Raw genomic sequence first — 56,305 nt, forward strand, 5'->3', positions numbered from 1 at the left:
TAACGTTGTCGAGCGTCGGCTTCATGCTCGCGGTGGCGTCGACGCACAACACGATGTCGACCGCGTAGCCGAGATCATCTTGGTTCTGAGAAGCGGAAGTCATGGGTCTCCTTACACCGGGATACGGCCGGTGAGATTGATACGGACTCGGCTGCGTCCCGCCTTCTCGACAGGGGCCCGCAGGGACGTGAGCAGCGACAGGACATCGTCGATTCCGGGGCGGCTCGCGGGATCGGCCCGGGCCAGTGCCGTCAGCAGCGAGTTCCAATCGGACGGGAGATCCGGGCGGAGTACCAGCTCCTCACCCGCGAGGACGGCAGCGGCGGGCGAGCCGAACTGGGACGGGAAAGCAGGTGCTTCACCGGTGAGATAAGTGTGGATCAGCAATCCCAGTGCGAAGAGGTCGACGGCTGTTGTGAGCTGATCGGCCTTGATCCCGTTTTCGCCGCGAAGATAACTCAGCCATTCGGGCGCGCCGTAGTAGGGATTACCTCCGATGGTTTCCGCGGCAGGTGGCTTGCCGGACGGATACGCGTCGTCGAAGTCGATCAGCTTGGCGATATGCAGATCGCTTCCCGCCGGGCGGTGAAACAGCACGTTCTCCGGTTTGAGGTCACCGTGGATCATGCCGCACTCGTGCAGAAGGGCGATGCTCTCGCAGAGGGTGTGCAGCAGGACGTTCCTGTCCGTGGGTGGCAGCTCGGCCGGAGTCACCTCCACCGCGTCGATCCGGTCCGTCACCTTGTAATAGCGTGTCCCGTGAGCGAAGAAGTCCTTTGTCAGAACCAGATTACCGGCGTGGAGGTGGTCCGCGCGCAGGAGCTGGGACAGCCTTTCGTGGTGGATTTCGAAACGACGGCACTCGGCCAGCCGGCGCTTCTTGTCCGCCACGGTGCCCATCGAGTCGGGGCGGGGGCGTTTGGGATCCAAGTACTCCTTCACGAAGAAGTCCTTGCCTTGCTTGCGCGCAAACGCCCAGAGACACTTGCCTGCGTTGGTGTTCGAAGGCCGCGTGACGATCTCGTAGCCGTTGACCAGTTCGCCCAGCTTCACGAGTCGATCCCTTCGCGAGGGGGCAACCGTCGTTCGTATCCGCCGCGGTAGGAGAGCCAGGAACGCTCCCTCGTGGCGACCACGGCCGGACGCCCCATCGACGTGGCCCGGCGCATCGGTTCGGCGTGTTCCTCGTGCACACGGTCGAACCGCCACCGGAAGCTCGCTCGTAGTGCGGCGAAATCCTCGAATCCGACCGCGGCGATCGCGATGGACGCGTCGTCCTTGGTGAACGACTCCACTCGTTCGGCGAGCAGGACTGACCAGTGCATCGCCTCCTGCGAGGCCAGCAAGGTGTCCCACAGCAGATGCTCGAATTCGGCAGGGGTGCCGACATAACCGAAGAAACCGTCGGTGGCGGCGATGAGGACACACGGGACGGGCGCGGTACCCCGCCACCGATTGATCGCGAAAGCGCCGCCCGCGTGCACCATGTTGGTCATCGGGGGGTCTTGCAGCAGCAGGGCCAGCGCGTCGGCCGGCTCGGTGTCGTCGGCGCTCAACTGCTGCAGACCGGCTTCGGGTTCGGCCAAGAAGCACCGGGAGTCCCCAGCCCAGAGCACCTGCCACGAGACCTCGCCGGCGCGGGAATCGAAGGCCAGAGCGGCCAAGGTGGTGGGCAGCTGACGTTGCAGCCTGCCTCTCATCCTTCCTCGCCGAACGACGCCGGTCGCCAGCCGTCCGCTGATACGCGCCGCGAGAGCCTCCGGTGAGAAGTCCGCGGAGCTGTCGGTGAACCACTCCTCGACGAGGCCCCGGACGCGGCGGGAAGCCAACCATGCCTGGGTTCGCGGCCGTCCCGACGGCGTGTGACCCGCGAGCGGCCGGCCGGCGCCACCCACTCCGTCGAACACGGAGAGAAGTCCTGACGCGCTCGGCCTGTGGTAGAGCACGAGAGGATCGGCGTCTTCGCCTTCGTTCGCGATCTTCTCGGTGCGTACCGCGACGGAGATGAATCCACTTTCGGCGTGGTGCCAGAGACGTGCGTTGCCACGGTTTCCCGGGTGGATGTCCATCGGGACCGCCTCAGCTTCCGCTCTCCGGTGCGGGCCGGCGCATCGTGCCCCGGACCCGGCTGGAACCGTTCTCCGGCTGCGGTGCCGCCGACGATTCCGGGCGCTCGTCACCGGGCTGATCGGGGCGAGGAACGTTCCCCTCGACTACCCTGCCGTCTTCGATGGCGGCTTTGGCGCGGGACTCGAGGCTGTCCCGGAGCTTGCGCCTCGTGCTGGGTACCGACTTGCTCCGGTCGAAGAACTCGCCGAGTACCTGGTCGCGGAGATCCGTGGCGCTGGGATCGGTGATATCACTGCCGGTGAGGGCGCGGAGTACATCGATCTTCGCCTTTGTCTCCGCGGCCCGGTCGGCTCGTTCCCGGTCCAGGAGCGCCATGGGGTCGCCGTCGTCGATCGCCATGATGTGGGCGAGCATGTCCTCCCGGCTGCCGCCCGCGATGGGCCGCATCGAGTCGTAGGTCAGTTTGCGCACCCTGATCTTCCGCTGTTCGGTCACGAAGTCCTCCGCGTCGACCATCGCGACGGACACGGAGTAGCTGCCGAGTTGCACGATCGGCGAGCCGTGGGCGGAATTGAGCCGGGCCAGGACCGCGTTCTGGACATCGGCTGGAGCGAGTACGTCGAAACGAGCCGCGGTCTCTCGAACGATCGAAGCGAGTGAGGACTGCAGCGACGCGGTCATGTCGGTGATGTTGTCCCGTGCGACGGCAACCGGATCCTTGACCCGGCACGCGAAACGCACGGTCACGCTGAACGGGAAAGCAGGGTCGGCACTCGCCGTGTTGATGCTGAAAGCCAGCCCTCGGTTGGCGACGTCGATCAGGTACATCCTGCGGTAGTTGCCAAATCGGGCGTCTGGGACGGGATCGCCGTGGTTCACCACCACAGGCGCGCCCACCGCTCGTTCGAGCACCATCGCGGTGCCCAGCTCGGGAGTCCGAAGAGGGGAGGTCAAGCGCATACGCCGGAGTTCGAGGCGCTGAAGGATGGGATTGTAGGTCTGGTTCATGACGCCTCTTTCTCGAGGTCGACGAGGGTGTCGTGGAACTCGGCGGCTTTGCCGGACGGGGCATATGGGTCTTCCGCCCACCTTTGGAGCAGGCGGAGGACTCGTTCCAGGTCGACGCGGCCCCGGTCCGCGATCCCGACGAGAACGCCGAGCACAGCGGAAGAGACCGTTTCGTCGTGGTCGGCGTACCGGACCCAGGAGCGGAGTGCGGCACGGGCGAGCTTCCGTGCCGACGAGTCGGCCAGTGCCCGGCCCCACAGTTCGGGGAGCACGTCACAGTGCTCGCGCTCTTCGCGCATGAGCAAGGGGCGCTCTCCAGAGCCGTCTTCGGGAAGGACCGAGAACGCGAACGTCATCAGAACTTTGACCGTGGCTTCCTCGTCGTCCGACCGGTCCGCCCACTCGAGCAACGCTTGCAGGACCTCAGTGGCGCGGCCGGCCTGAAGCAGGGACTTGGTGCTGATCGCGACCGGTTCCAGCAGATCCCACGAGTCGTGGTGGATGAGGGTACGCAGCACGAGCAAAGCTCGGCGAGGGTCGTCGAAGCCGAGCCTGCCTCCCACCGCCAAACCCGCGGTGATCGGCAGTTTCGGAGATCTCGTCGAGCGTTCGAACTCGGCCCACTGCTCGATATGGGACCAGGCGGCTTCCGCGTTGCCACCGAGCGTGCCCGCCACGTTCAGCCCGTGCGCGGCACTCTGGCGGAGGACAGCCATCTTCGACGCGGCCCACGGCAACAGGTACTTGTGCAGGCCATGCTCGAAATCATTGGTCGCGAGAATGCCCGCTGCCTGGGCCGTCCGCGCCCGGACCTCGACGTCATTGTGTTCGGCGAGGCTCTTGAGCCATTCCAGGATCTTCGCCCTCGCCCCGTCGAGTTCGACCCATGTCACGCCGAGCACGGCCACTCGTAGGTGCGCCGATTTGAATCTCAATCGGGGAACACCGCCTTCTCCGGGCGGTGGCGTCACGAGCTCGAGCCATCCCCGTTCCGAGAGGATCTTCCGGAGGTACCGCAGCGTGAGCGTCGCCGAACTGGTGCTCAGCCGGCGGTAGAGCGCGATGGCGGCGTCGGCGACGTGAAGGTATCCGGCGTCTTCGAGCACCGCCGTGGCGAGAACCAGTGCGACGTCGGTCGTGTCGGGGGAACGGCTGAGCCATTCCCGCACCTGATCTTCAGGATTGCTGAGCTTCTCGACGACCTTCCCGACGTCATCGCCCGTCCGCACGGCTTCGACCACCGCGCTCGCCACTCGGGTAGCGAAGCGCGGATCATCGCGGTCCTCCAGCAGTTCCGCGAGTCCGTCGGTGGCCAGGTGCACCTCGAGTTCGGCGGGGGCCAGCCAAGATAGCTCGCCGGCAACCCGGCGGCGCACGATCTCTGAAGGGTCGGGAAGCTCGAACTCCTCGACGACGAACTCCATCCGCTTCGAGGCGGTGGCGAGTGAGCCGATGACCGGACCGGTCACCACCACGAGATAGCTCTCGGCCGCCAGGAGCCGTTCCGAGGTCTTCGCCAGCCAGTCATCGGTGAGCTGCCCGGCCGCGAACTTGCCGTCCCCGCCGGTGGTGTCGACGACGACGTATCCGCTTCGCGGATGCGGAACCCGCCAGTTCGGATTCCCCAGCATCGAGTTGGTGACGCGATAGACGTTCGCGTCCCCGCCCAGTACGTCACGCAGGGTCGCCAGCGCCCGGGTGAAGCGGCCGGTACCCGCGGCGTCGGCCATGACGAGGAGGCTGGTGCCCTGCAACCGGCCTACGCCGTCGTTGAAGTCCGGTGGTGCGACGAAGTACTCCGTCGCCTTGATGACATCCTGCGGTTCGGTTCGGGCTCTGGCCGACCGGCGAGAACCGCTCCGGCCGCCCGGGCCGGCCACGAAGTCACCGTCGACGATGATGTCGCCTTGGAAGAGGTTGAGGTTCCCAGCGCCCGCGAGTCGTTCGGCGGCGGCCGAAGTGATCTTGGTGAACCGGCCGTTCGACAGTTCCGAAGCCTCACCGCGGAGGCCTTTGACAGCCTCCTCCCGGCTGGACGGCGCCGGGTCTTCCTTGGGCGGTGATGGAGACTCGTCCTGTTGTGGGGTCTCCGTCTCGTTCGGCGCAGGCTCGGCCTGCTTGTCCTCGCTCACGGTTCAGCTCCGGTAGGGGTCTCGGCAGTCAGGGCGGTGGGGCGGGTCAGCCGAATCTGGGGCCGGCGTGGAAATCGCCATGTACGGTGACCTGGTCGTACTGGCTGACCACGCCTCCTTCGTGCGCGTGCGCCGTGAATTTCGCCGCCGAAGCCGACGTCGGCGCGGGTTGCGCCCGTAGACCGGGAATCAGTTCCCGCAGCCTGGCAGCGAGCCGGTCGATGTCCGGGACTGCACTGCGGAAACCGATGGCGATGTCTTGGAGTTCGGAAAGCGAGCGAAGCGCCTCCGGCAGCTCATCGGCGCGAACCCTGTCCGGCACGTCCAGACGTACGGGAATGACCCGCTTTCCGAGTTCGAACGCGAGCAGGATCTCCCGGCGGACGAAATCCCGGGGATCGTCGATACGACGTAGTCCAGCCTCGTTCACGTCGCCGAGCCAACGGCGTCCCATCACGACGAGCACTGCCTCCGACTCCGCGACGGCGTCGAACATGCTCTGCTCCCAATCGGCGCCGAGTTCGATTGATTTCGAAGCGAAGAAGACGGTCTCCGGACCGAACGTTCGCGACAGCTCGTGGTCGAGGAGAGTGACCCCGAAGCGCTCGTCGGCAGTGCGGTAGTTGAGGAAGATTTTGATCAACGAGGAGGCCTTTCTCATCGCCAGGGTGCGTCGTCGGTCCGGGGGCGGTATTCGCTGAGGCCCGGCCGGATGGATGACAGGGAGTAATACTCGGCATCCGGTCGGCCGCTTGACAAGTCCTACTTGGCAGTAGGGGAGCGTTTCCTGTTTCCGTTTCTGTCACTGTCCAGGATTTGTCCTTCTTTTGACAATGATCTTGCTTGGGTATGGAACCGAGGGTCAGCCGATGCGCCTTCGGTGTGCCGATGTTGTTTAATGCCGGAAGGTATGCCTTCCTGTTTCCTGTTTCCGGCTTCGTACGGAACACGAACCCCATGCCGGTCGGCGTAAGAGCGCGGAAGATGGTCAGCGGAGAAGGGCGGTGTGCGGATGTCTTCCCTGTCGGAGACCTTCGGGGCGAGGTTGCGGGCGTTGCGAGTGGCCGAAGGCATTTCACTCAGCGAGTTCGCGCGTCGTCTCTACTACAGCAAAGGACATGTGAGCCGCATCGAAACCGGTGCGCAGTCCCCGTCTCCCGAGTTCGTGCGTAAGTGCGATGCCGAGTTGCGCGCCGATGGCGAGTTGATCGCGCTGGCGGGGGAGACGGCGCGGGTGGTGCGCACGGCTCTGTCCGAATCGGCCGAGGAAGAGGTGTGGGTGATGACGATGACGCCGGACGGTGGCGCGGCTTTCAGCCCTGTCGCCAGGCGGGACGTTCTGCTCGGCGGGATGGCCGTGATCGCGGGACTCAAAGTGTCCGGTACCGGCGTCGTGTCGGCGAACGCGGAGGCGCAATTGCGCTACCACCGTCACCTGTTCGACTCCGCGCGGGACCTTGGGCAGTTCTCGTCACCGGATGTCGTGCTGCCGATGGTGGTCGGGCAGGCGCAGGCCTTGCGTACGCTCGCGAAACAGGTAGGCGGACGCATGGTGCCCGCAGTGGCTGCCCTGGCCGCTCGGACGGCGGAGTACGCGGGCTGGATGGCACAGGAATCCGGAGACGACTCGGCCGCGGCGTGGTGGACGGACCGGGCGGTGCAAGTCGCGAGAGTGGCGGGCGACGACTTCTTGGCGAGCTACGCGCTGGTGCGGCAGGCACTGATCACGATGTACCAGGGCGACGGCGCCACAACCGTTTCCCTGGCGCAGCGGGCGCAGGTGGAGAAGAACGTGCCGGCGAGAGTGCTCGGGCTCGCCGCTCAGCGTGAGGCGCAAGGGCACGCGCTGCTCGGCGACCGTGACGCATGCCTGCGTGCCCTGGATCGCGCGCGGACGTTGCTACTGGATCCCTCCGGGGCACCGGAGGGACCGGTGATCGGCACCTCGCGTGTCGCCGATCCGGTGGCGGTCGCGACCGGTTGGTGTCTCTACGACCTCGGGCAGCCGGCCAAAGCCGCGGAGGTCCTCGAGAGGGAGTTGGCGCGCATACCCGGTAGCGCCGTTCGTGCCCGCGCGCGATTCGGCGTGCGACTGTGTTTGGCGTACGCGGCGTCGGGAGAGCTGGAGCAGGCGTGCCGGCTCGTTCGGCCGCTGTTCGGTCAGATCGCCCAGCTCGGGTCCGCGACAGTCCGTACCGACTTGCGCCGTCTGGCAACACTCGTACGACGGTGGAGCACCCATCCGGAGGTTCGTGCGCTGGAACCGGAACTCACGATCGCGCTAGGGCGCTCGGCGTGAGTCCGATTCAGCCCAGCGATGGCCACCACGGCGGCTGGGTGACGCGTCAGACTGAGTCGGCCGACGACTCAGCTGCCCGGAATCCCGTTGGGCGGCGGCCCGTCGTTCGCGGCGGAGTCGTCCGCCTTGATGGGCGCGTCGCCGAGGTCGGTCACCAGGACCGGCGTCAGGTCCTTGCCGACGCCTCCCTTGAGTTCGACCACCGACATCCCGGAGATGCCCAGGTGACTGTCGCCGGAGAAGCGGAACGGCGCCAGTCCCGGCCCCTGGAACGTCTTCCCGGACTGCTGGAGCACCTCGACGATCCGTTCCCGCGTCAGATCCTTTCCGGCCGCCTGCAACGCCTGGACGAACGTGTACGCCTGCGCCATCCCGTAGATGCGGTAGTTCGTCAGGTCGCCGCCCTTGCCATGCGCCTTCCAGACGTTCTGCCACAGCTTCGTCCACGCGTTGTCCGGCGCGTCGACGCCCGGCAGGTACTCGGTGGTGACCACGCCGTCGATGAGTGACGAGCCGTTGGTCACCTTGCCTTCGGAGAACCGTGCGAGCAGTGAACCGACGAGCGCGGGGTCCGAGCCGACGTTGCTGTAGACCCACTTCGGCTTGAAACCGATCTTCAGCGACGCCAGCTGGGAAAGCGCGGTGTACGACGGAACGGTGAAGCCCAGCACCAGATCCACGCCCGCGGCCTTGAGTTTCGCGATCTGCGGCGCGATGTCGGTGTTGCCAGGGGAGTACTTCGCGACCTCCACGATCTGCTGGCCGAGGTACCGCCGGGCGCCCTTCTCGCCGTCGCGGCCGAAGTCGTCGTCCTGGAGGAACAGGCCGACCTTGGCGTTCGGCAGGTTCTTCCGCACCCAGTCGCCGATGATCTTGCCTTCGATCTCGTAGTCCGGCTGCCAGCCGAAGGTGAACGGCGCCTTCTTCGGATCGTCGCCCCAGCGCAGTGAACCCGAGGACACGAACAGGTCCGGCACCTTGGAGTTGTTCAGGAAGTCGACGACGGCGCTGTGCGTCGGCGTGCCGAGGCCGCCGACCATCGCGAAGATCTCCTCCTTGAGCACCAGTTCGTCGGTGACCGCGCTCGTGGTGGTCGGGTTGTAGCCGTCGTCCTTCACCACGAACTCGATCTTGCGGCCGTTGACGCCGCCGTTCGCGTTCACGTAGTCGTAGTAGGCCTGATGACCGCTCGGGATCTCGCTGTAGCCCGGCGCGGCGACGCCGGTCAGCGGGAAATGCGCGCCGATCTTGATGGTCGTGTCGGTGACGCCGACCGTCGAGCCCTTCTGCTCGCCCTCGGGTCTGCCGCCCGCGCCGCAGGCGGCGGTGACCGTGACGGCCAGGAAGACGGCCACGGCCTTGGTCCAGCGTTTCATGAAGTTCTCCTCCGGTGGATGAGTTTCCGCAGCCCACCGGCGAGACCGGCGGGTGCGAGCAGCACGATCAGGACGGTGACCAGGCCGTAGAGCAGCGGCGCCAGATGCGCGGCCTGCACGTCGGACAGGCCCAGATCCGTTCCCGCGCCGGTCACCAGCGGCGGCAGGAAGGTCAGCAGCGCGGCGCCGGCGAGAGCTCCGGTCAGGCTCCCGAGCCCGCCGAGCACCACCGCGGACACCAGCAGCAGCGACAACGTCAGCGCGAACCCGCTCGGCGCCGCCAGCCGCGCCGACAACGCCATCAGCGCTCCGGCCAGCCCCGCGCACCCCGAGCTGACGACGAACGCCCGTACCCGGGTGCGGCCGAGGTCGATCCCGGCGAGTTCGGCGGCCACGTCTTCGTCGCGCACCGCTCGCCAGTCGCGTCCGACCCGGCCGCGGGACAGGTTCGCCAGCAGCACGAACACGATGATCACCGCGAGCCACGAAAGGTAGGCGAGATAACGGATCGACGTGAGTTCGTGGCCGGTGACGAAGTACGCGGCGTCCGCCAGCCAGCCGGGTATTTCCGGCATGCGAACGGGCAAGCCCTGCTCGCCACCGAGTGCTTCACCGAAGAACAACGGGATCCCGGGGACGGCGACGGCGAGCGCGAGTGTCGCGCCGGCGAGATACGGCCCGTGCAACCTGGCCGCGGCGACACCCACGAGTGCCCCGACGGCCAGCGTGATCACCATCGCCAGCACCAGGATCACCGGCAGCGGAAGGAATCCCGATTTCAGCAGGAGCGCCGTCGAGTAGGCGCCGACGGCCATCAAGGCGCCGTGCCCGAGCGACAGCTGCCCGTTGAGCCCGGTCAGGACGGTCAGGCCGCCCGCCGCGATCGCGAAGTACGCCATCGTGGTGAGCTGCGAGGTGAAGAACGGCCCGGAATTCTCCAGGACCAGTACGACGACGAGCAGCGCGGCGAGCGCGCCCAGCAGAGAGCGGCGTGGCACGTCAGACCCTCCGTTCACGGACACTCGCGAACAGGCCACCGGGCTTCAGGAGCAGCACCACCATGAGCAGCGCCAGCGCGGCGAGCGGGACGAGTTCGGAGCCGACGTAGCCGCTCACCAGACTCAACGACAGGCCGAGGACGACGCCGCCGACGACCGCGCCGACCGGGCTGTCCAGCCCGCCGAGCACCGCGGCGACGAAACCGTACACCACCACACCGTCCATATAGGACGGATGGACGAGACCGCCGCCGGCGATCAGTAGACCGGACAGCGAACCGGCGAGCGCGGCCAGCGCCCAGCCCAGCGTGAGCATCCGCCCGACCCGCACGCCGAGCAGGCGGGCCACTTCCCGGTCGAAGGCGGCGGCCCGCATCCGCAGGCCCAGATCGGTACCGCGGAACAACAGCACGAGGCCGATCAGCACGACTCCGACGGCGGCGATGGTGAACACGCCGAACCCGGTCAGCGCGATCGTCGTGTCGCCGACCTGGAACCCGGTGAGCCCGAACGGCGCCGGGAACGACCGGTACCGCGAGCCGAACACCAGCGCCGCCAGTGCGTGCAGCACGATGAACAGCCCGAGCGTGAGGATGACGGCGTTGATCTCGGCCTTGCCGTCGACGAACCGGACGACGAACCGTTCCACCAGCGCGCCGAGCACGAGTCCCGAGGCGAGTGCCACGGCGAAACCGGCCCAGTACGACCAGCCCGCGTCGATCAGGACGAGCGCCAGGTAGGTGGTGATCATCGCCATCGGCGCCTGCGCGAAGTTCACGATCCGCGTCGCCCGCCAGATGAGCACGAGCGCCAGCGCGAACGCGGCGTAGACCACGCCCAGCGTCAGGCCGGTGAGCGCGGTGGTCAGCAGTTGCTGCACAGGGCTCCCTTTCAGAATCCGAGGTAGGCGTGCCGGAGGTCGTCGTCCGCGACGAGCGCGGCCGCGTCCCGCCGGACGACCACCTGCCCGAGGTTCAGCACGACGCCGTGGTCGGCGATGGACAGCGCGCTGCGCGCGTTCTGCTCGACCAGCACGACGGCCAGTCCTTCGTCGTGCACGAGACCGCGCAGGAGGCCGAAGATCCGCGCCACGATCCGGGGCGCGAGCCCCAAGGACGGTTCGTCCAGCAGCAGCACCTTCGGCCGGGAGAGCAGCGCGCGGCCGATGACCAGCATCTGCCGTTCCCCGCCGGAAAGGACGTGCGCGAGACCGTTCTTGCGGTCGGCCAGCGCCGGGAAGAGGTCGTAGATCCGGCGGAGGTCGGCCGCCGTCGCGCGCCCGCGTGCCCCGAGCGCGCCGAGCCGCAGGTTCTCCTCGACGGTCAGTTCGGCCAGCACGCCGCGGCCCTCGGGGACGTGCGCGAGGCCGAGCGCCGGAAGGTCCTCTGTGGACACTCGGCTCAGATCCCGGCCCGCGAGGGAGATACCGCCGCCCGAAGGCGGCACGAGTCCGGAAATGGTGCGCAGCAAGGTGGTCTTGCCCGCGCCGTTCGCGCCGAGCACCGCGGTGATCTCGCCTTCCGCGGCCGAAAGGCTCACGGAGTCGAGCGCGCGCACCGGGCCGTAGCTCGCCGAAAGGTTCTCAACGGTCAGCACCGGCGACCTCCTCGCCGAGGTAGGCCGCCTGGACCGCCGGATCCGCGCGGATCTCGTCCGGGGTGCCGCGGGCGATGACCCTGCCGAAGTCCAGCACCACGATCTCGTCGCAGACGCCCATCACCAGATCCATATGGTGCTCGACGAGCATCACCGACATGTGTTCGGTCAGGCCGCGGACCAGCGTGCCGACGTCGTCGATCTCGGCCGACGACAGGCCGCCCGCCGGTTCGTCGAGCAACAGCAGGTCGGGTTCGCTCACCAGCGCTCGCGCCAGCGCGACCCGTTTCCGCACCGGGTAAGGAAGGCTCGCGGGATGGCGATGGGCGACGTCGGCGATGTCGAAGGCTTCCAGTTGAGCCATCGCTCGCTCGGTCAGCGCCTTCTCGTCCTTCGTCAGGCCCAGCAACGAAGACCAGAAGCCGGATTTCGCGTGCCTGCCCGCCCCCGCGAGGACGTTCTCGAGCACGGTCATCCGGTCGAACAGGCCGAGTTCCTGCAGGCTGCGGGCGATCCCGAGGCCGGCGAGGTGATGCGGGCGCAGCCGCCGCAGTTCCTGTCCGCGCCAGGTCAGCGTGCCGGTGTCCGGGCGGACGAACCCGCACGCGACGTTGAAGAGCGTGGTCTTGCCCGCCCCGTTCGGGCCGATCACCCCGAGCACCCGGCCCGGCGCGACGGTCAGGGAGACGTCCGACAGGGCGACGAGACCACCGAAGGTCACCGACACGCCGGACATCTCGAAGGTCGACAGGGTCACGCAAGAACTCCCAACGGAGAGAGGAGGTCCCGGCGCGGGTGCGCCGGGACCGAGGACACTCAGGCGTGCGGACACGTGTCCCGGTAGTCGCTGATCGCGCGGTCGTCCGGGGCGGGGCAGAGGAACTGCTCGTAGCGGGTGTCGTTGTCCACGAACCGCTTCAGCCAGGAGAGCGTGTACTTGGCCATGGTCGTGTTAGCCGTGTTCGGGAAGAAGTGGCTCGCGTTGTCCAGCTCCATGTACGCCTTCTCCGCCGAAGCGGGAATGCTGGTGTAGAACGGGATCGAGTGCGACGCCACCGGCGCGACGGAGTCGGACTCGCCGCCGATGATGAACGTCGGCACCCTCAGCGAGGACCAGGATTTCTGCGTGTTCCACGGCGCGAGCGGCACCGCGGCCTGCAGCGACGGCCGGTCGAGCGCGGCTTCGAGCGAACCGCCGCCGCCCATCGAGTGGCCCGCCACCGCGAGCCGCGTGGTGTCGATGCGGGACCGGACCGTGCTGCGCTGGGTCAGGTAGTCGAGCGCGGCCAGCAGCTGATCACCGCGGCTGTCGGGCTGGTCGTAGATCGTGTTGGTGTCGATCGTGAACACCACGAAGCCCTGCGACGCCAGCCGCGGGCCCATCCAAGCGATACTCGACTGGGTCGCGGTGAACCCCGGCGAGATGGCGACCGCGCCGAACGTGCCCTGCGCGGTGCTGGTGGGGTAGTAGATGGTTCCGCCGCCGAAGCCGGTGACGGCCAGGCTCGACACGGAGGTCTGGGATACCGCGAACGAGCCGCGGGACGCTTCGATGCTGCTTTCCGTCGGGTCGGGTCCTCGCTCGTAGGGGTTCTCGGCGGCGTAGGCCGCGGGGGCGACAAAGAGTGCCGCGACGGTGGCCAGTCCACAAAGGATCCGGGTCGTACTACGCATGGTGCCGTCTCCGTTCGCCGTTGAACACGGTCCGTGGTGATGGACTGTGGCAAACGGCCGGAGTGCGCTGCATCGGTGAAATCGCCAGTCTTGATCCGCGAGCGTTCCCGCCGGGCCGGTCGCCCGTACGATCGGCGATCGTGAACCCCTCAGCCGAGGACATAGTCCGCACCGCGGCGCGGTGGATCGATCGCGGCGTCCGCGTCGACACCTCCGCCTTCGCCCAGGATCTGGGCATCTCGCGCAGCACCCTGTTCCGCCGGGTCGGCAACCGGGAAGACCTGCTCGGTGATGCCCTCTACTATCTGTCCGAGCGCACCCTGACGGCCGCCGCGCGCACCTGGGAGCGCGAAGAGGGCGACGTGGTGCGCAACGCGGCCGGTGAACTGCGCTGTCTTTCGATCATGCGCGAGTACCGGTCCGTGCTGGCGGCGAGTGCCGGGTTCCGGCGCTTCCTCGACGACGAGCCGGTGCTGGCGATCCGGCTGCTGACCGACCCGGACGGACGCGTCCAGCCGAGGGTGATCGCGGCACACGTCGAGCTGCTTCGCCGCGACGTCGAGGACGGCGGTTTCGTGCCCGCGGTCAGCCTGGACAGCCTCTGTTACGCCATCGTGCGGCTGGGGGAGGCGTTCCTGTACTCGGACGTCCTCGCCTCCCGGACCCCCGATCTCGAAGCGGCGTCGACGCTGCTCGGAGCGCTCGTGGAGGGACGGGTGCCGAGCAGGACCTTGTGAAACACTTGCGCCTGGTGTTTCATCGAGAGGGATCTCGAGGAGGCGCCGATGCCTGTGTACCCGCTGCGGGGGAGGGACGACCTCTTCGGCGGGCTGAGGTCGGTCGCCGGGCGCGCCGTGCTGGTCCGCGGCGCGGAAGGCCTGGGCAAATCGGCCCTGCTCACCGAGCTGCGCGCCACCCTCGGCGTCCGCCTCGTCGGGGTGCGGGGCCTGCGAGCGGAAAGCGAGTTGCCCTACGGCGCACTGCACCGGATGTTCGGCGCGCCGGTCTCCAGTGGTGCGGAGGCACGAGACCGGCTCGGCGCTGTTTCCTCGCCGACGATCTGCTGGGTCGACGACGCGCACTGGGTCGATCCGGAGTCCTTGGCGGCGCTGGGTTTCGCCGCTCGGAGGCTGGCGGGTGCGCCGGTCGGGATGGTGCTCGCCTCGCGGTCCGGATCCGACGAGTTCGACTCCGTCGAGCTGCCGCCGTTGACCGATTCCGCCGCCGATCAGGTGCTGCGTGACCGCGGGGTGCCCGCCGGGGTACGCCCGCAGCTGGTCGAACTCGGCGACGGGAACCCTGCCGATCTCGTCGCGCTGGCCGCTTCGCTGACGCCCGCGCAGGCGGCCGGGCGGGAGCCGGTTTCGCCGATCCTGCGGGAGCGGCTGCCTCGGTACACGGCCGAGCTCGAAGCAATGCGGGTCGACGAGCGCCTCCGGTTCCTCGCCACTTGCATGGACTCTTCCGCGAGGAAGGCGACCTGGTACGCGGCCGCGTCCCCGGCCGACCGTCGGGCGGCGCACGCGCGGCTGGCCTCCGCCGAGGAGGGGCCCGACGCGCTCTGGCATCGCGCGATGGCGACGGCCACGCCGTCCGAGCCTCTCGCGGACGCGCTCGCCGCGGCACCGGCGGTGGATCACGCGGCCGCGGCCCGGCAGCTCGAACGTTCTGCCGCCCTGACCGCCGATCCGGCCACACGGGCAGCCCGGCTGCTGGCCGCGGCGGACGCGGCCTGGCAGGCGGGAAGACCGGGATGGGCCCGGTTGCTGCTGTCCAAAGTGGACACTGAACCGGGCGCCGTGGCGTTGCTGCACGGGGAGATCGAGTTGCGTGACGGCGATCCCGCCGTCGCCACCCACGAGCTGGGCGCGGCGGCGGAACTACTCGCCGATCCGGCGGGCGCGCTCCTGCTGGCGGGCGAGGCACGCAGGCTCGGCGGTGACCTGAGCGGCTACCGGGCCCTCGCCCGGACGGTCCCGCCGGATGATGGGCTGGTCTCCGCGCATTTCCACGGTCTGACCTCGGTTTACGCCGGACGTCACGAGGACGCCGTCACTCCGTTGACGGACGCCGTCGCCCAGGGGATGGCCGGCTCGGACGTCGCGGGGGCCGTCTGGGCAGCCGAAGCGGCCTTCGCTCGCGGGCATGCCGAACGGGCGCACGAGTACGCGGCCGCGGCCGTGAGCCGCGCGCGGCTCGGCAAACGGCACGCGGAACTGCCGTGGGCGCTGATCTACCTGTCGCTCTCGGCCATCGCGCTCGACCGCATCCCCTGTGCGCGGGCGGCGTCCCGCGACGGCCTGCGCGCGCCGCACAACCTGCGGATGGAGCATCTGACGTTGCTGGGGCTGGCCGCCGCCCTGCTCGGTGACCGCGTTCCGGAGCTGGACGAGGCGGCCGAAGGCATCGCCGAACGCGGTCTCGGCAGGCCCGCCGCGGTCGCCGCGTGGGCGAACGCCTGTCTGGACCTGGCCGAAGACCGGCCCGACGACGCGCTGAGCAGGCTCGAAGACCTCGCTTCCGGCGTCTCCGGCGACCAGCCGGTGATCCGGGTGCTGGCCACCCCGCAACTCGTCGAGGCGGCCGTCTGTTCCGGGCGGCCCGAACGGGCACTGGCCGCGCTGGAGGTGTTCGACCGCTGGACCCTCGCGGGCGCGGAACCCTGCTGGCTCGCGCTGAGCCACCGCTGTCACGCGCTGACCGCGTCGGATCCCGGTGTGGCGGAACGGCGTTTCGTCCTGGCCATCGAGGCGCACCGGCGGGCGGGCGGCGCGATGGAACTCGCCAGGACCCGGTTCGCCTACGCCACCCTGCTGCGACGGCATCGGCGGACCCGCGACGCCCGCGACCAGTTCCGCGATGCCTTGCGCGGCTTCGAAAACGTCGGTGCGAAGCGGTTCGCCGAACGGGCCCGCGCCGGCCTGCGCGCCACCGGCGAGACCGTCGACGTGCCGCACCGATCGCTCGCCGGCCTCACGCCGCAGCAGGACGCCATCACCCGCCTGGTGGCGGCGGGGGAGACGAACAAGGAGATCGCGCGGCGGCTGGTGATCAGCCACCGCACGGTGGATCACCACCTGCGGAACATCTTCACGGCACTGGGTGTGCGGTCCCGCGTGGAACTCGCGCGCCGCGTCGCCGCCGGCGAATGACGAACTCGCGTGATTGAAGGCGTAACTCGCGTGATCAGAGGCAGAACACTCGAGTTACGCCTCTGATCACGTGAGTTACGGGCAGGCGAGGACCGGGGCCTGCGGACGGCCACCGCCGTGCAGGTCGCTCAGCGGAACCCTGGCCAGGCCGAGGATCGCCTGCGCGGTCGCGCGAGGGGTGGTCGACGGGTTCAGGCCCGTGGCGTCGTAGGCGATCGCGCCGCGGTCCGCCTCGGCGCCGGCGCAGCCGGTCTGCAGTGACCGCAGGAATTCCCGCGCCTTGACGGCGGCGGCGGGACGGTGTCCGGCCAGCGCCTGCGCGGCGAGTCCGGTGCTGTTCGCGTTCGGTGCGTTGGTGCCGAAACCGAAGCCGCCGTTCGGGTGCTGCTTGGTGACCAGCCACGAGGTGCCCTCGCCGGCGTTCACCGGGTCACCGGTGGCACGCAAGGCCTGCACGACCGTCGCGGTCGCGTCGACGTCGCTCGTGCACGTCGCTTCGCCGAAGTTCAGTGGGAAACCGCCGTCCGGGCACTGGGTGCCCGCGAGGAACGTCACGGCCTGCGCCGGGACGTCGCCGGTGCGGTCCAGCGCCAGCAGGGCGAGCGACTGCGAAAGAGCGTTGGAGTAATCGCCGTATTCGGAGCGGTCGGAGAACCGGCCGGACGGCGTCAGCAACGAGAGCAGGCCCGCCTTCAGGTCGACGCCGCCGAACGACGCCGTGTCCTTGCCGCGAACCTGCGCGGCGAGCAGCAGTTTCGCGTGCGCGCCCGCGTACGCCTCGGTGCCGCTGCCGACGTAGCCCGTGGTGATCTCCGGTTTCGCCAGCCAGGCGATCGCCTTGCCCGCGTTCGTGTCCGACACCCCGGCCGCGGCGAACGCGAAGATCGCGTCGATCGTCAAACCCTGGTCGGGGAACTTCTGGCCGCCGAAGTCGGCCTCGAACCTTTCCCCGTCGGCCATCTGCCTCGCGAGCCAGCCCGCGGCGGCGTCCGCCTTGTTGTGGGTGCCTGCGGCCGCCGCCGGTGCGGCGACCAACGCGATGCCGCACACCATGGCGACAGCGAAAACCCAACGTCTCATGAGAATCCTTCCCCCAATGACCGCGATGAACGAACCGAAGAGTCTCACCTCGGCCGAGCGCCGGGATACCGCCGGGCGCGAAGAGCCGATGTGATCCTGGCAACCGACCTGGTCAGCGGTGCCTGCCGGAAGTGATCGGGTGTTAACCTCGGCTGGCTCGACAACCGAACACCGCCGCCCGTGACGGGGAAGCCGGTCGAAATCCGGCGCTGTCGCGCAACCGTGGGCCCTTCACCAGGGCGAGCCGGGATACCGAACGGGCGGACGAACGAACCACTGTCGCGATAAACAGGGGTGACCGCGGCGTCCGCGCCTGTCCTCCGTCATTCCGCTAGGAGGAGTCATGCGCCGCCGGTCCCTCGCCGTAGTGGCGTTCGCCGTAAGTGTCGGCGTGGTCGCCGCACTGCTCACCGGGACGGCCGCCGCCGCGAACGATCCTGGCGCCGCGAAGGCGAATTCCCGCTGGCTCGCGACGAAGCTGAAGCCGGACGGCACGCTCGAGAACCCCAACGGGGGCGCACTGCCCGACCACGGCCTGATGGTCGACGTGCTTTTCGCGCTGTACGCGTCGGGCGACGGCGCCAAGGCCGAGCCGATCATGAAGTTCCTGGACGACCAAGGCCACGCGAGCGACTACTTCACCTGGGACGGACTGGTTCCCGGTGCCGGATACGACAAGGTCATCGTCGGGGGCTCGCTCGCCAAGACGCTGGTCGCCGCCCAGGTTTCCGGCCGCGACCCGCGAAACGTCGACGGCTACGACCTCGTCGCCGAGACCCATGCCGCGATCATGCGCGACGGCCCCGACAAGGGCCGGATCAGCGACTACTCCAAAGATCCGGAGCGCACCGGCTCGGTGAACAACGACGCGAACTCGTTCGGCCAGGCGCTCGGCGTCATCGGCCTCGCCGCGGCTGGCGAGAATGAGCGGGTCGCCATCGACAGGTTGCTGACCCAGCAATGTTCCGAGGGCTACTTCCGCCTCGTGTTCGAATACATCCCGACGAACGAGACTGGCGACCATGTCACCTCGAGCGGCCACAAGCTTTCGACCTGCGACGAAGGCAAGCCGCTCGGCCGTTCCCCGAAGGACGGCGACGCCACCGGTCTCGCGCTCTCGGCGCTGCTGGCCGCACGGAAGGCGGGCGCGACCGGACTCGACGCCCCGATCGCCAAGACCGTCTCCTGGCTCAAGGCGAACCAGCCACCCGGTGGCGGCTGGGGCGGCGGCGTCAGCACCGAGGCACCGAACACCAACAGCACCGGCATGATCGTCCAGGCGCTCGCCGACGCGGGCGGCGCGGAGGCGGCGGTGGACAAGGGCGTGCGGTACCTCAAATCCGCGCAGGTGACCGCCGCCGACTCCGGTACCAAACTCGCGGGCGAACTCGGCGCGATCGCCTACAACCCTGCTTCCTACGAGGCCGCGCGCGCGGCCGGCATCAGCGGGGTCGACACCTGGATCCGAGCGGGCGCCCAGGCCTCGCTCGGGTTGGCGCAGGTCGGCTTCTACGCGCTCGCGAAGGGCAAAACTCTGCCGCCGACCAGCAGCGTCCCGGCTCCCACGACGACCACCATCACGACATCCGTGACGCCGCTGCCCAGACCCAGGAAGGCAGGTACGCCCAGGGCGTCCACCGTCGTCCAGCCACCGGCCACGATCGCCACCCCGGACACGGCGACACCGGCCGTCCGTCTCGGCGCCTACCTGGCGAACCGGCTCGTGGGCGGTGACCACGTCGAGGTGACCGAGGACGGCAAGACCTACGTCGACTACGACGCCACCGCCGACGTGGTGCTGGCACTGCGAGCCCTGGACCAGCAGCCGGACTCGGTCGCCCGCGCGTCGCAGTTCCTGCTGAAGCCGGAGGCCGTACAGGCCTATGCCCACGGCGCGCCGTACGAGCAGGGCGAAGCGTCGTATGCCGGACCGCTCGCGAAACTCGTGCTCGTCGCCGAATTCGCGAAGTCGGATGTCACTGGGCAGTTGCGCGCCGATCTCGTGAAACTGCGCGGCACCGACGGCGAGTTCACCGACACCGGATCGTTCGCCGACGCAGACGAGACCGTGGAGCGGCACGCATGGGCGGTGCTCGCCACCGCCGCCGACCCCGGTCCGGCGGTCGAACTGCTCCTTTCGCGCCAGTGCGCCGACGGAACCTTCCCGAAGCACCTCGACACCGTGGAATGCGGTTCAGGCGACCTCGCCGCGACGGCCGCCGCGGTCACCGCGCTGGCCGCCCGTCCGCACACCGACGCCGCCCCGCCGTCCAGGCGCCCGGACGGCTGGAGCGAGCGGCGCGTGTCGGCGTTCGTCTCCGCGGTGGGCGCGCTCGGCGTCCGGCCGACCGGTGAGGGCGTGGTCACCGGTGAGGGCGGCGAGCCGGACGTCGCGCTGAGCGCCGCCGTCGCCGCCGCGCGGCAGACCGCCGGCCTCGACGCGAGCGGAACCGCGCGGTCACTGGGCGAACTGGTCCGAGCCGATGGCGGTTTGGCCAAGGGATCCGCCGGGGAGACCGATTTCCCGACCAGTCTGGCCGCCGCGCAAGGAGTCGCGGGCCGATCTTGGCTCACCGCGGCGGATTCACCGCTCTCGCCCGCGATCCGGCTGCCGCTGACCGAAGCGAATCCGTCCGCCGCACCGGTGCTGGCCGCGGAGCAGTCCGACTCCCTGCCGCCATGGCTGATCTGGGGGCTCGCCGGGCTGGCTGTCCTGCTGCTGCTCACCGTGATCGCACTGGTTTTCGTCCTTCGCCGTTTCACCAAGAAAAAGGGGGCAACACCATGAAGAGAACACTGGCCGTGACATCCGTCCTCATCGGACTGATCGGGCTTTCCGCCGCACCCGCGAACGCGGTCGACACCACCAAGGGCTACGCCGGGATCTGCACCGGCGCCGACGCGCTCACCGGCGTCACCGTCGTGGTCGACTTCCAGGAACTGGACGGCAACGGCGGGACCGCCGCCCCGACGATCACCCGCTGTTCGCCCAACGCCGCGCCGGGCACCGCCCGCACGGGTATCAAGGCCTTGCAGGACGCGGGGATCGCGGTCGCCGGCACCGCACGCTGGGGGCTCGCCTTCGTCTGCCGCGTGGAAGGCCGCCCGTCCGCGACGGAGACCCTCCCGCTGTCGACCAACCCGAACTACAAGGAAGCATGCGTCACCACTCCGCCCACCGGCGCGTACTGGGGTTACTGGCACGCGGACGGTTCCGGCTCGACCTGGACCTACAGCACCTCCGGCGCCGTCAACCGGAACGTGACCCCCGGCGGCTTCGAGGGCTGGTCGTTCTCGCTGAACAAGTCGGCGTCGACCAACCCGCCGCCCGGGGTCACGCCGAGGAACCCGGCCATCCCGTGAGGAGGGTTCTTCCCGCGGTGGCGGCGGTCCTCCTGATCGCCGCCACGGCACCCTCCGCGCACGCCGTCGACCAGAGCAAGGGATATCCCGGGTTCTGCAAGGACGCCACCGGGGTCACCGTGGTGGTGGACTTCCAGCAACTCGGCGGCACGGCCATCGTCCGCTGCAATCCCCAGACCACGCGCGGCACCGGCCTGGACGCGCTCAAGGGCGCCGGTTTCCAGATCGCCGGGGTGCAGCGCTGGGGCGAGTCGTTCGTCTGCCGGGTCGAGAATCGTCCTTCCGCGGCCGAGGACATCCCGGTCAGCGGCCGCGAGACGTATCGGGAGTCGTGTGTCGACACGCCTCCCGCGCAGGCCTACTGGTCCTACTGGCACGCCTCGAACAACTGCGCGTGGGACTACAGCCAGTGGGGGCTCAAGAACCGGGACTTCACCCCCGGCGGGTTCGAGGGCTGGTCGTTCTCCTTGAACGCCAACGCTCAGAGCAACCCGGTCCCGCGGGTGTCCGCCGTGCGGCCGGGGACCGAGGGGCAGCCGTGCGTGCCGCGCGAAGAGGCCAAGCCGGTCTCCGGCGATCCCGGCGAGCAGCAACAGCGGCCGCAGCCAGGGAACGGGCAGGCCGACGGTCCGCGGCCGACGGCCGGTGCGGGGGAAGCCCCCGCCACGGGGCCGGGTTCCGGCGCGTTGCCGCCGCCCAAACCGCGTCCGAGTGCTTCGGCGCGGCCGAAGGCGCAGGACCCGTCGTCGAACGTCGCGTTCACCGGCGGGGAGAACGCCGAGGACGTCAACGCGGTGATCGAACGCGAGTCCGGGGCCAGCGATTGGGCGCCCTGGGCGGCGGGCGCCGCGATACTGGCGCTGTGCGTGGCGGGATTCCTGGTGGCCCGCAGACGCAAACGCGCACAAGGAGTCCGGTGACGTCCTACTTCCTGCCGCGCGACCTGCATCCGGCCGCGTGGTGGGTGTGGGCGCTGGGGCTCGCCGTCGCCGCGACCCGCACGACGAACCCGTGGCTGCTGCTGACCATCGTGGCGGTCGCGGGGTACGTCGTCGTGGCCCGTCGTGGTGAGGCACCGTGGGCGCTGGCGTTCCGGCTCTACCTGTACCTCGGCGCGTTCATCGTCGCGATCCGCGTGTTCTTCCGCGTCGTGTTCGGCGGCGCCGAGGGATCCACGATCATCCTGCGGCTGCCCGAAATCCCGCTCCCGGAATGGGCGGCGGGTATCCGCCTCTTCGGTGACGTGTCCGCGGAATCGTTGCTGGGCGGGCTCTACGACGGGATGCGGCTGGCGGCGATGGTGATCTGCCTCGGCGCGGCCAACGCGCTCGCGAACCCGAAACGGCTGCTCAAGGCGATGCCGCCGGCGTTGTACGAGGTGGGCACGGCGGTGATCGTCGCGCTGTCGGTGTTCCCGCAACTGGCCGAGAGCGTGCTGCGGGTCCGCCGGGCCCGCAAACTGCGGGGCGGTTCGGGCAAGAAGAAGATGAAGGCCCTCCACACCGTCCTCATCCCCGTGCTGGAGGACGCGCTTTCACGCTCACTGCAGCTGGCCGCGTCGATGGACTCGCGCGGTTACGGTCGTGCGGGCCTGGTCGAGGCGCGGACCAGGCTGATCACGGGAACGATGATGATCGTCGGCCTGCTCGGTGTCTGCGTCGGCGTTTACGCCACTTTGGACGGTTCGACGCCCCGATACCTGGCCGCGCCGGTGCTTTCCGTGGGAGTCGTGATCGGGCTGATCGGCTTCTGGTCGGCGGGCAAACGGGTCCGGCGCACGCGGTACCGGCCCGATCGCTGGCACCTGCCGGAAATCGTCGTCGCCGTCAGCGGGATCGGGGTGGCGGTGACGTTGTTCGTGACCTCCAGCGTGAACCCGATGAACATGAACCCGTCCCTGCTCGACCTGTCCTGGCCGGCGCTGTCCTGGGGGCCGTTGCTCGGCGTGCTGCTCGGCGTGGTCCCCGCGTTCCTGACCCCGGCCCCCGAACCTGCTTACGCCGCACCAGAAGAAGCGCACACATGATCGAACTCGACCACGTTTCCTTCACCTACCACGGCCGCGCCGAACCGGTGCTGTCCGACGTGACGCTGTCCATCGGTGAAGGCGAACTCGTGCTGTTCGCGGGCCAGACGGGGGCGGGAAAGTCGACACTGCTCGGCACGATCAACGGTCTCGTCCCGCATTTCACCGGCGGCCACCTCGAGGGCACGGTGTCCGTCTACGGCGTGACGACGCGGTCCCGGCCGCCGCGCGAGTTCGCGCATCTGGTCGGCGTCGTCGGGCAGGACCCGCTCGCGGGCTTCGTCACCGACACGGTCGAGGACGAGCTCGCGTACGGCATGGAGCAGCTCGGCCTGAGCCCGCAGGTGATGCGACGCCGCGTGGAAGAGACGCTCGACCTCCTCGGCATCGCGGAACTGCGCAGGCGCGCGCTGCGGACGCTGTCCGGCGGGCAGCAGCAGCGGGTGGCCATCGGCTCGGTGCTGACGACGCACCCCAAGGTGCTGGTGCTGGACGAACCGACGTCGGCGCTCGACCCGACCGCGGCCGAGGAGGTGCTCGCGACCCTGGCCAGGCTGGTGGAGGACCTCGGCACGACGGTGCTGATGGCCGAGCACCGGATGGAACGCGTGATCCCGTTCGCGGACCGGATGATCCACGTCCCGGGCACCGGGGGAGTGGTCGACGGGACACCGCCGGAAGTGCTGAAGGACATGCCCATCGCGCCGCCGATCGTCCACTTGGGACGGTTGGCCGGCTGGGATCCGCTGCCGATGTCGGTGCGTGACGCCCGGCGGCGTGCTGCGTCGCTGACGCTCGGGGCTCCCACCGCGCGGATCGCCACGGTCGGCGAGGAGTTGCTGACCGCGTCCGGTGTGGTCGTGCGGTATGGGCCGAAGGTCGCGGTGCGGGAGGTCGGCCTGTCGCTGTGCGCCGGCGAGGTGCTGGCGATGATGGGGCGCAACGGTTCCGGCAAGTCGTCGCTGCTGTGGGCGGTGCAGGGTTCCGGGCCCCGCCAGGGCGGCAAGGTCACCGTCGAAGGCAAGGACCCGAAGACGCTGAGCAGTGCCGAGGCCCGCGCGCTCGTCGGCATGGTGCCGCAGACGGCGAGCGACCTGCTGTACCTGCAGACGGTCGCCGCCGAATGCGAAGCCGCCGACGCGGAATCCGGTGCGGAGCCGGGACATTGCCGGAGCCTGCTCGACAGGCTCGCTCCGGGCATCGACCCCGAGTCGCATCCACGTGACCTGTCGGAGGGTCAGCGTCTCGCGCTGGTGCTCGCCGTGCAGCTGTCGGCCGCCCCGCGGATCATGCTGCTGGACGAACCGACGCGCGGCCTCGACTACACCGCGAAAGCGGCGCTGGCGCAGATGATCGCCGCGCTGACGGCCGAGGGCAAGGCGATCGTCGTGGCCACCCACGACGTCGAATTCGTCGCGACGATCGCGCACCGGGTGATCGTGATGGCGGAGGGGGAGGTCGTCTCGGACGGCCCGACCGGCGAGGTGCTCGGCGGTTCCCCGGCGTTCGCCACGCAGATCGCGAAGATCCTCGGCGAGCCTTGGCTCACCGTCGACGAGGTCCGGGCGGCGCTTCCGCAGGAGGTCCCGTGACCACGACGGCGCCGGCGGTCCGGCTCGGCCCGCGCTCGGCGACGGTGCTCGGCCTCGCGTCGCTTGCGGGGCTGATGATGTTCGTCTGGCCGCTGCTGGTCCGCGTCGAGCCGCAGTCGATGCAGCACGGCCCGGACGCGCCGTTCGTGTTCATCGGGATCCTGCCGATCCTGATCGTCATCGTGCTGGCCGAGATGTCCGAAGGGGGCATGGATTCCAAGGCCCTCGCGATGCTCGGCGTGCTTTCCGCGGTGAACGCCGCCCTGCGGCCCCTCGGCGCGGGGACCGCGGGGATCGAGACCGTGTTCTTCCTGCTGGTGCTGGCCGGACGGGTGTTCGGTCCCGGCTTCGGGTTCGTGCTGGGCTGCACGTCGATGTTCGCTTCGGCGTTGCTGACCGCCGGGGTGGGGCCGTGGCTGCCGTTCCAGATGATGTGCTCGGCGTGGATCGGGATGGGCGCGGGACTGCTGCCGCGCCGGATCACCGGCAAAGCCGAGATCGCGATGCTGGTGGGATACGGGATCCTCGTCGCGTACGTCTTCGGACTCCTGATGAACCTGTGGTTCTGGCCGTTCATCACCGACGCCGAAGTGCCGTACCACGACGGGCACATCTCCTACGTGCCCGGCGCCCCGCTGCTGGAGAACCTGCACCGGTTCGCCGTGTTCACCGTGCTGACCTCGACGGCGGGCTGGGACACGGGCCGCGCGATCACGAACGCGGTGGCGATCCTGGTGCTGGGGCCCGCCGTGCTCGCGACGTTGCGCCGGGCTTCGCGGAAGGCTTCCTTCGGCGTGATCCCGTCCTTCACCGAGCCCCCTTCCGGGGCAGGACGTGGCAGGCCAGGGCGAACGCCACCCCGATGACCACGATGATCGCGGCGAAGGCGGGATGCATGTCCTTGGACAGGCTCTGTGCGCGTTCGGGGCCGATCGCCCAGAGGGCCAGTGGTGCGGCCCAGGCCGAGACGAGGACGGAACGCGGGAAGCGGCGGACGGTGGTTTCGCGGTCGAGCGTCTGGGCGGACATCGGTTCCTCCGGGCTTGTTAGCGGCGATTGCGATAGTTAGAAGGTGTAACTTCACTCTCGTGAGTGTCAATAGGGAAAGTGATAGCCTCTAACCGCACGACCCGGAAGGAGCCGTCGATGGACGTGAAGACCTCGCGTGAGCGCTATCGGGCCCAGGTGCGCGCCGAGATCAAGCGGTACGCGTGGGAGCAACTGGGCACGACGGGCGTCTCCGCGCTGTCCCTCAACGCGATCGCCAAACACGTGGGCATGAGCGGCCCCGCGCTGTACCGGTACTTCCCCAGTCGCGACGACCTGATCACGGAGCTCGTCCGCGACGCCTACCGAAGCCTCGCCGACGTCGTCCGGGCGGCGGCCGGGTCCGGCGGCGTGGCCGAAGTCGCCTACGCGATCAGGGAATGGGCGCTGGCGGATCCGCAGCGATACCTGTTCGTCTACGGAACGCCGATCCCCGGTTATCGCGCGCCCGGTGACACCACGGAGATCTCGAACGAGATCATGGCCGACCTGCTCAGGGTGCACGCGGCGGCTCCCGGCGACGGGCGGGTGACCGCGTTGGACGGCCATGTCGAGGGCCATCGCGAATGGGCGGGCGGAGTGCCGGCGTCCTCCGCGGTCCTCCGTCGTGCCGTGACGTTCTGGACCCGGGTCCACGGCGTCCTGTCCCTGGAACTGGCCGGGCACTTCGCCGGTATGGGGTTCGACCCCGCCGTGCTGTTCGCCGCCGAGCTCGACGATCTGTCCACAGAGGACGGTTCCCGCTGAGCGGGGCATCGCCGCCCGCTGTGCTAACTTCCGGGGATGCGCAAAGGATCCAGGGTTCCTTTCGGTCGTACGCTCGCGGTGATCGCGTCGGTGCTTCTGGCTTCGCTGATCGGCCCCGGTGCCGTCGCGAACGCGTCCGGCGGGCACGGCTGCGAATGCGCCACCCCGTCGATCGACCGGTTGCAGCAATGGCTCGCCTCCGGTGAGGGCACCACCGTGCCGCCGACCGGCAGCCTGCTCGTCCGCGAGCGCGGCGGCTACGCGGCCAAGGTGACCTTCCTCAACGCCGAATGGCACGTGGTCGTCGTCTGGCTGGGGAATAGGTTCGAAGCGCAGGCCGATCTCTCGAAATCCGCCGGTTTCTGGATGACCTACAGCGCGACGGACGACCTCTACGTCCAGTTGCGTCCTGCTTCGAAGTGGAGCGGCGGCGACAAGTGGCTCACGAAGGTGCCGTCGACCGGCGGGAAGATCGTGAAGAGGTTCTTCAGTTTCAAGCCGGACGCCTGGACGACCCTGCCCGAACTGGGGACGCCCGGCTACTCCTTCGCCTCGGCGCTGACCGAGGCGCGGGGCCTGGTCTTCGTCGGCAAAACCCCGAACCGGCTCGACTTCCGCGGCCTCTCGATCGACCGCTACCGGCCGCCCTGTCTCTGAACACGCCTCGGTATTCACCTGTCCGGACCGTCGATGTCGCGCGCCGTGCCCGTTTTGTCCTGTACGGTGAACCTTCAGCCGCCTGCGCACGACCGATCCGAGGAGTACCCCTGATGAGCCTGTTCGACTCGCTGAAGGAAAAGGCCGCCGAGTTGCTGGGCGGCGCGGGCGACAAGGTCAGCGAACTGACCGGCGTCGACCTTTCCGGCGCCGCCGACCAGGTCACCCAGTCCGCCGGCGGACTGGCCGAGACCGGCCAGGGTCTCGCCGAGAACGCCACCGCCGCGGGCCAGGACGCCGTCGACTCGGCCACCGCGGCCGGTCAGGGCGTCGTCGACTCCACCGGCACCCTCGGCGACGCCGCCACCGGGCTGGCAGGCGACGTGATCGACCCGAACGCCCGGGGCTGAACCGCCCCCGGTCTCCCCGGTATCCCGTGGATGCCGGGGAGATCGTCATGTCCGCCCCTCCGTTCCGGCGTTCGGCCGCCGGGAAAAATGCGGCCCGCCCGACCGTCGTTCGCCGCTAGTCTGGTCGAAACTGACTGATCTGCGGGGGAGCGGACCATGGTCGGAATCTGGATAGCCCTCGGAATACTCCTGCTGGTGATCGGCATCGCCGTCGTCACCGACCTGCGCGATCGAGGGCGGGGCGGGACACGCAAGTTCATGTTGCCGGGCTGGGCTTCACGGCGGGCCGACTACACGGAGAACGACCTCGTCCACGGGCGCTGGACGGAAAAGCCGCCGCGTGAGCAGGATGAGGAGCTTCGGCGCAAATACCGGGCCGGCGAAGAATAGGGAGTCACGCGGCGGGCCTGGTCCAGCGCCAGGCGTCGCGCAAAACGGCGATCAACGCTTCGTCGTCGGCGAAGGTGGGTTCTTCCCCGACCGGTATCCAAGCCCGGTCGACGATTTCGCCGTGCCTGGTCCGGACGACGGAGATTCCGGGGTAGGACAACGCCGCGCCGCCGTCGTCGGCCACGTGGCGGGACTCCCAGCGCAGCTGGACAACGCGATCAGCGCTCATGGACCACAACTTTCCGTACTTGCGTATCGGGTAAGTCGTCTCTCGATGGTCCTGCGTTTCACCCCCGCCTTGTGACGTGCGCCGTCCGCGCTGCGGATTCCCGCGCCGGATTCGATTCTTTTCGTGAATTCCGCGGGAGATGTGATGCCATACGAAAGGCGGTGGCCCCGATCACAAGTATCTCTCTCATCGTGGGAACATGAGGGCCAAGGCTGCCGGATCCCGGAGGGTGAATGCTCCGCAGAATGCGTCGCTGGCTCGAATTGCTCAGTCTCGGCGGGTTGGCGGTGGTCGGTTTCGCGGTCGGGATCGCGGAACAGCTCGGCCTGCTGGACAAAGTGGCGCCGAAAGGAATCTCCACCCTGACGCTGATCATGGTCAGCGGCGTGGTCGTGGTGCTGCTCATCGAGCTGACCCCGTTGCGCGCGCTGGAAGTTCGTGGCGCATATCGCCAAGGCCAAGCAGGTGACGATCCTGAACACCTGGATCCCCAACCTGCAACGCCTGGAAAAGGAACTGGAAGCCGCGATCGTCGACCGGCGCGCCCAGGTGCGCATCATGCTGCTGCACCCGAACTCGATGCTGGTGGGGCTGCGCGAAGCGGCACTGGACCGGAGCGACGGCGCGGGCAAGACCTTCGTGAGCACAGGGATCGTGGAATGCCTGGAGACCCTCGCCCGCCTGCATCGGCGGTTGGCGAAGCGTCAGGCCAACCTGAAGGTGCGAGTGTTCAACTCGCAGGCCTCGGTTTCGGTGTACCGGGCCGACGGGCGCTACCTGGTCAGCATGTTCCTGCACGGCCAGCTGGCGATCGATTCACCGCAGTTCGAGATCGAGGGCACGCACGACACCGTGCTCGGCGAACAGATCCAGCGCGAGCTCGACACGTTGTGGGACATCGGCCGCGACGTGGACCTCGGCGACTGGAACCGAAGCATCGACATGATCCGTTTCTGAGCATGAGGTGTAGTGATGCGCGAACTTGACGAGTTCGAGGACGGTTTGATCGAGCGGTTCCGGAATCACCCGGCGCTGCGTGGCGCCACCGAGCTCTCGCAGGAGGAACTGCAGACCATCCTGCTGCAGCGGCGTTTCCTGTCGCTGGCCTTCACCATGGCCTACGACCTGGCGATCGACCTGCTCACCGACGAGCAGTCCAAGCGGATCGCCCGCGTCATCATCCGCGAGGAGTACCCGGACAACGCTTCACCCGGCAGCACGCCTTCACACCGCGAGGACATGATGGCGGACATCCTCGCGCTGGGCGTCCCGCGTGAAGCGCTGGTGCGGTCGCGGAAGTCACTGGCCACGACGGCGTGCATCGACACCACGATGGAGCTGATCGCGTCGGCGGGCGACTCGAAGCACGCAGACGTCGAACTGCTGACCATCCTGCGCTTCTGGGGCGAGGTGCTGGTCTCCGTCGAGTACGGCGAACTATGGCGGCGGATCGGCCCGGTGCTCGGCGACAAGTCCGTCTTCTACTACCCGCACCATGTGCACGACGCGAAGTCCCGCCCGCTCGCCGCCGCGTCCCCGCTCTCGCTCACGCATTCCGATCAGCTCGGGCTGCGGCTCGTGCAGCTGATCGACTCGAGCGAGGCGCGGGAGCGGTTCCGGGAGACGGAGCAGGCGGTCGTCGCGACCAAGACGGCGTTCTACGACCAGTTCCTGCCCGCCTCTTGAGCGGCCCCGGCCCGGGAGCGCTCGGGTGGTGTCGCGAAAGCCACTTTCGGGACATCTGACGTCGCGAAAGTGGCTTTCGCGACAGGGGCGCCGGGCGGTCGTGAGCTTGGCCGCGGCTGAGGGGTTGCGAAAGCCACTTTCGCAACCCTCCGGCCAGGCCCGGCACCCCAACAGGGCCCCCTAAGTACATGAAGGCCCCCTTCCTTGCGCCAGGCGCAAGGAAGGGGGCCTTCATGTACTAACAGGCGGGCAAGGCACGCCCGGCAACGAGTCACTCGGCGACGAGACCGGAGAACCGGCCCAGCGTCTCCTCGCGCCCCAGCGCCTGGGTGATCGCGTGCAGGTCCGGGCTCCGGGTCGAGCCCGTGATCGCGATCCGGATGATCTGCGAAGCCTCGCGAATGGAACCCGGGAAGCCTTCCGGGTTCTTCTTGAACTCCTTGGCGTTCTTCGCGAAGCCGTGCTTCGCCGCGACCTCGCGGATCTGCTGGAACCACTCCTGGCCGTCGTCGAGCTGCTGGTAGTTCTCGACGAAGTCCCGCGCCACGGCCCGGACGACCTCGGAGTCGACGCCGAGGGCGGCGATCCGCTCGTCGCCGGCGCTCGCGACGGCGGCGTGCAGCTGCGGGAAGAAGAAGCCGTAGACGGCGCGGAACTCGCTCCACTTCTTCAGGTCCTTGCGCGGGTTCTCGGCGCCGTCACGCTCGACGGCGAGCGCGCGGAGCGCGAGGTCCGGCTCGGCGTCGAGGACGGTCTTCAGCTCGGGGTCGAACCGCTCCGCCCAGCCGCGGACCTCTTCGAGGATCTCGGCGCCGGACAGCGTGGCGATGTGGTCGGCCGAGATGTCGTCGAGTTTGACCAGGTCGACCAGCGGGCCGGCGACACCGCATTCCTCGAGCTTGATCGGCTCGGCCAGCGCCTGGTCGAGCGGCAGCTCGGCGAGACGGCCGTTGGCGAGGCCGCGCAGGTAGTAGAGGACGGCCTTGGTGGGGTAGCCGGACTCGATGTAGAAGTCGACGCTCGCTTCCGGGTCCTTGCGCTTCGATAGCTTGCGCTTGCTGCCGCCCTCCTGCTTCATCAGCGGCGCGATGTGCGCGTACGTGATCGGCTCGAAGCCGAGCGCGTCGAACAGCTGCTGGTGCACCGGGACCGACGAGATCCACTCGTCGCCGCGGATGACCAGGTTGACGCGCATGAGGTGGTCGTCGACGGCGTGCGCGAAGTGGTAGGTCGGCAGCCGGGGGCTCTGGTCGGAGCTCTTGAGGATGACGACGTCGTTGCGGTTCGCCTCGGCCTCCAGCGGGCCGCGGATGGCGTCGGTGAACCGCGCGCGGGCGCCGGTGTCGTCGGGCGCGCGGAACCGCACGACGTACGGGTCTCCGGCGTCGAGCTTGGCCTGGACGTCGGCGGGGTCGGCGTCGCGCCAGATGGCCCACGAGCCGTAGTAGCCGGTCGGCAGCTTCGTCGCCTGCTGCCGGGCGGTGATCGCCGCCAGTTCGTCCTTGGTGGCGAAGTCGAGGTACGCGCGCCCGCTGCGGAGCAGGTGACGGACGTAGGTCAGGTAGATCTGCTCGCGCTCGGACTGCTGGTACGGGCCGTAGTCGCCGCCGCGGTGGATGTCCTCGTCGGCGGCGAGATCGAAGTAGGCGAAGCCACGTTCGAACTGCTCGATGGCGCCTTCGACCTCGCGGGACCGGTCGGTGTCCTCGACCCGGACGAGGTAGCGGCCGCCGCTGCGGCGGGCGACGTCCTGGTCGATGGTGGCGACGTAGACGCCGCCGATGTGCACGAATCCGGTCGGCGAGGGGCCGAACCGGGTGACCAGGGCGCCCTCGGGGAGCTCGCGGGCGGGGTAACGCTGTTCCCAGTGCTCGGGCTCGGGCAGGTCGGCGGGGAAGAGGGCGTCGATGACTGCTCGGTCCAGCATGGCGGTTCAGATCTCCCGGCGTCGTGGTGCATGGCGGTTTTCGCCACCGAAGAGCCTAACCGTCCGGCCTCCCGGCCTGGTGAGGGTGGGTCCCGAAGCCGGATCGAGACGTGCTTTTTCGTCGGTGCACCCCGGTAAAATAGGCCTTGCCGGACATTCGGGGAGGAAATCGGTGACCACCGATAGCTCGCTTCGTGAAGAACCCCAGCTCACCATCCGACCAAAGCCCTCGGCGTTCTTTCTGCGCCGTCGTTTTCTCCGCACTTTCGGGCCCGCTCTGGTACTGGCCGTGAGCGGTCTGATCGTCCTGCTCGTGAGCGGCACCGTCGTGGTGCCGTTCCAGCAGACGCTGGTCCTGCGCGGCAAGATGGGCTCCAAATCGGATCTCTTCGAGGACGCGAAGGTCCAGGAAATCCTGATGCGTCACCATATCCGGGTCCACGTGACCAGGACGGGATCGCGGGACATCGCCACGCACGACCTCAGCCAGTACGACTTCGTGTTCCTTTCGGGCGAGCCCGCCGCGGGTCTCGTCCGGCGGTCGCGGGCCAACGAGTGGACGGGCACCGCACGGCAGCCGTTCACCAGCCCGATCGTCCTCGCCACGTACCGCCGTTACGCGGAAACGCTGGCGGGTAAGGGGATCGCGGCGAAGCCGCCAGGGCAGGACCTCTACTACACGCTGGACACCGACAAGTTCATGCAGGTGATGAAGCGGGGGGAGACCTGGGATTCCCTGGGCATCCGAGACCACGGAGCCGCGAACGGCAACCGGGTGCTGGCGCAGACCTCGAACATCTGTGACGCCAATTCGGGCGCGACGTATCTGATCTTGCTGGCGTTCCTGGAGAACGGCCGTCAGGTCCCCGTCGTCGACCCGCGGCAGGCCGGGCCGCCGAACCTTTCGAACGCCAAGGAGCTGGCCAACCGGGTCAAACCCCTCGTGGCGGCCCAAGGCTTCCCGTCGGCCGATCTGTCGGAGTCCTACGCGAACCTCGCCGAGGGCGACAAGCCGATCGTCGTCATCTACGAGCACCAGTACCTCGCCATGCAGTTGCGGGCCAAGGAGCAGAGCGGGCAGCCGGACCGCGACCGGGTACTGCTGTACCCGAAGGACAACATCCTGACGAAACCGCAGTTCCTCGCTCTGAAGCCGGAAGCGGAGCGGCTGGGCGAACTGATCACCTTCGATCCCGATCTGCAGCGTCGCGCGATGGAGCTCGGCTTCGGCGTCGCGACCCCCGCGGGCAGCACGAAGAGCGCGCGGCTGTACGACTTCCTGCGCGGTCAGGGCCTGCCGACCCCGGAGATCGCGGACAACGACAGCACCACGCCGCTCCCGGACAACCTGGTGCTGGAAGAGATGATCAAGACCGTCGGGGACTGCCCGTGAAGCGGCTGCTCGCGGTCCTGTGCTGCCTGCTCCTGGTGGTCGCCGCCTGTACGAGCGGCGGACAGAAGGTGAAACTGCGCGTGCTGGCCAGTGCCGAACTGGCCGACCTCGGCCCGATTCTCGACGACCTTCGCGGGGAAACGGGAATCGAACTGGAAATGGATTTCCGGGGAACCGTCGACGCGAGCACTTCCCTCACGCCGGGGAAAGCGACGCACGATCTCGCCTGGCTTTCCACCGACCGGTATTTCCAGCTCAAGTACCGGCAATCGGGCGGCAAGGGGGAACGGCCGCTCGCGACCAAGACCATGGTGTCGCCGGTGATCGTCGGGATCACCCCGGCGAAGGCGGCGGAGCTGCGCCGCGGCAAACCGGACGGGAAGCTCTCGTGGGCGGATCTGGCGGACGCGGCGGCGGGCGGCGGCTTCCGGTTCGCGATGGCGGATCCGGCCAAGTCGACCAGCGGGCTCACCTCGCTCGTCGGGGTGGCGACGGCCGCCGCGGGCACCGGAGCGGCGTTGCGCCTCCAAGACGTCGAATGCGACAAGCTCCAGGGCTTCCGCACCGGGCACACGCTCACGGCGGACACGTCGGCCGCGGTGGCCGAGCGGTTCGCGGAGCGCCAGGACGTGGACGCGATCATCGGGTACGAGTCCACGCTGCTCTCGCTCAACGCGAGCGGCAGGCTCAAGACGCCGCTGGAACTGGTGTACCCGCGCGACGGCATCGTCCAGTCCGACTATCCGGTCCTGCTGCTGGACCCGGCCAAGCGGGAGGCGTACGACAAGGTCGTCTCCTGGCTCAGGAGCCCGGCGACGCAGAAGAAACTGATGGAAAGGACCCTCCGGCGGCCGATCACCGGCGACGTGGCGCTGGATCCGAGGCTGCCCGCCTCGATCGGGAACTCGCTGTACTTCCCCGACGAGCAGGCCGTCGTGGACAAGCTCCTCGACGATTACGCGGCCACCGCGGGCCGCGCTCCCGGACGTGTCATCTTCGTGCTGGACTTCTCGGGTTCGATGAAGGGGCCGAGGATCGCCGCGCTCCGGGCGACCTTCGCCGGGCTGAGCGGCGGGCCGGACGGCGGATTCGACCGCTTCTACCGCGGCGAGCGGCTCACGGTCCTTCGTTTCGGCGGGAAGATACTGGGGGACAAGGAGTTCACCGTCGACGGACCCCAGGATCTCGACGCGCTGCGGGCCTTCATCGCCACCGACGAATTCGACGGCAACACGGCGGTCTGGTCGGCGCTCGGCGAGGCTTACACGAAGGCCGGCGCTCATCGCCGTGCCGAACCGGGCCGGGGCGTCTCGATCGTGCTGATGACCGACGGCGAGAGCAACACGGGGCCGGGCATCGAAGAATTCCTGCGCACGCCCAGGGATCCCGGCGTGCACACGTTCACCATCCGGTACGGCGAGGCCGATCCCGCCGAACTGGCTCGCGCGGCGGTGGCCACCGGTGGCCGGATGGTCGACGCGAACGCGACATCCCTGCTCAAGGCCTTCAAGGAGATCCGTGGCTGCCGATAATCTGTGGTGGGACGTCTGGGGACTGTGGCTCGCGGTCTGGGTGGTGACCGTGGTCGCCTTCCTCGTCGCGGTCGTCGTTTTCGTGAGGCACTGGCGCCGCGCGCGATCCGACGGCGATCAGGGCATGATCCGGGGCATTGGCTTCTATTTGCACACGAAATCCGTGATGGGCCTGTACCAGTTGCATCGCTACAACGAGGCGCTGGAACAGGAGGTGGAGAAACGGAAGAGCCGGGGTTGGCGGTTTTGGGGCTCGGGCGGATTCGGCCCGCTGCAAGGAGAAGCGGAGCGCACTGACACCGACGAGGAGTTCCGGCGCTATATCCGCAAGGCCGAGCCGATCACGGTGATCGGCATCGTGATGAAGGTGCTGGAGAAGCACCACGACATCATCTATGTGGATCTGGCGAAGCAGGAACTGGTCCACAACCGGGCGCTGGTGAAGGAACTCGGCTGGGCCGACGGTCCCGAGAGCACCCGGCAGCTCAAGACCCGGCTGCGGGGTGTCGAGGCGTTCGTCTCCGTGAAGGGTCTGTTCCGTAAACGCTCCCAGACCGACACCGAGACGGTTTTCGTCGCGCCGTACGGCAATCCGGACGATCCGGAGCGCAGCAGGCGGATCCGGTTCACCTGCGTCACCAGCGACCTGCGGGACACCGCGCCCGCCGGTGCGTTCCGGGCGCGGTGTCTGGGCAAGGTCGAGGACTGGGATCCCGAAACCGGTGAACTCGTCGTTCACCCCATCGCGATCTTCAAATGATCTCCGGTCTCGGCGCAGAAACACCCGACGCCCTTCGCGATCCATTCCCGGCCTTCCCACTCCGGGTGGCGTTCGATCATCAGCGCTTCGACCTCCGCGGCGATGGTCTCCTCGGGAAGAGACGAATCGCGCCGCGTCCAGGTCTCGTCGCGCAGCAGTTCGAGGTACTCGCGGACGTCGGTGAGGATCCGGCGTCCGGCGACTTCGCCGTGGCCGGGGACGACGAGGTCCGGCCCGGCGTCGGCCAGCCGTCGCAGTACCTCGATCCAGCGCACTCCCGAGACGTCGGTGTCGTACGGCGGGAACCACGGGAAGATCGAGAACTGGCCGGTCTCGACCAGATCCCCGGTGAACAGCACGCCCGCGTCGGGCACGGTCACCACCTGGTCGCCCTTGCTGTGGGCGCGTCCGGTGGCCTCCAGCCGCACCACCCGCCCGCCGAGGTCGAGTTCGTACGCGTCGTCGTAGACCACGTCGGGGGTGGCCAGGGTGACTCCGTCCAGCGCCCGTGCGACCGGGGCGCCGAGTCCGCGGAACAGGTCGAGATAGCCCGGTCCTTTGTGGACCAGATCGGCCGCCTGCGCGCTGTTGACGAGGTAGGTCGCCTCGTCCGCGAAGACCTGCGCGCCGAAAGCGTGCTCGGGGTGGAAATGCGTGGTGGTCAGGTACAGCCCGCGGCCGCGGGCGTGCTCGGCCGCGAAGGCGAGCACCTTCTCGGCGTTGCGGGGGCCGAGCCCCGTGTCGACGACGAGCACCGAGTGCGAGCCGCCGATGATCCCGATGTTGGGGACGAGGTCGATGCCGAGATTCGGGATCACCACGACGTCGTGGGCGATCTCCTGGGCCCGGCCGGGTTCGACGTCGGGTTCGTGGGTGAGGGGTTCGAAGGGCATGAACCCACCCTCGCGCCGGGCGCGATGCGCCGTCCAAGACCGATCTCCACCTCCTGATACCTGATGGGTATCATCGCTGGTGATGGAGCTTCGTCTGCTGCGCTACTTCGTGGCCGTCGCCGAGGAACGGCACTTCGGCCGGGCGGCCGCGCGGCTGCACATGACCCAGCCCCCGCTGAGCCGGGCCATCCGGCAGTTGGAGAACGACCTGGGGGTCGTCCTGCTGCTCCGCTCGGCCGCCGGTGTCGAGCCCACCGCCGCCGGAACCACCTTGTACGCCGAAGCCCGCACCCTGCTGGACCAGGCCGACCGCGCTCGGGCACGGGTCCTGGACGCCGCTGGGCCCACGACGCTCATCGTCGGCACCCTGGCCGACGGAGCGGGGGAGGCGGGTACCAGGCTGGCCGCGGCGTTCCGGCGACGGCGTCCCGAGGTCTCGATCCGCTTCCGCGAGGCGGATTTCACCGATCCCACCACCGGCCTGCGCGCCGGGCTCGCCGACGTCGCGCTGACCCGGTCGCCGTTCGACGAAACCGGCCTCACCGTCCGCGTCCTGCGGTCCGACCCGGTCGGGCTGGTGTTGCGCACCGGCGATCCGCTCGCCGGTCGCGCGTCGTTGCGGCTCGCCGACGTCGCCGATCGGCCCTGGTTTCAGCTGCCGGACGGCACGGATCCGCTGTGGCGCGAGTACTGGAACGGGGCCGCGCCCGTCGGGGAGCGACCTGCCGGGCCGGTCGTGCGCACGGCCGGCGAATGCCTTCAGGCCGTCCTCTGGAACGGCTCGACCGGGATCGCGCCGCTCGGGCACACACTGCCGGACGGGCTCACCTGGGTGCCGCTGACCGACATGCCACCGAGCCCGCTGGTCGTCGCCTGGGTGACCGCGCGGGAGAACCCGCTGATCCGCTCGTTCGCGCGGATCGCAGCCGACGGGGTGTAGAAAGACCGGCTCCGGGGCATTCACCGGACATGCCGGACTCATCCTCGGAACCCGACGACGAGACCGTCGACGCCGTCGGAAAGCTGGTCTTCGCCCTCGAAACGGTCGAACAGGCGCGCGGTCACCTGTACGCCTTCCATCACCTCACGGGGACAGCCGACTTCGCGCTCGGCGAGGCCGTCGACGGCCTTCGCAAGGCCGGGCACGCCGAGTGGGCGGAGCGGATCGAGACCGAGCTGATCGGGCTCAACGTCCTGCCGGATCGGTGGACCTTTCAGCTGATCGAGGAGTACGACGACGGCTACTACGCGGCCTTCCGGGGGATGACGCGCGACGTCGCCGACGACCTGACCGGCGGACGACGGCACCTGCACGAAGAACGCATCAAACGGCGACGGCGTACCGAGGGGCGGCCGGGCCACGAGATGGGGCGGCCGAGCGGCTGAGCTACTTGCAGGGGTCGTGACCCCAGTTCATCAGCGAGTGGCGCCAGGTCGTGTTCTCGACGTCGCCGGACGGTCGCTGGGCGAGGTGACGGTGAACGTAGCCGACCACCTTGCGCATGTGCTTCTCGTCCTCTTCGGACAGATCCGCCTTCTTCGTGCGCAGGATCGTGACGATCCGGCGGCCTGACTCGTGGCCGACCGACTCGGCGCCGTTCTTGTGCTGGCCCGCGTGGCGGGACTCGTCGGTCTTCAGCCACTTCTCGAGCTCACCCGCGGTCATGTTGACCGCTTCGCCGAACTCGGTCCGGACGTCCTTGTCTTCGCTCACAGCTTCTCCAGTGCCTCGGGCTTGTGCACCGCTTCGCCGCCGCTCTTGTCACTGCACACCAGGTACTGCGGCTCCTCCTTGGACGCGCGGACGGTGCGGCCACCCGCCTCGGTGTCCGAGGTGATCTCCCTCAGGACTTCACCTTCGGCGTGCCCGCCGTGACTGTTCCAGCGGACCTTGTCGCCTTTGCGGAATCGCTCGGTCATCGCACTCCTTCTCGTCGGGGACGGTCCGACGCCGGCCAGACATAGGGCAGGTCGTCGGGGACGTCCGGGAACCTCGCGCGGTAATGCTCGGGTTGTTTGCGGACGAGCGCGGACTGGTGGCTGCGATGGAAGTCGGCATCGCCGAGCCAAGGTGGAAGCTCTTTCGCGTCCGCGAGCCGGGCTTGCGTGCGGACCTCGTCCAGCCCGGTGGTGCGCAGCAGGTCCACCCGCAGTGTTTCGTGGCAGGTGTCCTGGCGGCCGGTCTCGCACCAGACCTCGCAGATGTCGAAGCCGTACCGGACGAGTGCTTCCTCGTAACCCGCCCACATCGCCGCGGCCGGATGGTGCCGCCAGCCGTACCCCGGAACCGTCAGCGCGCGCAGTACCTGGATCGTCTCGACCCGCTGCTTTCCGAGCCGCCGCTGGTCGAGGACGGAGGCGGAGGCCCGGAAGTCGGCGCACGGAAGAAACGTCTGCACACCGTCGGCTTCCCCGTCGTCACGGGTTCAAAACCGATCAGAAGATCGACCAGCCGGTCAGGGTGGTGAACCGGTCCAGCGCCGCGACGCCCGCGACGGAGTTGCCGCGTGGGTCCAATCCGGGGCTCCACACGCAGATCGCGCACCGGCCGGGGACGATCGCGACGATGCCGCCGCCGACGCCGCTTTTGCCCGGAAGCCCGACGCGATAGGCGAATTCGCCCGCGGCGTCGTAGGTGCCGCAGGTCAGCATCACCGCGTTGACCCGCTTGGCCGCGCTCTGCCCGAGCAGCCGGGTGCCGTCGTTGCGCACGCCGTGGCGGGCGAGGAAGACCGCCGCGCGCGCGACGTCGCCGCAGTTCATCGCGATCGAGCATTGGCGCACGTACTGATCGAGGACCGCGGGCACCGGATGGCGCATGTTCCGGTACGACGCCATGAAATACGCGAGCGCGCGGTTGCGGTCGGCGTGGGCGGCCTCCGACGCGGCGACCTCGGCGTCGATCCCGATGTCCGCGCGGCCGCTTTCCTCACGGAGGAACCGAAGCAGTGTCTCCGCCGCGTCGCCGTGGTGCGCCAATTCGTCGGTCACCACGAGCGCGCCGGCGTTGATGAAGGGATTGCGGGGAATGCCGTCCTCGTTCTCCAGCTGGACCAGCGAGTTGAACGGGTTGCCGGACGGCTCGCGGCCCACCCGTTCCCACACGCCGTCGCCGTGGGAGAGCGCGAGCGCCAGGGTGAAGACCTTCGACATGCTCTGGATGGAGAACGGCGTCTCCCAGTCGCCGACGCCGTGCACCCCACCGTCCACTTCGGCCACCGCCATGCCGAACCGTCCGGGTTCGACCCTGGCCAGGGCGGGGATGTAGTCCGCGACGGAGCCGCGGCCGATCTCCGGCGCGACGTCGTCGGCGATCCGGTCCAGCAACGCTGCGAGGTGCACGGCCGTAGCGTAGAAGCGCTCCTTCGCGCGCGAAGATCGGGGTTCGCCGGTGAACCTGTCAAATCGAAACGGGAAATTCCGGTGAAACCACCAGAGTGACGTCCCGCACACCTTAAGTCTTCCTTAGCACTGTTGGTGACCTGCCGCACACGCTCTAGCGTCTGGCAACCATGGATTCCTCGCTGCTCACCGAAAAAGGTGAAAGCTACTCAAAAGCACTGGGCAACCGCCAAGTGCAGATGATCGCCATCGGCGGCGCGATCGGCGTCGGGCTGTTCCTCGGTGCCGGTGGCAAGCTCCACCAGGTCGGGCCGTCACTGGTCCTGTCGTACGCGCTCTGCGGTATCGCCGCGTACTTCGTGATGCGCGCTCTCGGTGAGCTCGTGCTGCACGAGCCGACTTCCGGCAGTTTCGTCACCTACGCCCGCAAGTTCATCGGGCCGTGGGCGGGTTTCGCCTCCGGCTGGATGTACTGGGTGAACTGGGCGATGACCGGGATCGCGGAGATCACCGCGGTCGCCATCTACGTGCACAAGTGGCTGCCCGACGTGCCGCAGTGGATCACCGCGCTGGTCGCGCTCGGTGTGCTGATCCTGGTGAACCTGCTGTCGGTGAAACTGTTCGGCGAGCTGGAATTCTGGTTCTCGGTGGTCAAGGTCCTGGCCATCGTGGTCTTCCTGGTCACCGCGACCGGGCTGGTGCTCACCAGCGCCGACATCGGCGGCACCACGGCGGGTGTGCACAACCTGACCGCCCACAATGGATTCTTCCCGGCGGGGATCGGCATCGCGCTCATGACCCTGCAGGCGGTCATCTTCGCGTATTCGGCGATCGAGGTCGTCGGTATCGCCGCCGGCGAGACCAAGGACGCCCGCAAGGTGCTGCCGAAGGCCATCAACGGGGTCGTCTGGCGGATCGGCGTGTTCTACGTGGGATCCGTGCTGCTGCTGGCGATGCTCCTGCCGTGGCCGTTCTACAACGGCGGCGAGAGCCCCTTCGTCACCGTGTTCAGCAGGCTCGGGATCCCGGGCATCGGCGACGTGATGAACGCCGTCGTGCTCACGGCCGCGCTGTCGAGCTGCAACTCCGGCCTCTATTCGACCGGCCGCATCCTGCGGGCGCTCGCGGACAAGGGCGAGGCGCCGAAGTTTGTCGGCCGGATGAGCGGCCGTCACGTGCCCTACGGCGGCATCCTGTTCACTTCCGGCGCCTATGTGCTGGGCGTGGTGCTCAACTACCTGGTGCCGAAGGACGCTTTCGACATCGCGATCGCGATCGCCTCGCTCGGTGTGATCACCACCTGGGCGACGCTGATCTTCTGCCAGATGCGGCTGCGTCAGGCGGCGCTGCGCGGAGAACTGGAACGGCCGTCCTATCGGATGCCGTGGGCGCCCTACAGCGGCTGGGCGACGTTGGGCTTCCTCGCGCTGGTGGTCGTCCTGATGGGCTTCTCCGACGGTGCCGAGAAGATCGCGTTCTATTCGATCCCGGTGCTGGTCGTGGTGCTCGCGGTCGGCTGGCGGATCGTCGGGAAACGGCAACGGCAAGAGGTGCGCTGACCCTCGCGTTTCGTCCTCTGAATGCGTTGTCGCATTCAGAGGACGAAACGCGGTCGTCAGCTGGAGGTCGGGAAGTGGAAACCGGCGGTGGAGTGCGGCCACCGCGTCGTGACGACCTTCGCCCGCGTGTAGAACCGGACGCCCGCCGGGCCGTGGATCGGGCTGTCCCCGATGAGGGAGTCCTTCCAGCCGCCGAAGGAGTAGTACGACATCGGCACCGGGATGGGCACGTTCACCCCGATCATCCCCACCTTCACCTCGCGCTGGAACCGCCGCGCGGCCTCTCCGCTGCCGGTGAAGACCGCGGTCCCGTTGCCGTACGGGTTCGCGTTGATCAGCGCGATCGCTTCGTCCAGAGTGGACACCCGCACGATCCCGAGTACCGGCCCGAAGATCTCGTCGCGGTAGGCGGCCATCTCGGTGGTCACATGATCCAAAAGGGACGGTCCGACGAAGAACCCCTCTTCGTGCCCGGCGACCCGCAGATCCCGGCCGTCGACCACCACGGTCGCGCCCTGCTCCGCGCCGAGGGCGACGGAGTCGATCACCCGCTGCCGCGCGGCCTCCGTGACCACCGGGCCCATGTCGTTGCCCGCCTCGTGCCCGGGGCCGACCTTGATCTCGGCGGCCTTGCGCTCGAGGATCTCGACGAGCCCGTCGCCGGCCGAACCCACGGCGACGCCGATGGAGATCGCCATGCAGCGCTGCCCGGCGGAACCGAACGCGGCGGCCGTCAGATGGTTCGCTGCGTACTCCAGATCGGCGTCGGGCAGGACGACGGCGTGGTTCTTGGCCCCGCCCAGCGCCTGCACGCGTTTGCCGGTGGCCGTCGCGCGTTCGTGGACGTACTTGGCGATCGGGGTCGACCCGACGAACGACACGGCGGCGATGCCGGGATGCTCCAGGATGGCGTCGACCGCGACCTTGTCCCCGTTGACCACGGTGAAGACGCCGTCGGGAAGTCCCGCCTCTGCGTACAGTTCGGCGACCAGCCGGGACGCGGACGGGACCCGCTCGCTGGGTTTGAGCACGAACGTGTTGCCCGCCGCGATGGCGATCGGGTGCATCCACAGCGGCACCATGATCGGGAAGTTGAACGGCGTGATCCCGGCGACGACCCCGAGCGGCTGCCGGAAGTCGTGCACGTCGACGTCCCGCGAGACCTGGTCGGAGAAACCGCCCTTCAGCGCGTCGGCGATCCCGCAGGCGTACTCGACGATCTCGCGGCCGCGGACGATCTCGCCGCGCGCGTCGTCGATCACCTTGCCGTGCTCGGCGGAGATGATCCGCGCGAGCTCGTCCTCGTGCTTCACCAGCAGCTCGCGGAAGGCGAACATCACCTTCGTCCGCTGCGACAACGACGAGTCACCCCACGATTCGAAAGCCTTGCCTGCGGCGGTCACCGCGATGTCCACATCGGACGGTTCGGCGAGGAGCACCTCCGCCCGCGGTCGTCCAGCCGCCGGGTCGTACACCGGGGCGGTGCGGGTGGAGCCCGCCGTGGTCGCGGCGCCGTTGATCCAGTGGTCGATGGTCTTCACGCGTTGTCCTCCACAGGTGTTCACAGCAGTCCGACGGCCGTGTCGACGGCCTTGGCGACGTCGCCGTCGTGCGGGTAGAGCAGGGACCGGCCGACCACGAGGCCCTGCACGGTCGGCAGCGCGAGCGCGCTTTGCCACGCGGCGAACGCGGCGTCGGGATCCTTGACCTCGCCGCCCAGCAGGACGGCGGGCAACGTCGAAGCGGCCAGCACGCGCTCCATGTCCTTCACCACCGGGAGTTTCAGCCAGGTGTAGGCCGACGAGCGGCCGAGGGCGGAGGCGATCGTGATCGAGCGGATCACGGCGTCGGGGGAGAGGTCGGTACGGAGGCGCCCGTCGACCCAGTCCGCGAGGAACGGCTCGACCATCGCGATCAGTTTCCGGTCGGAAAGGTCGTCGACCGCCTTCGCGGTGTTCTCGAGGATGCTCGGCGTCGCCGGGTCGGTCAGGCAGATCCTGGTGAGCGTCTTGCCGCCGTCGAAGCGCATCCTCTCGATGGTTTCGGCGTCGTAGCACGCGAACCGGTCGTCGATCTCGAAAGTCGACCCCGCGAGTCCGGTGCGGTTCATCGAGCCGATGACCGTCTTGCCGTCGAGGGCGCCGAGGAGCAGCAGGTCGTCGATGATGTCCGGCGTCGCCAGCACGCCGGTGACCCCGGGCCGTTCCAGCGCCAGGCCGAGGCGGTCGAGCAGTTCGCCGCGGTCGGCCATCGCGAGCGGATCGGAGCCGACGCCGTTCGCGCCGCGCGCCGGATGGTCCGCGGCGATGATCATCGTGCGGCCCTTGTCGTTGAAGGGGGACTTCGCCCGGACGCGGGTCGCGGCGGCCACCGCGACGGCCCCGGGATCGCGCACCCGCGCGGTGACTATCCGGCGCACTGTGTCCGACAACTTCGTACCTCCCGGCTCGCGTGGTCCTGCGACCATCGCAAGCGGTGGGAGACTTTGTCAAGACATATGGACATAAGGTCATAGTGGCCGGTCGCGGTAGGCTCCGCGCATGAAACCGTGGGCGCCCGGCGAGATCGTGGTGGATCCGAACGGCCCGGAGCCGCTGTATTCCCAGGTCGCCCGGCAGATCGGCGCCGCCATCGAAGACGGCAGGCTGCCGAACGGCGCCAGGCTGGACAACGAACTCGACCTGGCCGCGCGGCTGCACCTGTCGCGGCCGACCATCCGCCAGGCGATCCAGTCACTGGTCAACCAGGGGTTGCTCGTCCGCAAGCGCGGGGTCGGCACGCAGGTCGTGCGCACCAAGGTCGCGCGGCCGCTGCGGTTGAGCAGCCTCTTCGACGACCTCAGCGAACTCGGCGACAAGCCGGAGTCCGTCGTCCTCGTCAACCGGGTCGAACCCGCGGGCGACGACGCGATCGAGCATCTCGAAACGCCGGGCTTGACCCACGTCCGGCGGTTGAAGCGGGTGCGGTCGACCGGGGGCGAGCCGCTGGCGATCATGAACAACTACCTGCCCGACGGTCTCATCGCCCCGGCCGACGACGAACTGCGGGACAAGGGCCTCTACCAGTTACTGCGCTCGGCCGGTGTCCGGCTGCACGCCGCCCAGCAGAACGTCGGGGCTCGGCAGGCGACCGAGGAGGACGCCGAACTGCTCGACGAGAAGCCGGGCGCGGCGCTGCTCACCATGCACCGCACCACCTACGACGACTCCGGCAAGGTCGTGGAATACGGGTGGCACGTCTACCGGGCGTCGCGCTACTCGTTCAACCTCTCACTGACCAACAACGTCTGACGGTTCGCGTTCCAAATCGGTCTCCAGCGCGTCGTACACCGAAGGGCGGAACCGCCGCAGCCAGCCGGCGAGCGCGAGCCCGGCCAGCGCGACCACCAGGAGCAGCCACGGCAGGTGCGGGACGACGCCGTTGCTCGACCCGGCGAGCGTCGGGAAGTTGAGGATCGCCAGCGTCACGATCAGCCCGAGCCCCACCGCGCCCAGCCCGGGGGCGATGAATGTCTTCACGACCCGGCGATCCCGCGTACGTCGGAAGTAGACCAGAATCGCCACCGCCGCGAACAATTGGAGGGTGAGGATCCCGAGCGTGCCGAAGCCGGTCATGCTCGCGGTGAGGTCGGCGACCGGGTCGAGGCCCGCGAGCCGGAACGCCAGGGCCACCAGCGAACCGAAGACCAGCTGGACGATCGAGGCGTAGCGCGGCGCGCCGTTGCGCGGGCTGGTCTTGCCCAGCAGCCGCGGCAGCACGCCGACCCGGCCCAGCGCGTACAGATAGCGGGTGGCCGAATTGTGCAGCGCCAGCAGCGCCGCGAACAGGCTGACCACCAGAAGCAGCAACATCACCTTCGTCAGCGGGCCGCCGAGATACTCCTGCGCGACCGAGAGCACGAGATCCCCGCTCGAAAGATGCGCGGCGGCCACGTCCTGCGCCTGCTCGGCGCCGATCGCGCTGACCACGGCCCACGTCGTGAACGCGGCGAACACCCCGATGAACCCGATCGCGATGTAGGTCGCCCGAGGGATCGTCCGCTTGGGATCCTTGGCCTCCTCGCCGAACAGCGCCGTCGCCTCGAACCCGATGAAAGCGTTGGCGGCGAACAACAACGCCAGACCGCCCGCCCCCTGGAACATGACGGACGGGCTGAACGCGGCGAACGAGAAGCCGTGCCGGAACAGCACGCTGAAGTCCATGATCAGCAGGATCGACACTTCAAGGATCAGCGAGACACCCAGCACCTTCGCGCTGACCGCGATTCCCCGGCGGCTGAGCAGGAGGACCAGCACGACCGAAAGCGCGCTCCAGAACAGCCAATCGAGTTTCAGGCCGAAGACGTCGTCGATCGCCGTGGAAGTGAAGAACCCGCTCGTTCCGATCGCGCCCGCGACGAAGCAGTTGTAGCCGAGCATCGCGACGAACCCGGCGACGAGACCCGGCGTCCTGCCCAAACCTTTGACCACGAAGGCGTAGAAGCCGCCCGCGCTGGTGAGCACCCGCGACATCTGCGCGTAGCCGACGGCGAACAGCAGCAGGACGACCGTCGCCAGCAGGAACGCCGCGACCATGCCGCCGCCGTTCCCGACCGCGATGCCGATGGCCGCGATCACGATCATCCCGGTCAGCGGCGCGACCGCGGCGAGCACGAGGAAGACGATGCCCGGCACGCCCAGGACGTTCTTGGCGAGCGACGTGTCGTCTCGGCTCATTCGGTGCTCCTCGTCTCGGCTGGACGGCCAGTATGGGAGCGGCAGGGGTGGCGGGCTTTGCCTTTGCGCGCGCGGGTCTTGTTCGGCAGTGCCCGGTCTTTCCTTGTCTTCGCGTGACTGGACAGACGACACACGTGATCGGCGCGCGCCGTCCTGGATGCTCCGCTCGCCGCTCATGACCGGACGTGACACTTTTGCGTATTCATCCCCGAGGGGTAGGGCAAACGTGGCGTAGGGGCCCTTCGTGGGCTTCCGTCGTCCGTCGAGGGTGTCGCGAAAGCCACTTTCGGGACATCAGGGGTCGCGAAAGTGGCTTTCGCGACACGGGCGCCGGCGGCGAGGTGGCCAGCGCGGGTGAGTGGCTGGGGCGAAGGCTCCCTTCACCGCATCAGACGCAGCGAAGGGAGCCTTCACACTGTCACCGACCCCGCTTCCGACACATTTGACTTACCCCTCGATAAGGTGCTTCGCTGCTTTAGGACTCCTTCGCTGTTGCCATTTTCCGGCAATTTCCCTTATTGGGCCGATTGGGCTAGCGCAGGTGTTCGCTTAAGAGTATCTTTGGGGCCGTGGCCAGCGACGATGCAATCCCAGAGACGTCCACCGAGTGGTGGCGCGTCGATACCGCGACGCTGCATGCCCGTAAACAGGAACTGGAAGTTGTGAAGCGGCGGGCGGATGCGGAACAGAACGCGATTCTGGCGGAAATCAATTCGCGTGGGGTTCGCGGGTGTAGTGGTCATTCGACGTTGTCGGCGTTGATATTCGAGGACTTCTTGGTGACGGACAAGGAAGCCAGTGACCGTGCCGACCGTGTCTTGGCTTTGCATCCCGGCCCGTCCATCGGTGGAGACCCCGAGTCGCCCCTGGCGCCGTTGACTGCTGTGGCTGCGGCGGAGGGCGCGATCGGCGGTTCGCAGATCGATGCCATCATCAAGACTCTCGCGCGGATCCCGTCCAGCGTGTCGGAAGAAGACGTGCGGGCCGGGGAGAAGATCCTGGTCGAACTGGCTCGTCGCGCGGGGCCGCGGCAGATCGCCCGCGCCGGACGCCGCCTGCTGGACGAACTCGACCCGGACGGGAAAGAACCCCGCAACGAAGACCCCAACGAGACCCGGCCGGAGTTGCGGTTCGTCAAACACCGCGACGGCACCCTCGGCCTCAAAGCCAGACTCGACCTGGAAACCTACGCCCGCCTGAAGTCCGATCTGGATCCGATGGCCAAGCCGCACAAAGCCATCGACGGGGTCCGGGACTCCCGTACCCAGGACGAACGCTACGGGGATGCCTTCACCGACTACGTGCGTTTGAAGACCACTAGCCGGAATCTTCCCGGTCAGGCGGGCGAGGCGACGCACATCCTGGTCACCATGTCCTACGACGACCTGATCAGCGATCTCGGCGAGGCGCACTTGGATCTGGTGGGCCCGATCAGCGCCACCGACGCCCGGATCCTGGCCTGCGACGCGCGGGTGCGACCGGGTGTCCTCGGCACCGCCGGAGAACCGCTGGACATCGGCCGCTCCAAACGGACCGTGTCCCTCGCCCAGAAGTACGCATTGACCCTTCGCGATGGTGGCTGCGCGTTCCCGGGCTGTGACATGCCGGTCCCGCGCTGCACCGCCCATCACATTGTTTTCTGGCGTCATCACGGCGAAACGAAGATCGATAATCTCGTGCTGCTATGTACCCGGCATCACCGGCTGATCCACCACAGCGAATGGAAAGTCCAAATCGCCCAAGACGGACTCCCCGAATTCACCCCACCCGCCTACCTTGACCCCACCGGCACACCGAGACGGAACACCATGCACCTCAGAACATAGGCCGACCCCGTGAACCACTTCACTCGCAGCGAGTCCCTGGGCTCTCGGCACGAAGCACTCACGACCGAGGTTCGGGAAAGAAAGGCCATCGGTGCGGCTTCTCCAGAATCTCGATGGTCGCCTGGTCGACCAGGAAGTACTGCCCGCCGTCCTCGCGCGGATTCGTATAGGCCGCCGTCGCGATCAAGCGGCCGAAGTCGGCCATCACCGCGATGGGATAGCCACCGTCGAAGACTTCGCCGTGCGCGGCGGTCGCGACGGTCCCGGTCTCGTACCAGGTGACGAAATACTGCGCCGGGCCGGTTTCGAAGACGCGCAGTGTCGCCTCCTTCTGCCGGACACCGGCGAAATCGCCGGACACGCCGGTCCAGATCATCGTCGTCCGGTCCGCGTAGTGCTGCTCCAGCACGTTCCCGGAGCCGTAGTGGAAGTTCGCGCGGAGCCCGACGAGGTCGGTGGTGAGCGGATGGGTCCCGGTCACGGGGAAGAAGCGGACGTCGAGTTGCACGGGCTGAAACCTCCGGATCGCTGGTATCCGCAGGTTTAGCAGCCCGAAGCAGCTCGATCGTTGTCCGGTGAAGCGATCCTGTTGTCGGTGAACGCGAGGATCAGTCGAACATGCCGGGCTGGTAGTCGCCCGCCGGCGTCCGGGCGATGACGTTGAGCCGGTTGTACGCGTTGATCGTGGCGACCAGCGCGATCAGGGCACCGATCTGCTCGTCGTCGTAGTGCTTGCGCACCTGCGTCCAGGTTTCGTCGCTGACGCCGTGGTGCGCGTCGGCGATACGGGTGCCCTCCTCGGTGAGCGCCAAGGCCGCCCGCTCCGCCTCGGTGAACACGTTCGCTTCCCGCCAGGCGGCGACCAGGTTGAGCCGCACCGAGGTCTCGCCGGCGTGCGCGGCGTCCTTGCTGTGCATGTCGGTGCAGAAGCCGCAGCCGTTGATCTGGCTGGCGCGCAGCTTCACCAGTTCCTGGGTAGCGTGCGGCAGCGAGGACTCCTCGATCGGACGGTTCGCGGCGCCGAGACGCTTGGCGTACTTGAGGATGACCTCGTTCTCGAACAGGTTGACGCGCGGTTCCATGATCGTTCCTCTCCGTAGGTTCCTGCACACATGACGGGTTGACCCCAGTGGTTGTGACAGTTTTCGACGTGACGCCGGTCACGTGGGATTCGCCGCATGGTGACGGGATACTCGCTGGGCATGGGCAACCGTCCGGCCAGCGCCGTCTCGCTGTTCACCGCTGTCGGGACCGGGCTCTGCCTGATCGTGGGGCTGATCGCCCTGATCCGGCGCTGGTCGCCTGGCTATCTGGCGATCTGGTGCGCCGCGCTGGCCGTGGCGGTCGGCTTCAATCTGTGGGCGCCGAAGGGGCGTGAATGAGATCGGCGAGGATCTCGGCGCCGTCGACGACGCGGGGGCCGGGCCGGTTGAAGTAGGCCGGTCCGTCCAAGATGTGCACGGCCGGGATGTCGTCCCAGCCCGGCAAGCCGGTCAGCAGCGGTAGTTCCGCCTCGGTCCGCTCTGGCGGGAAGCCGCAGGGCATGAGCAGCAGCACGTCGGGTCGCGCCGCGACGACAGCGTCCCAGGCGATGGGGCGAGTGTGTTCGCCCGCGGCGGCGAGCAGCGGGACGCCGCCGGCGGCTTCGATCTGCTCCGGGACCCAGTGCCCGGCGGGCCAGAGCGGGTCGAGCCATTCGATGGCCGCCACCCTCGGCCGCGGTCGCCCCGCGACGCGAGCCCGGACCGCTTCCCAGCGTTCCTGGAGAAGGCGGGTCTCAGCGGCGGCACGTTCGGGGACACCCAGCACCTCGCCGAGCGTGGTCAAGCAGGTGAAGATGCCGTCGAGCGTCCGCGGTTCGAGGCTCACCACCCGGGTGTCGCCGTCCATCGCGCGCACGGTCTCGGACACCTGCCGGTAGGAGACCGCGCAGACATCGCACAGATCCTGCGTGAGGACGACGTCGGGTTCGGCCGCGGCGAGCAGCGCGGCGTCCAGGGAGTACAGGGCCGAACCACGATGCTCGCCGCCGACGGCCGCGGAAATCTCCCGGCTCGACAGCACGGCGTGGTCGATCGTGCTGCTCGTGACCACCGGGACGTCGTCGAGCGCGCCGGGTGGCCAGTCGCATTCGTGGGTCCGGCCGGTCAGTGACGGCAGGAGCCCGAGGGTCGCGACGAAGTCGGTCGCGGCGGGGAGCAGCGAGACGATCCGCATCCGTCCACGGTAGGTGACCAGCACATCCTGCACATCTGCGCGGAGCAAATGCGTGAAAGTGCACTAACAGAGCATTGACGTTGCACAAAACTGCACCTAACGTGACAGCTATTGCGCACAACTGGCACGGATGGGGAGTTCATGAGCGGGACCTTCATGGCGGCGGAGATCGCGAGCCAGCCCGGCTGCTGGCGGGAAGCGGCGGCGCTGGCCTCGGCGAACAGTGACCTGTTGCCGCCGCCGGGCGCGCGGGTCGCGATCGTCGGCTGCGGCACGTCGTGGTTCATCGGCCAGGCGTACGCCGTCCTCCGCGAGTCCGCCGGGCTCGGCGAGACCGACGCCTTCGCCGCGTCCGAGTTCCCGTCCGGCCGGGGTTACGACCACGTCGTCGCGCTGACCAGGTCGGGCACGACGACCGAGGTCCACGCGTTGCTGGCGAAGCTGCGGGGCAAGACGCCGACCATCGCGATCACCGGAGTGCCGCGCGAGATCGAGGCCGCCGCGGACACGATCGTCGACCTTTCCGTGGTGGACGAACGCTCGGTCGTGCAGACCCGGTTCGCCACGACGGCGCTGGCGATGCTGCGCGCCCACCTCGGCGAGGACCTGACCGCGGTCGCCGACCAGGCCGAACGTGTACTCGCCGAACCGTTGCCCGACGAACTGGTCACCGCGGAGCAGTTCAGCTTCCTCGGCACCGGCTGGTCCGTGGGCATCGCGAACGAGGCCGCGCTCAAGTTCCGCGAGGCCTGCCTGCTGTGGACCGAGTCCTACCCGGCGTGGGACTACCGGCACGGGCCGATCAGCATCAGTGAACCCGGCCGGGTGACCTGGATGTTCGGGCAGGCGCCGGAAGGACTGGCAGGCGACGTCGCCCGAGCGGGCGGCCTGTTCGTCGAGAGCGGCCTGGACCCGCTGGCGGATCTGGTCCGCGCGCAGCGTGTCGCCGGGGCCATCGCCGCCCGCAAGGGCCTCGACCCGGACAACCCCCGCAGCCTCACCCGTTCCGTCGTCCTGACCTGAGCTCGCTGTGATCGTCACCGTCACGCCGAACACCGCGCTGGACGTCACGTACACAGTGGACGGTCTGCGGCCCGGTGACGTGCACCGGGTGCGGGACGTGCGGCATCGGGCGGGCGGCAAGGGCGTCAACGTCGCCCGCGTGCTGCACACGCTCGGCGCCGACGTCCGCGCGGTCTTCACGGCGGGTGGCTCGACGGGAGCCGCCGTCGTGGGTGATCTCGCGGCGGCCGGCATCGCGGCGGGCGTCGTTCCGATCGGCGGCGAAACCCGGCGCACCACCACGGTCCTCGCGGGCGACGGATCGGTCACGTTGTTGAACGAACCAGGGCCACGGCTCACCGAGGACGAATGGCAAGCGCTTGCGGCGGCCGTCCGGACCCGGAAGCCGGACGTGCTCGTCTGCTCGGGCAGCCTCCCGCCGGGAGCCGGGGGATACGCCGGGCTCTTCGGTGACGCACCGTCCATCTTGGACACTTCCGGCGACGCGCTGCTCGCCGGACTGGCCGGGAAGCCGTCCGTGGTCAAACCGAACGCGGACGAGCTGCGCGAGGTCACCGGCCTGAGTGACCCGGTGGCCGCCGCGAACGAGCTTCGCAAGGCCGGGGCGGGCGCGGTCGTCGTCTCGCTGGGCCCGGAGGGACTGCTGGCGGTGACCGGATCCGGCACCTGGCACGCGGCACCGTCCACTGTGCTCCGCGGCAACACCACCGGCGCGGGTGACGCCGTCGTCGCGGCGCTGGCGCTGGGGCTCAGCCGCGTCGAATCGTGGCCGGACATCCTGCGCCGGGCCGTCGCGTTGTCCGGGGCGGCCGTGCTCGGCCCGCTCGCCGGCGACGTCGACCTTGCGCACTACCAAGCCGAACAGGGGCTGGTCGCCGTGCGCGCCCGCCCGGACTAGGAGAACTGCCATGCCTCTGGTGGGAACCGGGGAGATCGTCGGAGCCGCCGCGGCGGCCAGGAGCGGCTGTGGCGCGTTCAACGCGATCCAGCTCGAACACATCACCGCGATCGTCGACGGCGCGGCCGCGGCGGAAGCGCCGGTGATCGTGCAGCTGAGCCAGAACGCCGTGAAGTACCACGGCTCGCTGGCGCCGGTGGGCGCGGCGGCGCTGGCCGCGGCCAGGAGTGCGGCCACACCGGTCGCGGTTCACCTTGATCACGCCGAATCGGCCGACCTCGTCCGTGAGGCGGTCGCGCTCGGCTTCGGCTCCGTCATGTTCGACGCGTCCAAACTGGACTACACCGACAACGTGCGGGCGACCAGGGAAGTCGCCGCGTACTGCCATGATCACGGGGTCTGGGTCGAGGCCGAACTCGGCGAGGTCGGAGGCAAGGACGGCGTCCACGCGCCCGGCGCGCGCACCGATCCGGACGAGGCGGCGGAGTTCGTCGCGTCCACCGGGGTCGACGCGCTCGCGGTGGCGGTGGGCAGTTCGCACGCCATGCTCACCCGTGACGCCGCACTGGACTTCGAGCTGATCGCGCGGCTGCGGGAGCGGGTGCCGGTGCCGTTGGTGCTGCACGGATCGTCGGGCGTGCCGGACGCCGGGCTGGCCGAGGCGGTACGGGCCGGGATGACGAAGATCAACATCGCCACCCAGCTCAACAAGGTGTTCACCGCGGCCGCCGCGGAGGACTGGCGCGCGCATCCGGAGCGCGTCGACCCGCGAAAGTACCTCGGTGCCGGGCGTGCCGCGGTCGCCGTCGAGGTGCGGCGGCTGCTGGGAGTGCTCAAGCTTGATCATGTTGAACCGGTCAAGGTGACGATTGAGCAGACTTTGCGCGATTGACTGTTGACATGTGCGCGAAACCTCACAAAACTGCGCAACAACAAGCAGAACTTGTGTGATCTTCGATCCAGGTGGTGGCGGATGCGGGTAGGCAGGCTCACGACAGTGATGTCAGCGACGGCAGGGGTGGCGCTCCTGCTCGCGGGATGCGGCGGCGGGGACGCGGCCGGTGGCACGGGCGAGAACGCGCTCCCGGGCGTCGACCAGTTCCTCAACGCGCCCTGTCCGGAGGCGGGGGTGAAACCCGTGACGGACAAGGAATTCACGTACTGGTCCATGTGGACGGCCGACGAGCCGCAGGGCAAGGTCCTCCAGAAGGCCTTCAAATGTTTCCAGGAGAAGACCGGCGTCAAGGTCGACGTGCAGTGGCTGGGCCGCAAGGCCTACACGCAGAACCTGGTGCCCGCGCTGAACACCGACGCGGTGCCGGACCTGTTCGACCAGGACGTCAGCAAGGTCGGCGCGGCGGTCATGACGCCGGGCGGCACGCAGAGCGTCGACGACGTGTTCGCGATGAAGGTCGGCGAGGGCGAAAAGACCGTCAAGGACGTGCTTTCGCCCAGCTCGTACGACTTCCCGCAGAACAAGGACCGCGAGGGCCACAACTTCATGGTCCCGTACACGATCCAGTCGAGCGCGTGGTGGTTCAACAAGGACACCGCAGGCGACATCCAGCAGCCGAAGACGATGGACGAGCTGATCGGCCTGTTCGACAAGGCGAAGGCCGACGGCAAGGCCGCCGTCAGCCTCGACGGCGACATCCCGTTCTACAACATGTACTTCTACACCCAGCTCGCCGAGCGGTACGTCGGCGCGGGCGGGCTCTACAAGGCCGCGACCGACAAGACCGGCCAGGCGTGGAAGACCGAGCCCGGTTTCCTCAAGGCGGCCACCGAAACCGCGAAGCTGCCCAAGTACTTCATCGACGGCTGGGACGCGGCGAAGTTCCCGCAGGTGCAGCAGCGCTGGGCGGACGGCGACTCCCGGTTCCTCTACGTCGGCAGCTGGGCGCCGAGCGAAACCCGTGAGTACCTCGACAAGCAGGGCGCCGGAACGAAGATCAACTACGGCTCCTTCCAGTTCCCGATGCCCGAAGGCGCCACGCACGACACCGTCGAGCAGATGTCGATCGGTTTCTCCGTGACCAAGAAGGCCAAGCACCCCGAGGCGGCCAAGGCGTTCATCGCCTACTTCCTCAACAAGGACCTGCTCGCCGGGATCCCGATCGTGGCCGACAACCTCGTGCCGCGCGCCGACCTCGCCGTGCCGGACGACCTCAAGCAGGTCAAGGCCGCGCTGGACGACCCGAAGAAGGAGCACGTCCTGCAGTACGACGGGATCGACGGCATCGCCGGTGGCAAATGGCAGACCGACGTCTTCGACCCCGCCGACATCGCGCTGCTGAAGGGCCAGATCACCCCGCAGCAGTTCGTGGACCAGCTCGCCACCAAGGGCGCCGAGTTCTGGAAGAACCAGGGCTGATGGCCACGGTCACGACGCCACCCGCGCCGGCCACGCCGTCGGCGCGGGCGGTGAAGGCCGGCGCGCACCTGCGCCGGAAGAAACGGCTGTTCTGGCCGTTCGCCGCGCCGGCGCTGGTGCTGTACCTGGCCTTCCTGGTACTGCCGACGCTCGCGACCGTGGTGCTGAGCTTCACCAGCTGGGCCGGGGCGGGGGACACGCCGGAACCCAACGGCGTCACCAACTACACGCAGATGTGGGCGAGCGACTCGTTCCAGTACGCCTTCCGCAACACGCTGATCTACGTGTTCCTCGGCGGGATCGGCACGTTCGCGCTGGCGTTCCTGTTCACCATGGTGCTGCGGGACATGAAGGGCGGCAAGATCGTCCGCGCGATCCTGTTCTTCCCGAACATCGTGGCGCCGGTCGCGCTCGGCATGTTCCTCGGCTTCGTCTTCAAGTACCAGCCGGGGAAACAGGGCCTGGCGAACTACGTGCTGGAAAGCCTCGGCGCGGACGCGGCGAAGTTCCTCGCACCGTCCAATGTGACCGGTGTGGTGACGGCTTCGCTGATCTGGGCCAGTTCGGGTTTCTACATCACGATCCTGATGGCCGCGGTCGACCGCATCCCGCCGTATCTCTACGAGGACGCCGAGCTGGGCGGCGCTTCGCCGTGGCAGAAGTTCAAGAACATCACGCTGCCGATGACCTGGGACGTCGTCGGTGTCGCCGGGGTGCTGTGGACGATCAACGCGCTCAAGATCTTCGAGCTGGTGTTCGTGCTGGCCGGTCCGGGCACCTACGCCCCGCCCAACGAGGCGTGGACGCTGGGGATCTACGTGTTCGACCGGACCTTCGGCTCGAACGGCACGCCGGACTTCGGTGCCGCGTGTGCCTGCGCGGTGGCGATGATCGCACTGGTGTCCGTGCTCGTCGTCCTGCTCCGCCGGTTGATGCGCCGTGACGCGATCCAGTTCTGAGGGAGACGAAATGTCCGTCACCGACGTCGAGGCGCCCGCGCGCCCGTCGCCGAAACCGGTGCGCAAGCCGCCACGCAAACCGCGTCCGGCGCCCGGCTCCAAACGGTTCAGCCCGTTGCGGGTACTGGGTTCCACGATCGTGTGGCTGTTCACCGCGGGCAACATCCTGGTGCTGTACTGGCTGCTCACGGCGTCGTTCAAGACGCCGGTGGAGATCTTCACCAAGCCGTTCGCCCTGCCGTACCAGTGGTTCCACGTCGGCAAGCCGTTCCGGAACTTCATCTACGCCTGGAACAACGCCGGTTTCGGGCAGGCCGTGCTGACCACCGTGCTCCTGGTCGGGCTGGCGACGGTCGTGACCGTCGCCGTCTCCGCGCCCTGCGCTTATGCCCTGACCAGGCTCGGTGTCCGCGGTGCCGGCCCGATGACGAACGTCGTCGCTATCGGCATGGGCGTGCCGTTCCAGACCGTGATCATCCCGCTGTTCGTGGTGCTCAGCAAAGTGCACCTCGACAACGAGTACGGGCTGTTCGTGCTGTACGTGGCGCTGTCGATCCCGTTCACCGTGTTCCTCATGACGGGGTTCTTCCGGTCGCTGCCGGACGAACTGGAGGAGGCGGCCGCGCTCGACGGCGCGTCCCCGACGCGCACGTTCTTCTCGGTCATGCTGCCGCTGACCCGCGGCGGCATGATCACCGCGCTGACGCTGAACGCCATCGGCCTGTGGAACGAGACGCTGCTGGCGATCGTGTTCCTCAAGGACCAGGCGCATTTCACGCTCTCCCGCGCGCTCTTCACCTTCTACGGGGCCGCGAGCTACCAGTCGGAGTACGGCGGCCTGATCGCCGGGGTGGCGATCGTCGTGCTCCCGATGCTCGTGCTCTACCTCGTGCTCGCCCGCCGGATCATCACCGGCCTGACCCTCGGCGCCGGAAAGTAGGACCTGATGGCCACCGTGACCTTCTCCGACACCACCCGGTTCTACGCCGGGGTGGAACGTCCCGCCGTCGACGGCCTCGACCTCGAGGTCGCCGACGGCGAGTTCCTGGTGCTGGTCGGCCCGTCCGGCTGCGGGAAGTCCACCACGCTGCGGATGCTCGCCGGGCTGGAAGGCGTCGACGACGGCTCCATCCACATCGGCGACCGCGACGTCACCGAACTCCCGCCGAAGGACCGGGACATCGCCATGGTGTTCCAGAACTACGCGCTCTACCCGCATATGACGGTGGGGGAGAACATCGGCTTCCATCTGAAGCTGGCGAAGATGGCCAAGGCCGAGCGCGAACGCAAGGTGCGCGAGGCCGCGGCTGTGCTCGACCTGACCGAGTACCTGGACCGCAAACCCGCGAACCTGT

General features: G+C 68.5%; 58 protein-coding genes and 1 riboswitch (2 of these 59 only partly in view). Of the genes, 31 read left to right on the top strand and 27 right to left on the bottom strand.

The window, feature by feature from the left end; genetic code table 11:
* The 6 genes in view from DMH01_RS34025 to DMH01_RS34045 are tightly spaced (at most 46 nt apart) and all read right to left on the bottom strand, a layout consistent with a single transcriptional unit that may run on beyond the window.
* Positions 1-103 carry the start of a vWA domain-containing protein gene (locus DMH01_RS34025; RefSeq protein ID WP_125682109.1) on the bottom strand. It extends 605 nt beyond the left edge of the window, so the window shows 103 of its 708 coding nt (coding positions 1-103); the start codon lies at positions 101-103; its stop codon lies off the left edge, out of view.
* A gap of 8 nt (positions 104-111) precedes the next feature.
* Positions 112-1,053: a protein kinase gene (locus DMH01_RS42805; protein ID WP_158633273.1), complete on the bottom strand. Its 942-nt coding sequence runs from the start codon at positions 1,051-1,053 to the stop codon at positions 112-114.
* Positions 1,050-2,069 carry a protein phosphatase 2C domain-containing protein gene (locus tag DMH01_RS42810; RefSeq protein ID WP_158633274.1) on the bottom strand — a complete coding sequence of 340 codons (1,020 nt, stop codon included), beginning with the start codon at positions 2,067-2,069 and terminating at the stop codon, positions 1,050-1,052. Before DMH01_RS42810 ends, DMH01_RS42805 begins: the two co-directional genes overlap by 4 nt.
* A 10-nt stretch (positions 2,070-2,079) precedes the next feature.
* Positions 2,080-3,078, bottom strand: coding sequence for a hypothetical protein (locus DMH01_RS34035; protein WP_125682113.1), 999 nt, complete (start codon positions 3,076-3,078; stop codon positions 2,080-2,082).
* Positions 3,075-5,210 carry a hypothetical protein gene (locus DMH01_RS34040; RefSeq protein WP_125682114.1) on the bottom strand — a complete coding sequence of 712 codons (2,136 nt, stop codon included), beginning with the start codon at positions 5,208-5,210 and terminating at the stop codon, positions 3,075-3,077. Before DMH01_RS34040 ends, DMH01_RS34035 begins: the two co-directional genes overlap by 4 nt.
* 46 nt (positions 5,211-5,256) lie before the next feature.
* Positions 5,257-5,853, bottom strand: a complete 597-nt coding sequence (locus tag DMH01_RS34045) for a toll/interleukin-1 receptor domain-containing protein (RefSeq protein ID WP_158633275.1) — start codon at positions 5,851-5,853, stop codon at positions 5,257-5,259.
* A 369-nt stretch (positions 5,854-6,222) separates the two neighbouring features.
* Between DMH01_RS34045 and DMH01_RS34050 the strand changes: the two genes are divergently transcribed.
* Entirely contained in the window at positions 6,223-7,509 is a 1,287-nt protein-coding gene (locus tag DMH01_RS34050; RefSeq protein ID WP_125682118.1) for a helix-turn-helix transcriptional regulator, read from the top strand.
* 68 nt (positions 7,510-7,577) lie between these two features.
* Here the strand turns inward: DMH01_RS34050 and DMH01_RS34055 are convergent, their stop codons facing one another.
* Genes DMH01_RS34055 through DMH01_RS34080 form a run of 6 tightly spaced genes read right to left on the bottom strand, consistent with a single transcriptional unit; the run spans position 7,578 to position 13,153 of the window.
* The gene (locus DMH01_RS34055) at positions 7,578-8,885 is read right to left on the bottom strand and encodes an ABC transporter substrate-binding protein (RefSeq protein ID WP_125682120.1); all 1,308 of its coding nucleotides are present in this window, start codon (positions 8,883-8,885) and stop codon (positions 7,578-7,580) included.
* Positions 8,882-9,883 (bottom strand): branched-chain amino acid ABC transporter permease, encoded by a 1,002-nt coding sequence (locus DMH01_RS34060; RefSeq protein ID WP_125682122.1) that lies wholly within the window; start codon positions 9,881-9,883, stop codon positions 8,882-8,884. Before DMH01_RS34060 ends, DMH01_RS34055 begins: the two co-directional genes overlap by 4 nt.
* Position 9,884: 1 nt before the next feature.
* Complete coding sequence (locus DMH01_RS34065) at positions 9,885-10,763, bottom strand: branched-chain amino acid ABC transporter permease (protein ID WP_125682124.1); 879 nt, start codon at positions 10,761-10,763, stop codon at positions 9,885-9,887.
* A gap of 11 nt (positions 10,764-10,774) precedes the next feature.
* Positions 10,775-11,479: an ABC transporter ATP-binding protein gene (locus tag DMH01_RS34070; RefSeq protein WP_125682126.1), complete on the bottom strand. Its 705-nt coding sequence runs from the start codon at positions 11,477-11,479 to the stop codon at positions 10,775-10,777.
* Positions 11,466-12,236 carry an ABC transporter ATP-binding protein gene (locus DMH01_RS34075; protein ID WP_370323579.1) on the bottom strand — a complete coding sequence of 257 codons (771 nt, stop codon included), beginning with the start codon at positions 12,234-12,236 and terminating at the stop codon, positions 11,466-11,468. Before DMH01_RS34075 ends, DMH01_RS34070 begins: the two co-directional genes overlap by 14 nt.
* Before the next feature lie 59 nt (positions 12,237-12,295).
* Positions 12,296-13,153, bottom strand: coding sequence for an alpha/beta hydrolase (locus DMH01_RS34080; RefSeq protein ID WP_125682128.1), 858 nt, complete (start codon positions 13,151-13,153; stop codon positions 12,296-12,298).
* A 140-nt stretch (positions 13,154-13,293) separates the two neighbouring features.
* On the opposite strand from DMH01_RS34080, the gene DMH01_RS34085 reads away from it, so the two are divergent.
* Entirely contained in the window at positions 13,294-13,890 is a 597-nt protein-coding gene (locus tag DMH01_RS34085; RefSeq protein WP_125682130.1) for a QsdR family transcriptional regulator, read from the top strand.
* A gap of 48 nt (positions 13,891-13,938) precedes the next feature.
* Complete coding sequence (locus DMH01_RS34090; protein WP_125682132.1) at positions 13,939-16,305, top strand: LuxR family transcriptional regulator; 2,367 nt, start codon at positions 13,939-13,941, stop codon at positions 16,303-16,305.
* A 75-nt stretch (positions 16,306-16,380) separates the two neighbouring features.
* On the opposite strand, the gene DMH01_RS34095 is transcribed toward DMH01_RS34090, so the two are convergent.
* The gene (locus DMH01_RS34095) at positions 16,381-17,385 is read right to left on the bottom strand and encodes a prenyltransferase/squalene oxidase repeat-containing protein (RefSeq protein ID WP_125682134.1); all 1,005 of its coding nucleotides are present in this window, start codon (positions 17,383-17,385) and stop codon (positions 16,381-16,383) included.
* Between the two features lie 186 nt (positions 17,386-17,571).
* A riboswitch (cobalamin riboswitch) is annotated at positions 17,572-17,639 on the top strand.
* 89 nt (positions 17,640-17,728) lie between these two features.
* Between DMH01_RS34095 and DMH01_RS34100 the strand changes: the two genes are divergently transcribed.
* Genes DMH01_RS34100 through DMH01_RS34125 form a run of 6 tightly spaced genes read left to right on the top strand, consistent with a single transcriptional unit; the run spans position 17,729 to position 25,232 of the window.
* Positions 17,729-20,173, top strand: coding sequence for a hypothetical protein (locus tag DMH01_RS34100; protein ID WP_125682136.1), 2,445 nt, complete (start codon positions 17,729-17,731; stop codon positions 20,171-20,173).
* Entirely contained in the window at positions 20,170-20,748 is a 579-nt protein-coding gene (locus tag DMH01_RS34105) for a flagellar hook-length control protein FliK (protein ID WP_125682138.1), read from the top strand. Before DMH01_RS34100 ends, DMH01_RS34105 begins: the two co-directional genes overlap by 4 nt.
* Before the next feature lie 17 nt (positions 20,749-20,765).
* Complete coding sequence (locus DMH01_RS34110) at positions 20,766-21,668, top strand: ABC transporter substrate-binding protein (RefSeq protein WP_233621762.1); 903 nt, start codon at positions 20,766-20,768, stop codon at positions 21,666-21,668.
* A complete protein-coding gene (locus DMH01_RS34115; RefSeq protein WP_125682142.1) occupies positions 21,665-22,774 on the top strand; it encodes an energy-coupling factor transporter transmembrane component T in 1,110 nt (369 codons plus the stop codon). The genes DMH01_RS34110 and DMH01_RS34115 overlap by 4 nt, the downstream gene beginning before the upstream one ends.
* Positions 22,771-24,366, top strand: a complete 1,596-nt coding sequence (locus tag DMH01_RS34120) for an ABC transporter ATP-binding protein (RefSeq protein ID WP_125682144.1) — start codon at positions 22,771-22,773, stop codon at positions 24,364-24,366. The genes DMH01_RS34115 and DMH01_RS34120 overlap by 4 nt, the downstream gene beginning before the upstream one ends.
* The gene (locus DMH01_RS34125; RefSeq protein WP_125682146.1) at positions 24,363-25,232 is read left to right on the top strand and encodes an ECF transporter S component; all 870 of its coding nucleotides are present in this window, start codon (positions 24,363-24,365) and stop codon (positions 25,230-25,232) included. Before DMH01_RS34120 ends, DMH01_RS34125 begins: the two co-directional genes overlap by 4 nt.
* Here DMH01_RS34125 and DMH01_RS34130 read toward each other — a convergent pair.
* Positions 25,174-25,395, bottom strand: coding sequence for a hypothetical protein (locus tag DMH01_RS34130; protein WP_125682148.1), 222 nt, complete (start codon positions 25,393-25,395; stop codon positions 25,174-25,176). The genes DMH01_RS34125 and DMH01_RS34130 overlap by 59 nt on opposite strands.
* A gap of 117 nt (positions 25,396-25,512) precedes the next feature.
* Here DMH01_RS34130 and DMH01_RS34135 point away from each other — a divergent pair, with 117 nt between their 5' ends.
* The 4 genes from DMH01_RS34135 to DMH01_RS34150 all read left to right on the top strand — a co-directional run bounded on the left by DMH01_RS34135 (position 25,513) and on the right by DMH01_RS34150 (position 27,617).
* Positions 25,513-26,160, top strand: a complete 648-nt coding sequence (locus DMH01_RS34135) for a TetR/AcrR family transcriptional regulator (protein WP_125682149.1) — start codon at positions 25,513-25,515, stop codon at positions 26,158-26,160.
* A gap of 78 nt (positions 26,161-26,238) precedes the next feature.
* Complete coding sequence (locus DMH01_RS34140) at positions 26,239-26,817, top strand: hypothetical protein (RefSeq protein ID WP_125682491.1); 579 nt, start codon at positions 26,239-26,241, stop codon at positions 26,815-26,817.
* 113 nt (positions 26,818-26,930) lie between these two features.
* On the top strand, positions 26,931-27,227 hold the full coding sequence (locus tag DMH01_RS34145) for a hypothetical protein (protein WP_125682151.1): 297 nt from the start codon (positions 26,931-26,933) through the stop codon (positions 27,225-27,227).
* 156 nt (positions 27,228-27,383) lie between these two features.
* Positions 27,384-27,617, top strand: coding sequence for a hypothetical protein (locus tag DMH01_RS34150; protein WP_125682153.1), 234 nt, complete (start codon positions 27,384-27,386; stop codon positions 27,615-27,617).
* Positions 27,618-27,621: 4 nt separating this feature from the next.
* Here the strand turns inward: DMH01_RS34150 and DMH01_RS34155 are convergent, their stop codons facing one another.
* A complete protein-coding gene (locus tag DMH01_RS34155; RefSeq protein WP_125682155.1) occupies positions 27,622-27,846 on the bottom strand; it encodes a hypothetical protein in 225 nt (74 codons plus the stop codon).
* Positions 27,847-28,284: 438 nt separating this feature from the next.
* Between DMH01_RS34155 and DMH01_RS34160 the strand changes: the two genes are divergently transcribed.
* Positions 28,285-28,803 carry a hypothetical protein gene (locus DMH01_RS34160; RefSeq protein WP_233621764.1) on the top strand — a complete coding sequence of 173 codons (519 nt, stop codon included), beginning with the start codon at positions 28,285-28,287 and terminating at the stop codon, positions 28,801-28,803.
* 15 nt (positions 28,804-28,818) lie between these two features.
* Positions 28,819-29,532, top strand: a complete 714-nt coding sequence (locus DMH01_RS34165) for a hypothetical protein (protein ID WP_125682157.1) — start codon at positions 28,819-28,821, stop codon at positions 29,530-29,532.
* Positions 29,533-29,803: 271 nt separating this feature from the next.
* Here the strand turns inward: DMH01_RS34165 and DMH01_RS34170 are convergent, their stop codons facing one another.
* A complete protein-coding gene (locus tag DMH01_RS34170) occupies positions 29,804-31,459 on the bottom strand; it encodes a glutamate--tRNA ligase (RefSeq protein ID WP_125682159.1) in 1,656 nt (551 codons plus the stop codon).
* 289 nt (positions 31,460-31,748) lie between these two features.
* Here DMH01_RS34170 and DMH01_RS34175 point away from each other — a divergent pair, with 289 nt between their 5' ends.
* The 3 genes from DMH01_RS34175 to DMH01_RS34185 are packed head-to-tail and all read left to right on the top strand — an operon-like array spanning position 31,749 to position 35,144.
* Complete coding sequence (locus DMH01_RS34175) at positions 31,749-32,852, top strand: hypothetical protein (protein ID WP_233621765.1); 1,104 nt, start codon at positions 31,749-31,751, stop codon at positions 32,850-32,852.
* The gene (locus DMH01_RS34180; protein ID WP_125682163.1) at positions 32,849-34,384 is read left to right on the top strand and encodes a substrate-binding domain-containing protein; all 1,536 of its coding nucleotides are present in this window, start codon (positions 32,849-32,851) and stop codon (positions 34,382-34,384) included. Before DMH01_RS34175 ends, DMH01_RS34180 begins: the two co-directional genes overlap by 4 nt.
* Complete coding sequence (locus tag DMH01_RS34185; RefSeq protein ID WP_125682165.1) at positions 34,371-35,144, top strand: hypothetical protein; 774 nt, start codon at positions 34,371-34,373, stop codon at positions 35,142-35,144. The genes DMH01_RS34180 and DMH01_RS34185 overlap by 14 nt, the downstream gene beginning before the upstream one ends.
* Here the strand turns inward: DMH01_RS34185 and DMH01_RS34190 are convergent.
* A complete protein-coding gene (locus DMH01_RS34190) occupies positions 35,120-36,037 on the bottom strand; it encodes an MBL fold metallo-hydrolase (RefSeq protein WP_125682167.1) in 918 nt (305 codons plus the stop codon). The genes DMH01_RS34185 and DMH01_RS34190 overlap by 25 nt on opposite strands.
* Positions 36,038-36,119: 82 nt before the next feature.
* Here DMH01_RS34190 and DMH01_RS34195 point away from each other — a divergent pair, with 82 nt between their 5' ends.
* Complete coding sequence (locus DMH01_RS34195) at positions 36,120-36,977, top strand: LysR substrate-binding domain-containing protein (protein ID WP_125682169.1); 858 nt, start codon at positions 36,120-36,122, stop codon at positions 36,975-36,977.
* Positions 36,978-37,006: 29 nt separating this feature from the next.
* Positions 37,007-37,423, top strand: a complete 417-nt coding sequence (locus DMH01_RS34200; RefSeq protein ID WP_125682171.1) for a hypothetical protein — start codon at positions 37,007-37,009, stop codon at positions 37,421-37,423.
* 1 nt (position 37,424) lies between these two features.
* Here the strand turns inward: DMH01_RS34200 and DMH01_RS34205 are convergent, their stop codons facing one another.
* From DMH01_RS34205 to DMH01_RS34220, 4 genes are read right to left on the bottom strand one after another with little or no spacing between them, the layout of a single operon-like run.
* Complete coding sequence (locus DMH01_RS34205; protein WP_125682173.1) at positions 37,425-37,751, bottom strand: DUF3140 domain-containing protein; 327 nt, start codon at positions 37,749-37,751, stop codon at positions 37,425-37,427.
* A complete protein-coding gene (locus DMH01_RS34210) occupies positions 37,748-37,957 on the bottom strand; it encodes a DUF2945 domain-containing protein (RefSeq protein ID WP_125682175.1) in 210 nt (69 codons plus the stop codon). The genes DMH01_RS34205 and DMH01_RS34210 overlap by 4 nt, the downstream gene beginning before the upstream one ends.
* Positions 37,954-38,436, bottom strand: a complete 483-nt coding sequence (locus DMH01_RS34215) for an MSMEG_6728 family protein (RefSeq protein ID WP_125682177.1) — start codon at positions 38,434-38,436, stop codon at positions 37,954-37,956. Before DMH01_RS34215 ends, DMH01_RS34210 begins: the two co-directional genes overlap by 4 nt.
* 37 nt (positions 38,437-38,473) lie before the next feature.
* On the bottom strand, positions 38,474-39,379 hold the full coding sequence (locus DMH01_RS34220) for a glutaminase (RefSeq protein WP_125682179.1): 906 nt from the start codon (positions 39,377-39,379) through the stop codon (positions 38,474-38,476).
* Between the two features lie 170 nt (positions 39,380-39,549).
* Here DMH01_RS34220 and DMH01_RS34225 point away from each other — a divergent pair, with 170 nt between their 5' ends.
* Positions 39,550-40,938 (top strand): amino acid permease, encoded by a 1,389-nt coding sequence (locus DMH01_RS34225; protein ID WP_125682181.1) that lies wholly within the window; start codon positions 39,550-39,552, stop codon positions 40,936-40,938.
* A gap of 56 nt (positions 40,939-40,994) precedes the next feature.
* Here the strand turns inward: DMH01_RS34225 and DMH01_RS34230 are convergent, their stop codons facing one another.
* Both DMH01_RS34230 and DMH01_RS34235 read right to left on the bottom strand, forming a co-directional pair.
* A complete protein-coding gene (locus DMH01_RS34230; RefSeq protein WP_125682184.1) occupies positions 40,995-42,479 on the bottom strand; it encodes a CoA-acylating methylmalonate-semialdehyde dehydrogenase in 1,485 nt (494 codons plus the stop codon).
* A 20-nt stretch (positions 42,480-42,499) separates the two neighbouring features.
* Positions 42,500-43,369, bottom strand: coding sequence for an aldolase (locus tag DMH01_RS34235; RefSeq protein ID WP_125682186.1), 870 nt, complete (start codon positions 43,367-43,369; stop codon positions 42,500-42,502).
* 109 nt (positions 43,370-43,478) lie between these two features.
* Here DMH01_RS34235 and DMH01_RS34240 point away from each other — a divergent pair, with 109 nt between their 5' ends.
* Positions 43,479-44,228, top strand: a complete 750-nt coding sequence (locus tag DMH01_RS34240; protein WP_125682188.1) for a GntR family transcriptional regulator — start codon at positions 43,479-43,481, stop codon at positions 44,226-44,228.
* On the opposite strand, the gene DMH01_RS34245 is transcribed toward DMH01_RS34240, so the two are convergent.
* A complete protein-coding gene (locus tag DMH01_RS34245; RefSeq protein WP_125682190.1) occupies positions 44,208-45,653 on the bottom strand; it encodes an APC family permease in 1,446 nt (481 codons plus the stop codon). The genes DMH01_RS34240 and DMH01_RS34245 overlap by 21 nt on opposite strands.
* 569 nt (positions 45,654-46,222) lie before the next feature.
* Between DMH01_RS34245 and DMH01_RS34250 the strand changes: the two genes are divergently transcribed.
* The gene (locus DMH01_RS34250) at positions 46,223-47,479 is read left to right on the top strand and encodes an HNH endonuclease signature motif containing protein (protein ID WP_125682192.1); all 1,257 of its coding nucleotides are present in this window, start codon (positions 46,223-46,225) and stop codon (positions 47,477-47,479) included.
* A gap of 58 nt (positions 47,480-47,537) precedes the next feature.
* On the opposite strand, the gene DMH01_RS34255 is transcribed toward DMH01_RS34250, so the two are convergent.
* Both DMH01_RS34255 and DMH01_RS34260 read right to left on the bottom strand, forming a co-directional pair.
* Positions 47,538-47,987, bottom strand: coding sequence for a MoaF C-terminal domain-containing protein (locus DMH01_RS34255; RefSeq protein WP_125682194.1), 450 nt, complete (start codon positions 47,985-47,987; stop codon positions 47,538-47,540).
* Between the two features lie 100 nt (positions 47,988-48,087).
* Complete coding sequence (locus DMH01_RS34260) at positions 48,088-48,561, bottom strand: carboxymuconolactone decarboxylase family protein (RefSeq protein WP_125682196.1); 474 nt, start codon at positions 48,559-48,561, stop codon at positions 48,088-48,090.
* A 96-nt stretch (positions 48,562-48,657) separates the two neighbouring features.
* On the opposite strand from DMH01_RS34260, the gene DMH01_RS34265 reads away from it, so the two are divergent.
* A complete protein-coding gene (locus tag DMH01_RS34265; RefSeq protein WP_125682198.1) occupies positions 48,658-48,861 on the top strand; it encodes a hypothetical protein in 204 nt (67 codons plus the stop codon).
* On the opposite strand, the gene DMH01_RS34270 is transcribed toward DMH01_RS34265, so the two are convergent.
* A complete protein-coding gene (locus DMH01_RS34270; protein WP_125682200.1) occupies positions 48,830-49,696 on the bottom strand; it encodes a cobalamin-binding protein in 867 nt (288 codons plus the stop codon). The genes DMH01_RS34265 and DMH01_RS34270 overlap by 32 nt on opposite strands.
* Positions 49,697-49,837: 141 nt before the next feature.
* Between DMH01_RS34270 and DMH01_RS34275 the strand changes: the two genes are divergently transcribed.
* The 7 genes from DMH01_RS34275 to DMH01_RS34305 all read left to right on the top strand — a co-directional run.
* Positions 49,838-50,719 carry an SIS domain-containing protein gene (locus tag DMH01_RS34275; RefSeq protein WP_125682202.1) on the top strand — a complete coding sequence of 294 codons (882 nt, stop codon included), beginning with the start codon at positions 49,838-49,840 and terminating at the stop codon, positions 50,717-50,719.
* Between the two features lie 7 nt (positions 50,720-50,726).
* Positions 50,727-51,617, top strand: a complete 891-nt coding sequence (locus DMH01_RS34280) for a 1-phosphofructokinase family hexose kinase (RefSeq protein ID WP_125682204.1) — start codon at positions 50,727-50,729, stop codon at positions 51,615-51,617.
* A 10-nt stretch (positions 51,618-51,627) separates the two neighbouring features.
* Complete coding sequence (locus DMH01_RS34285) at positions 51,628-52,509, top strand: class II fructose-bisphosphate aldolase (RefSeq protein WP_125682206.1); 882 nt, start codon at positions 51,628-51,630, stop codon at positions 52,507-52,509.
* A gap of 81 nt (positions 52,510-52,590) precedes the next feature.
* On the top strand, positions 52,591-53,991 hold the full coding sequence (locus DMH01_RS34290; RefSeq protein ID WP_125682208.1) for an ABC transporter substrate-binding protein: 1,401 nt from the start codon (positions 52,591-52,593) through the stop codon (positions 53,989-53,991).
* Positions 53,991-54,950, top strand: a complete 960-nt coding sequence (locus DMH01_RS34295; RefSeq protein ID WP_125682210.1) for a carbohydrate ABC transporter permease — start codon at positions 53,991-53,993, stop codon at positions 54,948-54,950. The genes DMH01_RS34290 and DMH01_RS34295 overlap by 1 nt, the downstream gene beginning before the upstream one ends.
* Before the next feature lie 10 nt (positions 54,951-54,960).
* Positions 54,961-55,890 (top strand): carbohydrate ABC transporter permease, encoded by a 930-nt coding sequence (locus DMH01_RS34300; protein WP_125682212.1) that lies wholly within the window; start codon positions 54,961-54,963, stop codon positions 55,888-55,890.
* Positions 55,891-55,896: 6 nt separating this feature from the next.
* Positions 55,897-56,305 carry the 5' end (the start) of an ABC transporter ATP-binding protein gene (locus DMH01_RS34305; RefSeq protein ID WP_125682214.1) on the top strand. Its footprint extends 659 nt past the window's final position, so 409 of the gene's 1,068 nt are visible here — the first part of the coding sequence; the start codon lies at positions 55,897-55,899; its stop codon lies off the right edge, out of view.

The sequence above is a fragment of the Amycolatopsis sp. WAC 04182 genome, assembly GCF_003947465.1.
Classification (GTDB): Bacteria; Actinomycetota; Actinomycetes; order Mycobacteriales; family Pseudonocardiaceae; genus Amycolatopsis.

Bases quoted from the DNA above. Each gene is read 5' to 3' on its own strand.
- DMH01_RS42810 (WP_158633274.1), bottom strand. From the start codon at position 2,069: ATGGACATCCACCCGGGAAACCGTGGCAACGCACGTCTCTGGCACCAC.
- DMH01_RS34035 (WP_125682113.1), bottom strand. From the start codon at position 3,078: ATGAACCAGACCTACAATCCCATCCTTCAGCGCCTCGAACTCCGGCGT.
- DMH01_RS34050 (WP_125682118.1), top strand. From the start codon at position 6,223: ATGTCTTCCCTGTCGGAGACCTTCGGGGCGAGGTTGCGGGCGTTGCGA.
- DMH01_RS34055 (WP_125682120.1), bottom strand. From the start codon at position 8,885: ATGAAACGCTGGACCAAGGCCGTGGCCGTCTTCCTGGCCGTCACGGTC.
- DMH01_RS34080 (WP_125682128.1), bottom strand. From the start codon at position 13,153: ATGCGTAGTACGACCCGGATCCTTTGTGGACTGGCCACCGTCGCGGCA.
- DMH01_RS34090 (WP_125682132.1), top strand. From the start codon at position 13,939: ATGCCTGTGTACCCGCTGCGGGGGAGGGACGACCTCTTCGGCGGGCTG.
- DMH01_RS34095 (WP_125682134.1), bottom strand. From the start codon at position 17,385: ATGAGACGTTGGGTTTTCGCTGTCGCCATGGTGTGCGGCATCGCGTTG.
- DMH01_RS34100 (WP_125682136.1), top strand. From the start codon at position 17,729: ATGCGCCGCCGGTCCCTCGCCGTAGTGGCGTTCGCCGTAAGTGTCGGC.
- DMH01_RS34105 (WP_125682138.1), top strand. From the start codon at position 20,170: ATGAAGAGAACACTGGCCGTGACATCCGTCCTCATCGGACTGATCGGG.
- DMH01_RS34120 (WP_125682144.1), top strand. From the start codon at position 22,771: ATGATCGAACTCGACCACGTTTCCTTCACCTACCACGGCCGCGCCGAA.
- DMH01_RS34130 (WP_125682148.1), bottom strand. From the start codon at position 25,395: ATGTCCGCCCAGACGCTCGACCGCGAAACCACCGTCCGCCGCTTCCCG.
- DMH01_RS34135 (WP_125682149.1), top strand. From the start codon at position 25,513: ATGGACGTGAAGACCTCGCGTGAGCGCTATCGGGCCCAGGTGCGCGCC.
- DMH01_RS34145 (WP_125682151.1), top strand. From the start codon at position 26,931: ATGAGCCTGTTCGACTCGCTGAAGGAAAAGGCCGCCGAGTTGCTGGGC.
- DMH01_RS34150 (WP_125682153.1), top strand. From the start codon at position 27,384: ATGGTCGGAATCTGGATAGCCCTCGGAATACTCCTGCTGGTGATCGGC.
- DMH01_RS34155 (WP_125682155.1), bottom strand. From the start codon at position 27,846: ATGAGCGCTGATCGCGTTGTCCAGCTGCGCTGGGAGTCCCGCCACGTG.
- DMH01_RS34165 (WP_125682157.1), top strand. From the start codon at position 28,819: ATGCGCGAACTTGACGAGTTCGAGGACGGTTTGATCGAGCGGTTCCGG.
- DMH01_RS34170 (WP_125682159.1), bottom strand. From the start codon at position 31,459: ATGCTGGACCGAGCAGTCATCGACGCCCTCTTCCCCGCCGACCTGCCC.
- DMH01_RS34190 (WP_125682167.1), bottom strand. From the start codon at position 36,037: ATGCCCTTCGAACCCCTCACCCACGAACCCGACGTCGAACCCGGCCGG.
- DMH01_RS34195 (WP_125682169.1), top strand. From the start codon at position 36,120: ATGGAGCTTCGTCTGCTGCGCTACTTCGTGGCCGTCGCCGAGGAACGG.
- DMH01_RS34200 (WP_125682171.1), top strand. From the start codon at position 37,007: ATGCCGGACTCATCCTCGGAACCCGACGACGAGACCGTCGACGCCGTC.
- DMH01_RS34210 (WP_125682175.1), bottom strand. From the start codon at position 37,957: ATGACCGAGCGATTCCGCAAAGGCGACAAGGTCCGCTGGAACAGTCAC.
- DMH01_RS34225 (WP_125682181.1), top strand. From the start codon at position 39,550: ATGGATTCCTCGCTGCTCACCGAAAAAGGTGAAAGCTACTCAAAAGCA.
- DMH01_RS34240 (WP_125682188.1), top strand. From the start codon at position 43,479: ATGAAACCGTGGGCGCCCGGCGAGATCGTGGTGGATCCGAACGGCCCG.
- DMH01_RS34245 (WP_125682190.1), bottom strand. From the start codon at position 45,653: ATGAGCCGAGACGACACGTCGCTCGCCAAGAACGTCCTGGGCGTGCCG.
- DMH01_RS34260 (WP_125682196.1), bottom strand. From the start codon at position 48,561: ATGGAACCGCGCGTCAACCTGTTCGAGAACGAGGTCATCCTCAAGTAC.
- DMH01_RS34265 (WP_125682198.1), top strand. From the start codon at position 48,658: ATGGTGACGGGATACTCGCTGGGCATGGGCAACCGTCCGGCCAGCGCC.
- DMH01_RS34270 (WP_125682200.1), bottom strand. From the start codon at position 49,696: ATGCGGATCGTCTCGCTGCTCCCCGCCGCGACCGACTTCGTCGCGACC.
- DMH01_RS34275 (WP_125682202.1), top strand. From the start codon at position 49,838: ATGAGCGGGACCTTCATGGCGGCGGAGATCGCGAGCCAGCCCGGCTGC.
- DMH01_RS34285 (WP_125682206.1), top strand. From the start codon at position 51,628: ATGCCTCTGGTGGGAACCGGGGAGATCGTCGGAGCCGCCGCGGCGGCC.
- DMH01_RS34290 (WP_125682208.1), top strand. From the start codon at position 52,591: ATGCGGGTAGGCAGGCTCACGACAGTGATGTCAGCGACGGCAGGGGTG.
- DMH01_RS34295 (WP_125682210.1), top strand. From the start codon at position 53,991: ATGGCCACGGTCACGACGCCACCCGCGCCGGCCACGCCGTCGGCGCGG.
- DMH01_RS34300 (WP_125682212.1), top strand. From the start codon at position 54,961: ATGTCCGTCACCGACGTCGAGGCGCCCGCGCGCCCGTCGCCGAAACCG.